The sequence below is a fragment of the Janibacter melonis genome, assembly GCF_003721155.3.
GTDB lineage: Bacteria > Actinomycetota > Actinomycetes > Actinomycetales > Dermatophilaceae > Marihabitans > Marihabitans melonis.
Window position 1 is genome coordinate 2,756,772 of sequence record NZ_CP044548.2, and the last position, 54,975, is coordinate 2,811,746.

Below are 54,975 nucleotides of genomic sequence, written 5' to 3' on the forward strand. Positions count from 1 at the left end.
GCCGGGTGCTCGAGCGCAGCGCCGGCGAGGTGACGCATCAGCGCGCCGTCGCCGCGGACCTCGGCGACCGGCTCGCCGCGCAGGACGAGCGCGAGCGGATCGCCCGCGAGGTCCACGACGTCATCGGCCACCGGCTCTCCGTCGTGTCCCTGCACGCGGCCGCCCTCGAGGCCCACGCGCCCGACGGCGAGCTCGGGCGCTCGGCGAGCCTCGTGCGCGAGGCTGCCGGCCGCACCGCGGAGGACCTGCGCTCGCTCGTGTCCGTGCTGCGCGACGGCACATCCGACATCACCTCGCAGGTGCCGGGCATCGCCGACGTGGAGGGACTCGTCGACGACGCCGTCGCGCACGGCATGACCGTCGTCGCGACGATCAGCCTGCACGACGGCGACCACCTCGACGTGCAGACCAGCCAGACCTCCTACCGCGTCGTGCAGGAGATGCTCACCAACGCCCGGCGGCACGCCCCGACCCACGGGGTGCGTCTCGTCGTGCGGGCCCGCAGCGCCGACGGCGTGCTGCTCGAGGCGGCCAACCACGTCCCGCAGGGGCGCGAGGTGCACCCCGGCGCCGGGCTCACCGGCATGCGCGAGCGGGTCGAGCTGCTGGGCGGCGAGCTGCGGCTGCTCGTCGAGGAGGACGTCCTGCGCGTCGTCGTGCACCTGCCGTGGCGGTGGCAGTCATGACGGTGCCGGTCAGCCCGGTCCGGGTGCTCCTGTGCGACGACGACCCCCTCGTGCGCTCCGGCCTGCGCCTCATCCTCGCCGCAGCCCCCGACATCGACGTCGTCGCCGAGGCGGGGTCGGGCGAGGAGGCCGTCGAGCTGTCCCTGGCGCACTACCCCGACGTCGTCCTCATGGACCTGCGGATGCCGGGCATCGGCGGCATCGAGGCGACCCGGCGCCTGCGCGCCCTCGCCCGGCCCCCTCGGGTGCTCGTCCTGACCACCTTCGACGTCGACGAGGTGCCGGTGCGCGCGCTCGTCGCCGGGGCCGACGGCTTCCTGCTCAAGACCGCGTCCGAGCAGATCGCCGGCGCCATCCGCGCCGTCGCATCGGGCGCCGGCGCCTTCTCGCCCGAGACCTCGCGGCGGCTCACAGCCCACATCCGGGCCGGCGGCGCACCGCGCCAGGCCGAGGCCCGCCGGCTCGTCGCCGAGCTGAGCCCGCGAGAGCGCGAGGTCGTCCGTCTCGTCGGCGACGGCCGCTCCAACCCCGAGATCGCGCGAGCGCTCTTCATCGGCGAGGCGACGGTCAAGACCCACCTCGCCGCCGCGCAGGTCAAGCTCGGCGTCACCGGGCGGACCCAGGTCGCCGTGCTCGCGGAGCGGGCGGGTCTGCTCCCGCCCTGATGCCCGAATCCGCCGACCGCTCTGCCGACGTGGTGGCTGGCGGAGGGCTGGCTTGCAGCACGACTGCAAAGATCTGTTTGCAGAGATATCTGTGTAGTTGTACGGTCGTCGTGTGCCCAGCTCGACGACGCCCGATCCGACCCAGCTCAAGGCCCTGACCCACCCCCTTCGCCTACGGCTCCTCGCCCTGCTGCGGTCGGACGGCCCGGCGACCGCGACCAGCCTCGCGACCCGGCTGGGCATCAACACCGGCGCGACGAGCTATCACCTGCGCCAGCTCGCCGAGCACGGCTTCATCGCCGAGGACGAGCAGCGGGGGAACGGGCGCGACCGCTGGTGGCGGGCCGCGGCGGCGTGGACGAGCGTGCAGGAGAGCCCCGAGGCCGACGAGGCCGAGCGCGACACCCACGACGCCTTCTGGCAGGCCGCGCTCACCCAGCAGGTCCGGGTCCTCCAGGACGCGATCGCCGCGCGGTCGGCGCTGTCGCCGCAGTGGCGGCAGCTGACGACGAGCAGCGACGTCGCCGTCTGGGCGACGCCGGAGCAGGCGCAGGAGGTCTCGCGGCGCGTGCACGAGCTCTTCGAGCACCTCGCGACCCTCCCGCTCGTCGGCGACGAGCGCCCCCCGGGCACCCGTCCGCTCGGCGTCCAGGTGCACAGCTACGTCGTGCCCGACCACGACCACCCCGCGCCGGAGGACGTCGAGCCCGACGGGGAGCAGGACCTGCGATGAGCCCCACCCGCGTCTACTACGTGCTGACCTTCACCCGGTGGTTCCCCACCGGCTTCGTCGTCGGGCTCTTCGTCCTCTGGGCGCTCGACCTCGGTCTCGGCACGGCGCAGGCGATGAGCGCGCTGGCGGCCATCGGGCTCGTCGTCGCCCTCCTCGAGCTGCCGACGAGCGGCTTCACCGACGTCTTCGGGCGTCGCCCCGTCTATGTCGCCGCCGCGGTCGTGCAGATCGCCGCCGCCGCGGCCTACCTCACGGCGAGCTCGTGGGGCACCTACCTCCTTGCCGGCGCCCTCATGGGCGTCTTCCGCGCGCTGGAGTCGGGCCCGCTCGAGGCGTGGTTCGTCGACGCCGTCCACGAGCGCACGCCCGGTGCCGACGTCGACCAGCCGCTCGCCCGTGCGGGCTCGATCATCGGCGCGAGCATGGCGGCGAGCTCGCTGCTGTCCGGCGGCCTCGTCGCGTGGCACCCGATGGAGGGCCGGTCCGCGCTCGAGCTGCCGATGGCGCTCTTCGCGGTCCTCACCGTCGGGCACCTCGTCGCCGTCCTCGCCCTCATGCGCGAGGTCCCGCACCTGCACACCGACGCCGCCACCCCGGATCTGGCCGAGGCCGTCGAGCAGACCTCCGCCGGGCCGCTCGGTCGGGCCCTGGCCTCGGCGAAGGCCGCTCCGGCCGTCGTCGTCAGCGGTCTGCGCCTCGTCGCGACGAGCGCGGTGCTGCGCGGTCTCGTCCTCGCGAGCGGTCTCACCTCGGTCGTCATGGTGGTGCAGGAGACCTTCATGCCGATCCGGCTCGCGGAGCTCGTCGGCGGCCTCGACACGGCAGGCGCGCTCATGGGCCCGGTCGCGGCCGTCGGGTGGGGTGCCTTCTCGCTGGGTGCCGTCGCTGCGGGGCGGGTCTCGCGCCGCATCGGCGTCGCCCGCACGGCGCTGCTCGGCCGGGCTGCCCACTGCGTCGGCGCTCTCGTCATGGGCGTCGTCCTCGGACCGGTCGCCCTCGTCGCCGCCTACCTGCTCACCTACGGCGTCTTCGGCAGCGGCGTCATGCACCGTGCCCTGCTGCACCGCGAGGCGAGCGCCAGCAACCGGGCGACCGTCCTGTCGATCGACTCGATGGTCTCCTTCTTCGCCTTCGCCGTCGTCTCCCCGTCGCTGGGGCTGCTCGCCGAGCGCACCTCGACCCAGGCCGCGGTCGTCACCGCTGCCCTCGTCGGGCTCGTCGCCCTCGTCGGCTACCTGCCCGCCCTCCGGGCGGAGCGCGTCCGGGGCGATTCGTCACCGGCCGCCGCGGCCGCATAGACTGGTTGCAACGGCCCGCCCAGTTCTGCTGCGGACCACCGCACCTGATCGCTCATCTGACGCCGATCGGTGCCGGCACCACGACGGTGCCCCGGAGAGACCTCCTGGACCTGCCTCGCAGGGCCGACGTCTGTTCGCCGATGCGCCGCGGCACCCTGCCGCGCCGGGCAGGACGACCACCACCACAGATGTGGAGCACCACCCGTATGACTCAGCCTGCACAGGCCCAGGGCTTCGCCGACCTCGGCGTGCCCACCCCCTTCGTCACCGTCCTCGCCGACCGCGGGATCACGGTGCCGACCCCCATCCAGGCCGCGACGCTGCCCGACTCGCTCGCGGGTCGCGACGTCCTCGGCCGTGGCCGGACCGGCTCCGGCAAGACCTTCGCCTTCCTCCTGCCGCTCGTCACCCGGCTCACCGAGGAGCCGCGCCGCCCGGCCTCGCGCCGCCCCCGCGCGCTGATCCTCGCCCCCACCCGTGAGCTCGTCTCGCAGATCGAGGAGTCCTTCCTCGACCTGACGAAGGGGACGAAGCTCACCAGCCGCACCGTCTTCGGCGGCGTCGGCCAGGGCCCGCAGGTCGAGGCCATGCGTCGCGGCGTCGACGTCGTCATCGCCTGCCCCGGCCGTCTCGAGGACCTCATGGGCCAGGGCCACGTCATCCTCGACGACATCGAGGTGACGATCCTCGACGAGGCCGACCACATGGCCGACCTCGGCTTCCTGCCCGGCGTGAAGCGGATCCTCGACAAGACCCCCCGCGACGGCCAGCGCATGCTCTTCAGCGCCACCCTCGACGCGGGCGTCGACGTCCTCGTCAAGCGCTACCTCCAGCAGCCGGTGACCCACGAGGCCGACTCGGCGCAGTCGCCGGTCCTCACGATGGAGCACCACGTGCTCGCCGTGAGCCCCGACACCCACCTGCCCGTGCTCGTCGACCTCGTCGCCGCGCCCGGCCGCACGGTCGTCTTCACCCGCACCAAGCACCGTGCGAAGAAGATCGCCCGTCAGCTCAACGCCGAGGGCGTGCCCGCGGTCGAGCTCCACGGCAACCTCAGCCAGGGCGCCCGCACGCGGACGATGACGGCCTTCCACTCCGGCACGGCGAGCACCCTCGTCGCGACCGACATCGCCGCCCGCGGCATCCACGTCGACGACGTCTCGCTCGTCGTGCACGCCGACCCGCCGGTCGAGCACAAGGCGTACCTGCACCGCTCGGGCCGCACCGCCCGCGCCGGCAGCAAGGGCACCGTCATCACACTCATGACCCCCGACCAGCGCCGTGACGTCCGCGACCTCATGCGCAAGGCCGGCATCACCGCGACGACCCACCAGGTCTCCGCCGGGCACCCCGTCCTGTCCGAGCTCGCCCCCGGCGAGCGCAGCTACCCCGGCGGCTTCGTCGCCGAGGTGCCCGCCTCGGGCGGCGCGAAGGGGGGCCGCTCCGGTGGTCGCTCCACGGGCTCGGCCTCGGGCGGTGGCCGCTCCGGCGGTCGTCCCGCGGGCGGTCGCTCCGGTGGTGGCCGCGGTGGCCAGACCTCGGGTCGCTCCGGTGGCCAGGGCTCCGGCCGCTCCGGCGGTCAGGGCGGCGGTCGCCCCGGCGGCAGCCGTGGCCCGCGCTCGGCGTCCTCCGCCGGTGGCAGCGTCACCCGTTTCTCGACGAGCACCCGCGCCGGCAGCCGCTGACGCACCCGCTCCTGACGAAGGCCCCCGCACCGATCCGGTGCGGGGGCCTTCGTCGTGCGGTGCGGCGCCCAAGGATCCGAGGGCCCGAGCCTGAGCGCGAATCGCCGCTACGCCGATGACGTAGCGGCGATCCGCGCTCACCGACGTGGAGCTCTTCGGCGCTGAGGCGGGGTTAGCTGTCGCCTTACCTTCACCTAGACGTGTGATCACGTGCATACGACTCCTGGCTTCACTAGCGTGACGACCAGGCCGGCAGATCGGCACGCGTGAACGATCAGGGTGGAGGAACTGTGGCGACGAACGGCATCTACTGCCTCGAAGGTGAGTGGGACGCTGACCTGCGCAAGAGACAGAGTGTCCAGCCTGTGCTCCAGATGCTCGAGAGCCTGGGGATGATCAAGTTCATCCACCGTGACGTCGCGACGAGAGAGGAGCTCGAGCACTACCTCGCGCGATGGGAGCGCAGCACCTACGACGACTACCAGGTGCTGTACCTCGCGACTCACGGAGACCGGTCGACCATCTCGTGGTCGTCGCACAACTCGATGACGTTGGACGGGCTCGCTGACGCCCTCGGCGACACAGCCCAGGGGTGCTACGTCTACCTCGGTGGTTGCAGCGTGCTGGCGTCCGAGGAGGACGCCTCGCGGTTCGTCCGCAAGACCGGTGCGGCCGCACTCTGCGGGTACCGCAAGGACGTGGACTGGATCGAGGGCGCGGCATTCGAGCTCATCATGCTCGACGCGCTGGCCAACCACACGGGTCGTCCCAAGACGCTCTTCATATCACTGATGAAGCGCCATTCCCAGCTCGCTGCCCTGTACGAATTTGTGCTCGTCACGAAGGCAGAGGTCTTCTCCAGTAAGAAGTGAGCGCGAATCGCCGCTACGCCGACGACGTAGCGGCGATCCGCGCTCACCGACTGATCGGGAGCGGGGCGAAGGGGGTCAGGGCGCCCAGGGCCGCAGCAGCTGCGCCATCGGGTCGCCGAGCGCCATCTGGAGCAGCGGGCCGAAGGTGATGCGCTGCACGCCTGCCGCCTTGAGCTCCTCGAAGGAGCCCGACATCGACCCGTCGACGGGGTGGGCCGTGACGTTCAGCGGGGTGCTCACGGCGTCGAGCATCGCGCGCAGGGCAGCGGCGTCGGGCAGGCGCACGGGGTAGAGGCTGCGCGCCCCGGCCTGCTCGCAGGCCTGCATGCGGGTGATCGCCTCGGCGAGCGGGTCGGCGAACTTCTCGGTGCCGTGCACGAGAGCGTCGGTGCGCGCGTTGATGACGAGCTCGACCCCGGCGGCGTCGGCAGCCTGGCGCAGCGCGCCGATGTAGTCCGCGTGCTCCGCGACCTCGCGGACCCGTCCCCCTTCGCCGTGCACCGTGTCCTCGACGTTGATGCCGACGGCGCCCGCCTCGAGGACCCGTTCGACGAGCTCTGCCGCGGGGGTGCCGTACCCGGACTCGACGTCGGCGGTCACGGGCAGGTCGACGCTCGCGCAGATCCGCGAGATGCCGTCGAGCGCGTCGTCGAGGGTCATGCCCTCCCCGTCCTGCTGCCCACGGCTGTCGGCGAGCGGGTGGCTGCCGATGCTCAGCCCGAGGAAGCCGGCGTCAGCGGCCGCACGGGCGCTCCACGCGTCCCACACGGTCGGCAGGACGAGGGTCTCGCCCGTGTGGTGGAGTCGGAGCAGCTCGCTGGCCTTGGTCTGGATGTCGCTCATGCCACGACGATGGCAGACCGGACGGGCGAAGGGGGCGGGCCGCCGCCCCCTTCGTCCAGGGTCGCCCACCCGTCGGCCGGTCCTAGAAGATCGGCTTGCCGCCGGTGACGCCGAGGACCGTGCCTGAGACGTAGGACGCCTCGTCGGAGGCGAGGAAGACGTAGGCCGCGGCGACCTCGACGGGATGACCGGCACGGCCCAGCGGGGTGTCGGCGCCGAAGCCCTCGACCTTGTCCGCAGCCATCGTCGCAGGGATGAGCGGGGTCCAGATGGGCCCGGGCGCGACGGCGTTGACGCGGGTGCCGGCGGGGCCCAGCTCGGCGGCGAGGTTGACGACGAGGTTGTTGAGGGCAGCCTTCGTCGCCGCGTAGTCGAGCAGGTGGCTCGAGGGCTCCATCGCCTGGATCGACGTCGTGACGATGACCGACCCGCCGGCGAGCTCTTCGGCGAGCTCGCGCACGAGCCAGAAGGGTCCGAAGACGTTGGTCTCGAAGGTGCGCACCACCTGGTCCGCGGGGAAGTCCGCCAGCTCGTCGTGGGTCATCTGGTACGCGGCGTTGCACACGAGCACGTCGACGCCCCCGAGCTGCTCGACGGCGTCGCGGGCGACCTGCACGTTGGCCTCGTGCGTGCGCAGGTCGGCGGGCAGGAGCACGCAGCGGCGCCCCTCGGCCTCGACGAGCGCCTTCGTCTGCTCGGCGTCGGCCTGCTCCTGGGGCAGGTGCGCGACGGCGACGTCGGCGCCCTCCTTGGCGAAGGTCACGGCGACCGCCCGGCCGATCCCGGAGTCGCCCCCGGTGATCAGGGCGCGGCGCCCGGTGAGGCGCTCGCGGCCGGTCCACGTGCTCTCGCCGTGGTCGGCCGGCGGGTCGAGCTCGGCCGTGGTGCCCGGCCAGTCCTGGGTCTGCGGGGGGATGGCGGACAGGTCTGCTCGATCGGGGCTCATCGACCCTGTCTACCGGCGCGGCCCGGGGCGGGTCGTCACCCGAGGGGGTGCGATCTCCCGCTGGGCCCTCCCCGCGCGGCTAGCGTCGGGAGGACCCGTGACGAAGGAGGAACCCCATGGCCAAGGACTCGAGCGCGAAGGGCGACCCCGGCCCGTCCGTGAAGGACCCGGAGGTCTACGAGGCCCTGCGCGACGACGGCGCGAGCAAGGAGAAGGCAGCCCGGATCGCCAACGCCGCGGCCAACAGCTCCCGCTCGCAGGTCGGGCGCAAGGGCGGTCACGGCGAGGACTACGACGAGCGCACGAAGGACGAGCTCATGGAGCGCGCCCGTGAGCTCGACATCGAGGGTCGCTCGTCGATGACGAAGGACGAGCTCATCGACGCGCTGCGCAACCGCTGAGCGCCGGGGTGGCCCGAGCGCCTCAGCCGAAGACGGTCACCGTCTGCCGGCTGATGGCAACGAGTGTGCCGTCGGGCCGCCACACGTGCGCATGGGTGTGCCCGTAGCCGTGCCCGGCGTGGTCGGTGCGCACCTCGTAGGCCCAGAACTCGTCGGGCTCGGCGGTGACGTCCTCGACGAGCTCGAGGGTCCACGTGAGGCTGCTCGCCGGGCGCGGCTGCGCGAGCATCTGGATGACGGCCGGCGGCCACGCGTCGACGAGCGAGACGAAGTGCTCCTCGCCGAAGGTCGGGGTCGGCTCACGGAAGCGCATCCAGCCGAGCATGTGCGAGGTTGACGCCGTCGTGTACGGCATGCCGCCGTCGGCCAGGCGCAGGTCGACATGGGCGAAGAAGTCCGGGGTCACCCCCGGGACGTGGGGCAGCGCGGTCGTCTCGTCCGGCGATGGCAGGACCGGGTAGGCGGCAGAGGGGGCGACGGAGACCGTCGAGGCCCGCTCCGCGCCGAGGCTCGCGAGCAGGACGGCGACGACCGCGCCGTCCTGGCGCATCGTCACCTGCCCCTGGGTCACGCTCGAGCCGGCGCGCAGCACGCTGACGTCGAGGTCGGCGGGGCCGGCCGTCGCGGGGGCGACGAAGGAGACGGTCATCGACCGAAGGGGGAGCCCCCGCGAGGCCCCCTCGAGACGGCCGCGCAGGGCTGCGAGCATCACCCCGGCGACGACCCCGCCGTAGGTCGCCCGACCCTGCCCCCAGCCCGCCGCGAGGCGGCCGGAACCGGCCCTCGCGGCGTCGAGCATCGACTGCAGATCACCCTCGTGCGTCATGCGGCAGATCCTGCCATCAGGCGCAGGTCTGCCACTCGACGAGGGGGTGGACAGGCAGATCCGCGAAGATCCAGGAGCAAAACCGTCCAAGATCCCCTGACCTGCACCGACGTGACAAACCTTTGTCCAGGGTTGGGCTTGCCAGCCTTCCTACACTGGTCGTGTGACTCAAGGAATTCGCATCGGAGAGCTGGCCCGCAGGACGGGTCTGTCCCCTGATGTCCTGCGCGTGTGGGAGCGCCGCTTCAAGCTCTTCACCCCCGATCGGACCCCCGGCGGGTACCGCCTGTACACGCCCACCGACGAACGCCTCGCCCGCGACGTCATCGCGCTCAAGGAGCAGGGCATCGGGCTCGCGGCCGCCGTCAAGCAGGCCCGGTCGGCCTTCGAGCCCGGGGCCCCCGTCCCGACGAACGAAGAGCTGGCCAAGGACATCGACGACGCGGTCTGCGCCCTCGACCAGGTCGCCGTCGTCGCCGCCGTGCGCCGCGCGACCCACCTGCTCGGGGTCGAGGCCGCCATCGTCGACGTCTTCCTGCCCTACCTCGTCGTCCTCGGGCACCAGTGGGAGACGGGTCAGGTCTCCGTGGCGCACGAGCACTTCGCGAGCCACACGATCCGCAAGCACGTCGGAGCCCTCGGTCTCGACCTCGCCTCGGCCGGTCGGCGCGTCGGCATCGTCGCCTGCCCGCCCGGCGAGCGCCACGACATCGCGGCGCTCATGACCGCCGTCGTGCTCTCCCGCCGGGGCTGGTCGGTGCGCTTCCTCGGCGCCGACACCCCGCTCGCCGCGATCGACACCGTCGCCACCCGGGTCCGGGCCGACGCGGTCGTGCTCGGCGGTACCCGGCGCGAGGTCTTCGAGCCCCTCACCCCGCTCGTGCGTCGGCTGTCCGGCTCGACCCAGGTCGCGATCGGCGGCTCGGGCGCGTCCGAGGAGCTCGCCGCGAGCATCGGCGCGACCCTCCTGCCCTCGGACCCCGTGCAGGCCGTCCTGCACCTCGACGCGCTCGTCGTCGAGCCCTCGCGCTCGGCCTGACGGCCCCTCGGCGCAGGCCCCTGGCACGCCCGACGGGGAGTCCTCCCCGCCCGGATCCTGGGCCGGCACGGCTCGTCGCCTGGCCCCTCGGGCATGCCGGATGGTTGGCTGACGGCCATGACGACCCCTCCGCCCCCCGGCACCCCTCCGCACGACCCCTCTGGCAGCACCGGCCCCGGCTACGGCCCGCCGAGCGGGCCCCCGTCGGGCCCCGGCTACGGCGGCCCCGCAGGCCCGGGCTACGGCAGCCCCAGCCCCTACCCCGGTGGGCCCGGTGGCGGGGGCTACGGCCCCCCGAGCGGCCCGGGCGGGTACATGTCCGCCCCGCCGCCCACCGGCGGCTACCGCACGAGCCAGCTCGAGCCGGTCGAGGCGATCAAGTACGGCTGGGCCGCCTTCACGCGCAACCCCGTGCCCTACCTGCTCGTCACGCTGCTGACCCTCGTGCTCACGGGCCTCTTCAACGTCCTGGGCACCTACCTCGACGGCGGCTTCGACCTCGACGCGAGCGGGAACGGCGCGAATGCCGCGTGGAGCCTGCAGCCCTTCGGCATCCTCTTCAGCATGGTCGGCAGCATCATCGCCTCGATCATCTCGCTGGGCATGCTGCGGATGTCCTTCGACGTCCTCGACGGGCGCAAGGCCGAGCTCGGGCGGATGTTCAGCGGCTACAACGTCGGGATCGGCATCCTCACCGGCATCGTCGTCAGCCTGCTGACCTCGGTGGGCTTCCTCTTCTGCATCCTGCCGGGCTTCGTCGTCGGCTTCTTCCTGCTCTTCGCCAGCTCGCGGGTCGTCGACAGCGGCGCCGGGGTGGGCGACGCGCTCTCCGGCAGCTTCCGGCTCGTCAAGGACAACGCCGGCCCGATCTTCCTCTGGGTCCTGCTGCTCGTCCTGCTCGTCATCGCCTCGGTGTGCACCTGCGGCATCGCGCTCTTCGTCACCGTGCCGATCTTCAGCATCAGCACGGCGTACGTCTACCGCGTCATCACCGGCGGGCAGGTCGCCCAGCCGGTCTGACCCGCTACTGCGCCAGCCCTGCGGCCCCGGCGACCCAGTCCCACATCCGGGCTCGGTCGGCCGGGGTCGTGGCATGTCGGCCGAGGTAGGCCGTCGCCCGCGGGCGCCGGTCGTGCCACAGGCCGCCGCCGACCCGCCGGGGTCGGGTCGCGACGAGCCACACGCTCGTGTCGGCCCCCTCCTGCGCCGAGCGCAGCACCGGGCGCGTCACCCGCTCGAAGCGGGGCAGCGAGGCGGTGATGCCCGGCGTCGACGCCCAGCCCGGGTGGGTCGCGTAGACCGCGACGCCGTGGGCGCCCCACCGCTCCTGCAGCGCGCCGAGGATCTCGACCTGGGTGCGCTTGGAGCGCGCGTAGGCCGTGGCCCCGGCGTACTCGCCCCGCAGGTACTCCGGGTCGTCGACGGGCAGGTCCTGGGTGTACATGCCGCCCGACGTCACGAGGACGACGCGCGCGTCGTCGGTGAGCGCCGGCAGCAGCAGGTCTGTGAGCAGAACGGGCCCGAGCACGTGCAGCGCCATCGTCTGCTCGTGCCCCTGCTCGCTCTCGGTGCGCTCGGGCGGCAGGGCCCCCGCGTTGTGCACGAGCCCGCGCAGCGCGACCCCCGCCTCGAGCAGCCGCCCGGCGAGGTCGCGGACGTCGTCGAGGTCGGAGAGGTCGCACCGCCAGGTCGTCAGCCGGGCGAGCCCGGCGTCGACGCCGCGGGCGACGTCCTCCCCCTTCGCCTCGTCGCGGACGACGAGATGCACGTGCGCGCCGAGGTCGTGGAGCATCTGCACGCACGCCTCGCCCAGGCCCGACGAGGCTCCGGTGACGACGACGTGCGTCCCGACGAGCGCGCCGGCGGGGCTGTCCTGCGGCCAGCCCGGCAGCCGCCGACGGGCCGCGAGGCCCAGGCGGGTGTACCCGCCCACGACCGAGAGGTCGAGGGCCGAGTCGATCGCTGCCGAGACGGGGTGCGTCATGCGCTGGCCTCCTGGAGGTCGTCGGTCGAGATGCGCTGGTCGACGCGCTCGATGCTCAGCTGGTGCACGTCGAGATAGCTCGCCTCGAAGCCCGCGCGGCTGTAGCACAGGTAGAAGTGCCACATCCGACGGAAGGTCTCGTCAAGGCCGAGGTCGAGCGACGGCCATGCCCGCTCGAAGCGGTCGTCCCACATCCGCAGGGTCTGCGCGTATGACGGGCCCATCGCGAGGTCCTGGGCGACCCGCAGGCCCGACGGGGCCATCGCGCGGTCCATCGCCTCGAGCGAGGGGATGAGCCCGCCCGGGAAGATGTACTTGTGCACCCACGTGTACGTGTCTCGCGTCGCGAGCATGCGGTGGTCGGGCATGGTGATCGCCTGGATCGCGGCGCGACCGCCGGGGCGCAGCACGCGCTCGATCGTCGCGAAGTACTCGCCGAGGTAGTCCAGGCCGACCGCCTCGATCATCTCCACCGAGACGACGGCGTCGTAGGTGCCCTCGACGAGGCGGTAGTCGCGCACGAGGATCTCGACCTGGTCGGACAGCCCGGCCTCGGCGACCCGCCGGGTGGCGAGGTCGGCCTGCTCGGTCGACAGGGTCACCGTCGTCACGTGCGCCCCGCGGCGGGCCGCCCGCAGGGCCAGCTCGCCCCAGCCGGTGCCGATCTCGAGCAGCTGGGTGCCCGGGCCGACGCAGGCCTCGTCGAGCAGCCGGTCGAACTTCGCGGCCTGGGCGTCGGCGAGGTCGGCCTCGCTCGGGTCCGGGGTCGTGAAGAGGGCCGACGAGTACGCCATCGACGGGTCGAGGAAGGAGGCGAAGAGGTCGTTGGACAGGTCGTAGTGGCGCGAGATGTTCGACCGCGTGTTCTCGACGCTGTTGACCTCGGTGCTCGGGTGGCGGGCGACGTAGGCGGCCCGCAGCCGCTGCCAGCTCGCCGGGACGATATCCTCGACGCGCTCGGCGAAGGCGGTGAGCACGGCAGTGAGGTCGTCGGCCTCCCAGTCGCCGGCCATGTAGGCCTCCCCGAAGCCGATGAGCCCGTGCGTCCCCACCCGGCGGGCGAGGTCGTCGAGACGGCGCACCTGCAGCAGCGGCAGGTCGGTGCGCCCGGCCTTGCCGCCGAGCACGGTGCCGTCGGGCAGCGCGACCCGCACGTCGAGCGAGCGGGCGACCGAGCGGATCAGGCCGGTGGTGACGCGGGCCGCGACCGCCGCGCGGGGGCCGGTCGGCACCGTGGCGACGTCGGGCCAGCGCACGGGGTCGACCCCGCCGCGTCCGAGGACGCCGGGCTGCGCCGGGTGCTCCGGGCGCTGCTGGACCGGCAGGCGGCGGGCCCACAGCGCGATGCCCTGCTGGCGGATCCGGGCCGCCACGGCGAGCGGCTCGGCCGGCTGGCGCCGGGCGATGCGGCGCACGGTGGCCAGCGTCGCGGGCGTGCCGCGGCCGCGCATCGTGGCGACGAAGGGGGCCTCGTCGTCGCGGTCGAGGCGCACGGCGACGTGCACCTCGTCGCCGGGCTCGGGGACGTGGAGCCGGTAGGTGCCCGAGACGTCGTTGAAGGGAGACACGTAGAGCTCCTTGTCGACCGTGGCGTCACCGCGCTCGTCGGGGTGGACGACGTAGGCGTGGCGGTCGCCGTAGGTGTTGTGCACCTCGACGACGACGAACGCCAGCTCGCGGTCCGGGCGGTAGCACCAGTAGACGGTGATGGGGTTGAAGACGTAGCCGAGGACCCGGGCGCTCGTGAGCATGAGCACCTGCCCGCCCTCGAGGTCGATGCCGTGCTCGGCGAGGAGGTGGTCGACGTTGTCGCGGATCGAGCGCTCGGGGTCACCGATGTGGTCACGGGCCTCGAAGCGGGCGAGCGCCCCGTGGTCGGGCAGGTGGTCGAGGTCGACGAGCCACGAGTAGGAGCGGGTCGAGAAGCGATGGCGAAGGGGGGAGCGCCGCGAGTGCTCGACCTTCGTGCGGTAGATCAGCGGGAGCACCGGGTGCGCCGGCGCGGGCTCCGTCCGCGGCGTCTCGTCCCACGTGGCGCCGAGACGCTCGGCGGCCCGCAGGCCGGACAGCGCACCGTCCTCGTGGAAGCCCCACCCGTGGTACGCGCCGGCGAAGACCACCCGGTCGGTGCCGATGGTGCCCAGCCGCTGCTGCGCGTCGACCGATGCGGCGGTGTAGAGCGGGTGCTCGTAGTCCATCGTCGCGATGACCTTGTCGGGGTCGACGAGGTCGGCGCCGCCGAGGGTGCACAGCAGCCGCGTGTCGCCGGTGCGCAGGCGCTGCAGCCGGGTGAGGTCGTAGGTGACGACGACCTCGCCGGGGCGCTCGGAGTCCGGGACGAGGTAGTTCCAGGACGCCCGCGCCCGCGGGGTGCGGGGCAGCACCGACTCGTCGGTGTGCAGCTGGGCGAGGTTGCGCGAGTAGGGGATCGCGCCGAGGACCTCGCGCTGGGCGTCGGTCGGCTCGGCGAGGAGCGACAGCGCGGCCGGCGCGTGGGTCGCCACGACGACGGCGTCGACGTGGTCGGTGCGGCCGTCGGCGAGGGTGATCGTCACCCCGTCCTCGCTCTCGCGCACGGAGGCGACCGGGCTGGAGAGGTGGACCTCGTCGAGCCGCGCCGCGACGCGCTCGACGTAGGTGCGCGATCCGCCGGAGACGGTGCGCCAGGCGGGGCTGCCGAGGACGCCGAGCATCCCGTGGTGGGAGAGGAAGGTGAAGAGGGAGCGCGCCGGGTAGGCCTCGGCGTCGGCCGGGTCGCAGGACCACACGGCGGCGACGAGAGGGGTGAGGAACCAGCGCCGCAGGTCGGCCGAGAAGCCCTGCGCCGCGACGAACTCGCCCAGGCTCGGGCCGGTGCCGCCGTCCTCCGGTGCGTCGAGGAGCTCGCGGGCGGCCGCGTGGAAGCGGGGGATCTCGGCGAGCATCCGCAGGTAGCGCGGTCGGGCGAGCATCCGCGCGGAGGGGATGATGCCGCTCGCACCCTGGCCGCCGGCGTACTCGACGCCGTCGGAGTCGGCCCGCACCGACATGCTCATGTCGGACTGCTGCGCCTCGACGCCGAGCTCGTCGAAGAGACGCAGGAGCGTCGGGTAGGTGCGGTCGTTGTGGACGATGAAGCCGGTGTCGACCGGCACGACGCGGCCGTCGACCTCGACGTCCTGGGTGTGGGCGTGACCGCCGAGACGGTCGTCGGCCTCGTAGAGGACGACGGAGTCCGTGCGCGACAGGACGTGGGCGGCCACGAGGCCGGAGACCCCGCTGCCGACGACCGCGACGCGGCGGCGTGCGCTCACAGGGAGCCCACCGCGTCGGAGAGGGTGCGCTCGGTCTGGTCGGCGAGACGGCCGAAGAGGGCGGACATCACCGGGGTCGCGATCTTCAGCGGGCCCGACAAGGTGAGCTCGGCGTCGTAGACGACCGTGCTGCCCGCGCCGTGCTCGCGCACGTCGATGCGGTCGTGCAGGGTCGTCGAGCCGTTGCGCCCGGTGAGCTCGACGTGCGGGAAGTCGGCCCGCTCGAGGGTGTACATCACCTCGACCTCGCGGCCGCCGAAGCGGGAGACGTTGCGGTAGACCGAGCCGGGGCTCCCGTCCCCCTCGACGAGCTCGCACGACACGGTGCCGTGGTCCCACTCGGTGGCGTTGGTGAAGTCGGCCAGGTACGCGTGCACCCGGTGGGGCGGGGTGTCGGTGTGGATCTCGCGATGTGCACGAGGCATGGGGGTGCTCCCTTCGATCGACGGACAGAGGACCAACTGACGGTCGGTCGTGTCCATGCCGTGTCCAACCTGTCGACCCGGGTGCGATGACGCTCCGTCGAGCAGGAACGTACCCCCACCCGACGGATCCCGCCGGGAGATGCCCGTGTCGACCTGCATACCCCCGGTTCGGAGCCCTGGGCGGTCCGGTTTGGTCGGTCCTGCGCGAGCGCGAAGGGGGGGCAGCGCGCCGCACGCCCCCGTCGGGCGACGGGGGCGTGCGGGACGTGCAGGTGGGTGGCGCTAGCCGAAGAGGACGACGGCCGCGATCGTCGAGACGACGAGGCCGGCCATCACGGGCAGGAAGCACATCCGGGCCAGCTCGAGGACGTTGACCCGGGCGAAGCCGGCGACCGCGATGAGCGAGGACCACGCGACGAGCGTGCCGCCGCCGGACCAGATGTTGCCCATCTGGCCGACCGCCGCGAGGGTCTCGGGCGAGACCCCGACGACGGGACCGAGGCTGCCGGCGAAGGCGCCGGTGAGGGGCAGCCCGGAGAAGCCCGAGCCGTCGAGGCCGGCGATGAGACCGATGAGCAGGATGCCGAAGGCGGTGACGAAGCCGTTCTCGGGGATGTGCTGCTGGAGGTTGAGCACGACGTCGAAGAGCAGGTTCGGCCCGGTGACGCTCCCGTCGGCGGCCGGAGCCACCCCGAGGATGGTCCCGGAGAAGTCGCCGTTGCCGATGAAGAAGAAGCCGGCGATCGGCAGGACGACACCCATCGCCTTGAAGGCGAAGACGAGGCCGTCGGTGACGTGCTCGGCCGAGCGCTCGAGGAAGGTCGAGCGCCCCTCGGCGAAGGTCGCGAAGAAGATCGTCATCGCCGCGATGCCGCCGACGAGGGCAGCCGCGTCGCCACCCTTGAGGCTGTCCTCGCTGCCGCCCTGCGACAGGCTGTAGACGAGGTAGGCGATGAGCGCGGCGTAGGCCACCGGCACGAAGATGGCGAAGAAGACCGAGGTGCGGCGCTTGACGCCGGGCACCCCCGCGACCTCCTCGTCGGGCTCGACGGGCGCGTCGAGCACCCCGACCGAGCCGACCCCTTCGGGTCCTCCGCCGAGCTCGGTCTCGCGCAGCGCGACGCCGTGACCGGTCGTCGGCGCGTCGACGACCTCGGTGTTCTTCGCGATCGCCTCGCTGTCGGTGAGCTCCCACTCGGTGAGCAGCTCCTGGCTGGCCGGGCGCATCTTGCGGATCTCGAGCAGGTAGCCCATGACGAGAGCGATCCCGCCGGTGATGAGCGAGAGCACGAGCGCGCGGTTGGCGATGACGTCGGCGTTCGCGTTGGCCGCCGTCGCCGACAGGCCCGGCGCGACGCGGATGACGTAGTCGCTCGACAGGGCCATGCCCTGACCGGCGACCGCGATGGCGAAGCCGGCGGCGAGGGGCCGCAGGCCCGCACGGATGGCGACCGGCACGAGGACGGCGCCGATGAGCGGGACCGCCGGCGTCGGCCAGAAGAAGAGCGAGATGAGGTAGGTCGCGACCGCGATCGTCCAGAAGGACAGGTGCGCGTTGCGCATGACCGGGCGGAAGGGCGTGACCATGAGCTTGTCGGACCCGAGCGACTGCAGCGCCCCGAGCATCGCGGTGACGAGCGCGATGATGAGGAAGATGTTGAAGAGCTCCTTCGCGGCCACGAGGCTGGCGTTGAAGATCGCGGCGAGCGCGTCGGGCAGCGAGCCGGTGAAGGCGAGCGCCGTGAGCATCGTGAAGAAGACGGCGGGGACGATGATGTTCTTGCGGGCCAGCATCGTCGCGAGGATGGCGACGATGCCGACGACGTACACCCAGTGGGCGAGGGTTATGTCGATCATGCGGGGAGTGCTCCTGACCAGGGAGGGGCGGTGCTGCTAATAGCCGGCAAGCCTGCCGAGACGTCGTCTTGGTGGTCTACGTCAGGGATGCACAGGCAAGCGCGTGAATTACTGTGCAGGTGTCCTCTTACGGGGATGTTTCGGCGAGAGGATCGTGAGCGTGAACTCCGCTGACGCGGGTCCGCAGGGGAGCGAAGGGAGCACCGTGCCGCGCAGCGACGTGCCGGGCCGCCGGTCGGCCCTCCTCGCCGTCGGCGCCCTCCTCCTCGTGACGATCATCGGCACGATGTCGAACAACATCGTCAACGTCCCCCTCCGTCAGGTCGCGGCGGACTTCGACGAGCCCGTCGCCTACGCGGTGCTGTGCGTCAGCGCCTTCAGCCTCATGCTGGCGATCACCCTGCCCCTCACCGGCTGGCTCGGTGACCGCTTCGGGCGCAAGCGGGTGCTCGTCGCCTTCCTCGCGCTCATGTGCGCCTCGCAGCTGGCCGCCGCGCTCGCCCCCAACCTGCCCTTCCTCATCGGCACGCGCGCGCTGCAGGGGCTGGGCTGCTCGGCGATCCCGCCGCTCGTCATGGGCATCCTCATCGTCGTCTACCCGCAGCAGCGCGGCCGCCTCATGGGGGCCTGGGCCGCCGCGAACGGCGTCGGCCAGGCGCTCGGGCCACCGGTCGGGGGGATCGTCGCGGACGCCTTCGGGTGGCGGGCGATCTTCGTGCTCGTCGCGGTGCTCACCGGCATCGCCCTGACGGTCATCTCCGCCGCCGTGCCCCGGGTCGAGCCGCGCGAGGCGCCCTTCCACGTCCCCGGGGCTGTGCTGCTCACCGGCGGTGCCGGCCTCGTCCTGCTCGGGGCGACGCTGCTCAGCCAGCCGGTCGTCGACCGCCGCGTCGACGTCGCGCTCGTCGTCCTCGGCCTGCTCCTCCTCGCCGGCTTCGTCAAGGTCTCCTACGGCAACCCGCGGGCGCTCATCCCCCTTCGCCTCATCGGCGAGGTGCGCTTCTTCCGCAGCTGCTTCGCCGCCTTCGCCCAGATGTTCATGCTCGGCACGAGCCTCGTCGCCGCGCCGCTGGTGCTCACCGGCCCGATGGGGCTGAGCCTGAGCCAGGCGGGGGTGATCTTCTTCGCGCTGCCCGTGATGATGGCCGTCTCCGCGCCGCTCGTCGGGCGCGTCGCCGAGCGCTGGTCGCCGCGGGGGGTGCTGCGCCTGGGTCTGCTCGGGGTCGTCGTCGTCGCGGTCGCCAGCGCCGTCGTCGTGAGCGCCGAGGTGCCGCCGCTCGGCCCGCTCGTGGTCTGCCTTCTCCTCGCGGGCGTCGCGATGGCGATGGTCCAGACGCCGGCGGCCACCGGGGCGACGCGCTCGCCCGCGGGGGCGATCGGATCCGGGCTGGGCCTGTTCAACCTCACCCGCTTCGCGGGCTCGACGGCCGGCGCGGCCTGGGTGGCGATGATCGCGCCGTCGGGGCGGATGGGCGTGATCTTCGTCGGGGCCGCGGTCGTCGGGCTCGTCGCGCTGGGCGTGACCTTCGCCGGGCGCACCCCGGCGCAGGAGCCCGACGTCGTCGCCGTCGCGGCCTGAGTCAGCCCGACTCGACGGAGTCGCCGACGGCGTCGGCGGTGCGCGCGAGCAGGTCCAGCTTGAGCGCGAGCCACACGGCGAACTGCGTCTCGGGGTCGCGCAGGTCCTGGGCGACGGCCTTCGAGGCCCGCTCGAGCTTGTAGAGCATCGTGTTGCGGTGGACCTGGAGGTCGCGGGCGGCCTGGGTGAGGTTGCCGCCGGCCTCGATGTAGGTCTCGACGGCCTCGTCGAGGTCTCCGCTCGCCTCACGAAGGGGGGAGACGAGCTCGTGCGCGTAGGCCCGGCCGCGCGGGTCGAGGGCGAGGTCGAGCAGGGTGGCGTAGACCCGCATGTCGGTGAAGCCGGCCGGCTCGCCGACCCCGAGCTGGGCGGCGAGGGCGAGGGCGATGCGCGCCTCGCGATAGCTCTCGTTGATGCGCATCGCCCCGTCGACGGGGCGGCCGTAGGTGACGAGGATGGCCCGGTCGGTCTCGGGCTGGAGACGCCGGTGCAGGGCGGTGGCGTAGCCCGCGAGCTCGCTCGTGCCGCTGTCGTGTCCGGAGCGCCGGGCGGGGGCCACCTCGCGCACGACGGCGATGACGTCGCCGACGACGGCGGACAGGGCGGCCCGCTCCTCGGCGCCGCGCAGGCGCAGGGCCTCACGGGCCATGTTGGCCAGGCGCTGGGGCGAGTCGTTGTCGGCGATGAGGCCGCGGGCCTGGAGCACGACGACGCCGTAGCGGCGGTCGACGGGGAAGCGGCGGTGCGCCGCTCGGGCGGAGAGGTCGGCGGAGTTCGAGAAGCGGCCGTGGAGCAGGGCGTGGACGAAGTTGCCGCGGGCGCGCTCCTCGGCGCGCTCGACGCTGCGGGTGCGCAGCATCTCGGTGGCGACGATGCCGACGGCCTGCTGGAGAGCGATGGTGCGCGTCGCGACGTCGTGCCCGGCGGGCTGCGGGTCGTCGTCGACGAGGACCAGCCAGCCCTCCGAGCGCTCGGCGACGCTCACCTCGGCGCTGAGGACGTGCACGGGGATCCCCTTCGCCTCGGCCTGCTGCTCGTGGACGAGGTGGTGGTCGCTGCTCAGGGGGGCGGGTCGCCCGGGGTGCGCCGTGACCTGGCGGGCGATCGAGCCCGCTGTCGTCGAGTCGAGCCAGGGCTCCTGGTCACGGGCCACGGCGTGCAGCGAGCTCGTCGCGTCGAGGAAGGCGACGGCGCAGCCCGTGAGGCGCTCGAGCTGCTGGCAGATCGCCTCGACGCCGCTGCCGCGGTGCAGGTGCACGGCGAGGGTCTCGTGGACGCGGGTGGCGTAGCGCAGGACGTGGCTCTCGTGGGCGAGCGCGAGCTGGGCGACGAGCCGCACGACGGCGTCGACCGACGCGCCGGCGCGGAAGCCGACGACCGGCAGCGGCGAGCCCGGGCCGGCGGCGCGCCAGCGCTCCTCGTCGGGCTCGCGCACGAGGACGGCGACCGCGCCGCGACGGGCCAGCGGGTCGAGGTGCGCGGGTGAGAGGTCGCGGTCGTCGCCGACGACGACGGTGCGGTGCAGGTCGCTCTCGTTGGCGAGCACCTCGAGCGCGGGCCGGGCCCAGTCGACGACCGCGTCGTCCGGCCCGTCGAGGATCGGGCAGGCCGAGCGCAGCAGCGGCTCGGCGAGGACGGAGCGCAGCGTGACCTGCTCGGCGGCGCCGTCGACGGGGGTCTCCCTCATCTGTGCAGTGTAGCCAGGCAGACCCGGCGAAGGTCATGCATTGTGACCATTGAGGACGGCTCGCGAGTAGGCCAGGCTCGAGGGGTCAGACCCCCCCATCGCAGCGAAGGACTCTCATGCACCGCATCTACCGGATCACCCTCGACGACGCGCTCCCCGTGCTCGAGGCGGCCCGCGCCAAGGCGGAGGAGATCGGGGTCAAGCAGACGCTGTGCGTCGTCGACGAGAGCGCGAACGTCATCGCCCTGCACCGCATCCCCGGCGCCCGGCTCACCGGCGTCGACATCTCCATCGCCAAGGCCTTTACCGCCGCCGGCCACGAGCGCCCGACGCACAAGTTCAACGAGGGTCCCGACGGCCCCGCCCTGCCCGGCAACGAGGCCTTCGGCATCAGCCACATGCTCCCGGGCAAGTTCGCCATCTTCGTCGGCGGCTTCCCGCTCGAGTTCGACGGCCAGATCGTCGGCGCCATCGGCGTCTCCGGCGGCAACGGCGAGCAGGACAAGGCCGTCGGCGCCGCGGCGATCGAGGCCTTCGCGCGTCACATGGAGCAGAACCCGCCGGTCTGACCTCCGGGCCTGATCCCACCGGCCAAGGCCGGAGAGCCGAGAGCCGCCCCCGTACACCGGACGAGCACCCCCTGGTCGCCCGGCGTGCGGGGGCTTCTGCGTGCCGGCGGGCGCTCGCCGGCGCCGCCTCGTCAGCCCGGGTCGGGCGTCTGCCCGCGGACGGTCAGGGGGCGCCCGCCCGGAGCAGCGCGGTGAGCTCGACCTCGACCGGGGCGTCGCCGGGCAGGCTCGCGACACCGACGGCGGAGCGGGCGCACAGGCCCCGCTCGCCGAGGTGCTCGACGAGCGCGTCCGTCGCGGCGTCGGCGACGGCACTGTGCTCGGTGTACCCGGGCACGGCGTTGACGTAGACCGTCATCCGCAGCAGGCCGGCGACCGCGTCGAGGTCGCCGGCCTGCGACAGCACGGCGACGAGCGCGTTGCGCGCGGCGATCGCGGCGCCCTCTCGGGCGCGGTCGAGGTCGACGGCGCCGCCCACCTGCCCGGTGACGACGAGCGTCCCGTCGACCCGCGGCGTCATGCCGGCGGTCGTCACGAGGTCGCCGGCCCGGCTCGCGGGGACGTAGCGGCCCTGCGGGCGGGGAGGTGCGGGCAGCGGGGTCACCATGCGATCGCCATGCCTTCCATGCGGGGGTCGGCGCCGGCGGAGAGCACGCCGGTCGTCGGGTCCTTCGAGATGGCCATGGCCGAGCCGCCGGGGCCGAAGACCTGCACCGGAATCTCGACGACGTCGTGGCCGTCGGCGCGCAGCCGCGCGATGGTCTGGGGGTCCAGCCCCGCCTCGACCCGGATCTGGGCGGGCGAGCCGAGGACGTCGGCGTCCGAGCCCGGGAAGACGCTGAGCCGGGGGAGCGACACGGCCTGCTGGGGGTCGAGCCCGTGGTCGACGAGGTGGCTGAGCACCTGCATGTTCCACTGCACCTGGCCGTCCCCTCCGGGGCAGCTGCCGACGTGGCGCAGCCCGTCGGCGTCGTCGGCGACCCACGCGTTGAGGGTGTGCAGCGGCTTGCGCCGGGGACGCACCTCGTTGGGGTGGCCCTCGACGAGGTAGGCGCCACGGCCGAGCCGGTTGCCGAGGACGACACCGGTGCCGGGCACGGTGATCCGGGCGCCGAAGGTGAAGGCGAGGGAGTGGATGAAGCTCACGGACCTCCCTTCGGCGTCGACGCAGACCATGCTCGTCGTGTCGCCGTCGGGGGAGGCGGGGACGGGGCCGGCCGTCGTCAGGCCGGCGCGCTGACGGGCGACCCGCTCGGGGTCGAGCAGCTCGCGCCAGGCGTCGGTGTCGCTGCCGACGAGCGCGTACCGGTCGTCGAAGGCGGCCCGGGCTGCACCGGCGAGCGCGGCCACCGAGGCGGCGTCGAGCAGGTCGCCGTCGGCGAGCAGCCCGTCGAGCAGGGCGGCCTGGTGGAGCATCATCCAGCCCGCCGAGGGCAGCGGCGTCTGGTGCACGGTGAGTCCGCGGTACGTCCCGGTGATCGCCGGAGCGGGCTCGACCTGGGCGCCGAGCGCCCACTCCTGCCCGCTGAAGGGGGCTCCGCCGGCGCGCAGGAAGTCCAGCGCCCGCTCGGCGAGCTCGCCCGTGTACATCGCGAAGGGGTCGTCGGCCAGGACGTCGAGGGTGTCGGCGAGGTCGCGCTGGTGGAGCAGCCGTCCGACCTCCGGCACCCGGCCGTCGGGCAGGAAGCAGGCCGCGGTCGACGGGTCTGCGGCCAGGGGCTCGCGCCGCTCGGTGATGTCGTAGCGGTTCTTCGCCGTGCACGCGAAGCCGTGCCGGGCGAGGTCGATGCCGCGGGCCCACAGCTGTGACAAGGGGCGGGTGGCCTCGCGGGCGAGGACGCCGAGCGCGGCGGGGGCGCCCGGCACCGTGACCGACAGGGGGCCGGTGAGCGGGATCGAGGTGTGCCCGCGGCCGCGGAAGAAGGCGAGGTCGGCCCCGTCGGGGCCGTACCCGCTCCCGCCGACCGTCCACACGCGGCCGTCCGGCTCGCGCACGACGGCGAAGGCGTCGCCCCCGATGCCGCACTGGCCGGGCAGCGCCACCCAGCTCACCGCGGCCATCGCGAGCGTCGCGTCGACCGCTGTCCCGCCCTCGGCGAGGACGCGCGCGCCCTCCGCCGTGACGAGCGGGTGGCTCGCGCTCACCGCGGCCTGCCGCCCGAGGACGACCTGCTTGTCCTGGGCGACGGCGACGGGAGCGGTCATCAGTCGCGCGGCTTGCGACGGCGCGGGCCGCCGTGCTCGATGTCGGCCTGGCTGACACCCACGTAGATCTCGCCCTCGTCCTCGCGCACGGGGTAGACGGCGATCGGCTCGGTGGCCGGCGGGTAGATCGGCTGCCCGCCCTCGAGCTCGAAGACGCTGCCGTGGCACGAGCAGCGGATGCCGTCGTCCTGGAGCTTGCCGCTGCTCAGCAGGCAGTCGAGGTGGGTGCAGTAGTTGCTCGTCGCGTACGCCTTGCCGCCGAGGCGGGCGACGGCGCACTCGAGCTCGTCGACGTAGAAGCGGCGCACGTAGCCCTCGGGGACCTGCCCGCTGCGGCACACCTTGTGGAAGACGACCTCCGTGCTGGCGGCGTCGGTGGTCTGCTCGATGTTCTCGGTCATGGTGTCCTCGCGATCAGGGGGTGAAGTAGACGGTCTTGTCGGTCGTGTAGAAGGTCATCATCGAGGCGCCGGCCTGCTCCTTGAAGGTCTGCGTCGACGAGTTCTTCATGCCGCCGAAGGGGGCGTTCATGGCCATGCCGTTCGTCGCCTGGTTGACCTTGACCAGCCCGGTCTCGACGTCGTCGGCGAAGCGGATGGCCTGCCCGATGTCGGAGGTCACGAGACCGGCGGACAGGCCGTACTCGGTGTTGTTGACCACCCGCACCGCCTCGTCGTACGAGCCGACGGTGATGAAGGCGAGGACGGGGGAGAAGATCTCCTCCTGCGCCAGCGCCGACAGCGGGTCGACGTCGCGGAAGATCGTCGGCCGCACGAAGTACCCGCCGCCGGCGGGCTCGGCCCGCTCGTCGCCGGGGGTGACGAGCCGGGCGCCCTCGGCGGCCGCGCCGTCGACGTAGTGCTGGAACTTGTCGACCTGGGCGGCGTTCGCGAGGGGGCCGAAGGTCACCCCGTCGTCGAGGCCGTTGCCGACCCGGGCGGCCTCGGCAACCTCGGCGAGACGGCGGACGAGCTCGTCGGCGACGGCCTCGTGGACGACGACGCGGGAGGTGCCGGTGCAGGCCTGCCCCGAGAGCCCGAAGGCCCCCTTCGCGATGATGCCGACCGCGCGGTCGAGGTCGGAGGTGTCGAGGACGACGAGGGCGTTCTTGCCACCCATCTCGAGCTGGGTGCGCACCTCGGGCCCGCTCACCTCGTGGATCGCGGTGCCGACGGCGGTGGACCCGGTGAAGGTCACGGCGTGGACGTCGTCGTTGGCGACCATGGCCCGGCCGACCTCGGCGTGACCGTGGACGAGGGCGAGCGCGCCGCCGGGGACGCCGGCCTGGACGAGCGCCTCGACGAGGCGCTGACCCATGAGGGGGGTGACCTCGCTGGGCTTGAAGACGACCGCGTTGCCGGCGGCGAGCGCCGGGCCGAGCTTGCGCGAGGGGATGTTGAGGGGGAAGTTCCACGGCGTGATCGCGGCGACGACGCCGACCGGGCCGCGGCGGGTGAAGACGAGCGAGCCGTCGCCGGTGGGGAAGGTCTCTCCCGTCATCCGCAGCGCCTCGCCGGCGAAGAAGCGCAGGTTCTGCGGGGTGCGCGTGGCCTCCATCCGCGCCTCGGCGAGGGTCTTGCCCTCCTCGCGGACGAGCTCGACGGCGAGCTCCTCGGCCTGGGCGGCGAGGATGTCGGCCGCGGCGACGAGGACGTCGGCCCGCTTCTCCGGCGCCGTGGCCGCCCACTCGTGCCGGTGCTGGGCGAGATGGGTGATCGCCTCGTCGACGTCGGCCGCGCTGGAGCACGGGGCCACGGAGACGAGCTCGTCGGGTCGGGCGGGGTTGGTGCGCTCGAAGGATGCCCCTGAGCCCGGCCACACCCACTCCCCACCGATGAAGTTGCCCTTGAGTCGGGTCACGTCGCCGCTCCTTCCAGTGCGTCGAAGAGGTCGCGCTCGGGGTCGGCGAGGAGCTCGCGGGGGACCTCGAGACGCATGGTGACGAGCTCGCGGGCCAGGCCCACGGTGTCCTCGTCGTTGAGGGCGAAGACCGCCGCGACCGCGCCGTCCCGCAGGAAGAACGCCGTGAAGCGCTCGTCCTCGAGGTCGCCGCGCACGACCATCTCGTCGTCGGGCCGGGGGTGCCCGACGCCCTGGAGGTTGGCGCCGAACTGGTCCGACCAGTACCAGTGGGCGTCGCTGTTGGTCGTCTGGACGCCGAGCATCGACTGGGCGGCGACGGAGGCCTGCTTGCTCGCGTTGTCGAAGTGCTCGACGCGCACGCGGCCCTCGGCCTGGGGGTGCTCCTGGCAGGCGACGTCGCCCGCGGCCCACACCCCGGCCATGCTCGTGCGGCAGCTCGCGTCGACGAGGACGCCGTCGCCGCAGGCGATGCCGGAGCGCTCGGCGACCTCGGTGCTCGGGACGATGCCGATGGCGACGACCGCGAGGTCGGCGCGCACCTCGCCCGCGCTCGTCGTGACGACGACGCCGTCGGGCTCCTCGCGCAGCGACTCCACGCCCGTGCTCAGGCGCAGGTCGACGCCGTGCTCGCGCTGCAGCCGTGAGCACACGGCGCCGAGCCGGTCGCCGAGGGCGCGCTGCATGGGCTGCCCGGCCGCCTCGACGACGGTGACCTCGAGGCCTGCGTCGCGGGCGGTCGAGGCGATCTCGGCGCCGATGAAGCCGCCGCCGACGACGACGAGCGAGCGGGCCGAGGCCATCGCGGTGCGCAGGCGGTCGGCGTCGTCGCGGGTGCGCAGGTAGTGGACCCGCTCGCCGGCCGGGGCGCCGGGCAGCTCGCGGGGGGTGCCGCCGGTGGCGAGGAGGACCGCGCCGGCGGGGATGCGCTCCCCGTCCGCGGTGACGACGACGAGAGACCCGGCGGGTCCCCCTTCGCCCTCCTCGACGCGCTCGACGGTCACGCCGGTGCGCACGGTGACGTCGTTGCCGTCGGTCCAGTCCTGCGGCAGGAGGTCGACGCTCGCGGCGGGGTCGGCGAGGTAGTCCTTCGACAGCGGCGGGCGCTGGTAGGGGCGGTGCGGCTCGCCGGCGAGGACGAGGGCCGGGCCCTCGTACTTCTTGCGGCGCAGGGTGCGCACGGCGACGGCCGCGCACTGCCCGCCGCCGACGACGACGACGCTGCTCGGGTGGGCGCTCATGCCGGCACCAGCCCCGAGAGCTCGGTCTTGTCTGCGGGGTCGAGGCTCACCGCGATGGCGCCGTCGTCCGAGACGCGCACCGCGTAGGTCGGCTGGCAGCCGTCCTGGTCGTCGGGCTCGCCGGTCTCGGGGTCGAACTTCCACTGGTGCCCGGGGCAGATGACCTTGCCGAAGAGGAGGGTGCCCTTGCTGAGGCGGCGCTCCTCGTGGACGCAGATGTCGTTGAGCGCGTAGACCTTGCCGCCGACCCAGAAGAGGGCGACGGGGGTGCCGTCGACCTCGACGGCCTTCTTCTTGCGCAGGCTGAGGTCCTTGACGCTCGCGACGTCGTGCCACTGGCCCATGGGGTGCTCCTCGGTGATCTCGGGGCCGGGTACCGGCCGAAGGGTGCGACGAGGGCGGGCGCCGTGACCCGGCGCCCGCCCTGTCGGCTCGGTCAGGCGGCGACCCGACCGAGGTCCTCGGCGACATAGCTGTCGTAGAGGGCCTTGGTGTAGCTGAAGCGCATCTCGGCGCCGATCCGCACGTACTCGAGGCAGCGCTGCTGCAGCTCGGGGGTGTCGGCCCCCTCGAGGACGATCTGGTAGCCGCGCTCGCCGTGCACCTCGTCGGAGGTGATGTGGAGGTCGAAGAACTCGATCTCGTCCTCGTCGAAGCCGTACGTCTCACGCAGGGGGACGATCTGCTTCTTGTAGATCTGCGGGACCTGCGACTCGAGGCCGACGATGAGCGCCGCAGTCGCGACGACGTAGTGCTCGCGGGAGGCGACCATGTAGCACCACGCCTGCAGGCCACGGGTCACGGCGTTCATGTTGCTCGGGTCCTCGACCCGCTCCTTCGTCGTGCCGCAGACCTCCGCGAAGCGGATGAGCAGGTCGGTGTGACGGATGTCGGCCAGCTCCTCCTCGTACATGTTCTGCAGGAGGAAGTCCTTGGCGTCCTGGTGGGTCTCGGGGGTGTTGGCGTAGACCAGCCCGAGGTAGTCGGCGAAGGGGCCGACGTAGTGGTAGTGGTTCTCCGCCCAGCGGGCGAAGTGCTTGCGCTCGAGCTTGCCGTCAGCCCAGGCCTGGCTGAACGACGCGGTCGAGGCCTCGCGGCCCTTGATCGCGTCCTCGAGCGCGGCGCGGAAGTCTTCCTTCGACAGCAGATCTGCCATGACGATCACCTTTTCCTCAACGTCTTCACGGGGGCCGGTGCTCTCGCTGCGGCCCTGGTGCGATACGACGACGCTAGGGGCGGCCGGGGGGTCGTCACCACGGTCAAGATGCACACGAATACGGCCTGATCGTCGTGCACATCCACCCGACCCCGGCGCGCCCGGGTTTGGGAGCATGCTCGGGTGAGCACACCCGAGAGCACCCGTCCCGCCGACCCGCTTCCGGCGCCGCCCGTGAGCGAGGACGCCGAGCGTCGCGCCGCCGGCGAGCGGCTGCGCGCCGGCCTCGTCGTCGTCCTCGCGATCGCCAGCGGCGCGACCGACGCGCTGGGCTTCCTCGCGCTGGGCAACGCCTTCACGAGCGTCATGACGGGCAACATGGTCCTCTTCGGCGTCGCCGCCGCGCATGGTGACGGGTCAGAGATGCTCCTCACCGCGGTCGCCATCGGCGCCTTCGTCGCGGGCGCCGCGCTCGGCGCCCGGATCGCCGGCACGGCCGCACCGGGCGACCCGGTGTGGCCCCGCGCCGTCACCGTGGCCCTCGTCGTCGAGCTCGTCCTCTTCGCCGGCGTGAGCATCGCGTGGTGGGGCTTCGGGGCCGAGCCGCCCCGGGCCGCCTTCCTGCCGATGCTCGCCGCCGCGGCGGCCGCGCTCGGCCTGCAGTCGAGCGCGATCCAGCGCTTCGGCGTCTCGGGCCTTTCGACGACCTATCTCACCGGCACGCTGACGACCGTCGTCATCCGTCTCGTCTCCGGGCACGGCGTGCGCGCGGTCCGGCACTCGGCGCTCATCCTCCTCGGGCTCGTCGTCGGCGCTGCGGCGATGGCCGGCCTGCTCGCGAGCGTGCCGATGCTCGCGCCGGTGCTGCTCGTCGGCACCGTCGGCTCGGTGCTCGTCGTCGTGCTCCTGCGCCGGGCGCTGGTGCACCGATGAGCCGCCACGTCGCACTCGGCGAGCTGCACCGCTTCGCCGCAGATGCCCTGCGGGCCGTCGGCATGTCCGTCGAGCACGCGGGCTGGACCGCGGACGGCCTCGTCTGGGCGGACGCGCACGACCTGCCGGCGCACGGGGTGTCGAGCAAGCTCGTCCAGTGCGTCGCCCGGGTGCGCGCCGGGGGCACCGACGCCACCGCACCGGTCGTCCCGGTCCTCGAGCGCCCGGCCTACGCGGTGCTCGACGCGTGCGACGGGTGGGGCCAGGTCGCCGGCACGGACGCGATGCGTCGCGCGGTCGCCAAGGCCGGGGCGCTCGGCGTCGGCGCCGTCTCCGTGCGGCGGACCTCCTCGGCCGCGGCGATGGGCTACTACGCCGACCTCGCGGCCTCGGCCGGCATGCTCGGCATCGCCGTGACGAACGGCCCGCCGCTCGTCGCCGCACCCGGCGGCACCCGCCGCGTCGTGAGCAACATGGGGCACGCCGTCGCGGCCCCCGCCGGCGAGCACGGCCGGGTCCTCTACGACACCGCGACGACGACGATGTCGACGGGGCAGATGGACCTGCACCGCGAGCGCGGCGAGGAGCTGCCCGAGGGCGTGCTGCGCGACGCGCAGGGCGAGCCCACGCGCGACCCGTCGCTGTGGTCGACCGGGCTGCTCGAGCCGATCGGCGGGCACCGCGGCTTCGGCCTGAGCATCGCCCTCGAGCTGCTCACGGGGGTGCTCGCCGGGGGCGAGCGCTTCGGCGACGAGGTCGGCCTGCCGACCCGGCACGACGAGACCCAGGGCGTGAGCCTGATGATGATCGCCGTCGCGCCGGCCGAGGGCGTCGACCTCGCCGCCCGGGCCCAGGAGCTCGTCGACCGCGTCGTCGCGAGCGGGCCGGACGCGCGGACGCCGGGGCTGCGGGCGGTCACCGCCGCCGCCCGGGCCGAGTGGGAGGGCGTGCCCTACGGCGACGAGCAGCTCGAGCGGCTCGCGTCCCTCGCCGACGAGCTCGACGTCGCCCCGCCGGGGGTCACGAGCCCGGCAGCGCGCTGACCCCGGTGCTCAGATGGCGTCGTCGAGCCGGGTGAGCGTCGTCTCGTAGGAGAAGTCGACCTCCGCGGGCGTCGTCGTCCCGCTGATGGGCGCAGCGCTGCTCGGGCGCGGCGTGCACGAGAGCGGGATGTGCCCCTCGGCGGCGAGCAGCCCCGAGGTCGGGTCGAGCCCGACCCAGCCCGCACCGGGGACGTAGGCCTCGGCCCACGCGTGCAGCTCGGCGCTGTCGCGCGACGGGCCGTCCTCACCGGGGGTCTGGAGCTGCAGGAGGTAGCCCGAGGCGAAGCGCGCGGCCAGGCCGGCATGACGGAGCACCGCGACGAGCAGCCACGACGAGTCGCGGCAGGAGCCCACGGCGCGCTCCAGCGTCTCGTGCGGTGCCTGCGTCCCCGGCTCCATCCGGGTCGAGTAGGCGACGTGCACGCGCACCGCGCGGTTGAGGCGGACGAGCAGCTCGACGACAGGCAGCTCACCCCCTTCGTCCCCGATCGCCCCGGCGATCGTCGACTCGACCCATGCGGTCGACTCCTGCGACAGGCCCGACCCTCGCGGCCCGTCGTCGACGGGCTGCAGGTAGGCCCCGAGGTCGTCGCGGAGGTCGGCCGGGTAGGCGAAGGGGGCGGTGCTCGCGTAGTCCTCGACGAAGAAGTCGAAGGGGTTGACCGGCGTGAGGTCGGCGACGAGGTCGACCGTGACCTCGAGCTCGTCGGCGGGGGCGGTGAAGACGACTTGGCCGACCCACCCGCCGAAGGGGTCCTGGTGCCACCGCAGGACGTGCTCGGCCGGCTCGACCCGCAGCTCGTAGCCCGAGACCGGGGTGCGTGCGTGCGGCGCGGGGCGCAGGCGGATCGCGTGGGGGAAGAGGTGGACCGGCTCGGCGAAGCGGTACGTCGTGCGGTGGTGCAGGGCGGCGCGGGTCGTCACGGCCTCCACCCTAGGGTCGGGCCGACCCATCCCCTGGTCTGATGGCCACGCCCAGGTCGGCAGGGGAGGATCAGGGGCATGACGCAGCAGGCCTACCCGCAGATGCAGCCCGCACCGCAGTGGACCCCGCCCGCCCCGGCGCCCCCGGTGCTCGCCGACGGCGCCGAGTACCACCTCGCGCTCACCGGCCCGGGGCAGTCGTGGTGGCGGCCGGTCGTCGCGCTGCTCACCGTGCTCGCCGGCTTCCTCGCGATCACCATCGGCTTCGGGATCGTCCTCGTCATCGGGCTGGTCGTCATCTCCGGGGGCGACCTCGACGCCGTCCTGGCCGACGAGAGCGCGATGCTGCGGATGGACGACCCCTTCGTCTTCGCGACGCAGAACCTCATGCTCGCCGCGCTCATCCCGCTCGCCGGCCTGACGACGTGGCTCGTGCACCGGGTACGACCGGGCTTCCTGTCCTCGGTCGTCGGGCGCTTCCGGTGGGGCTGGGCGGGCTGGTGCGCCCTGCTCCTCGTGCCGCTGTGGGGCGGGTACGTCGTCCTCGTCAGCGCCGTGCTGCCGACGAGCGCGGCCGGCGGCGGGCTCGGCGACGCCGCGCAGCGGCCCGAGCACTGGGTTCTCCTGCTCGTCCTCATGCTCCTCACGACGCCGCTGCAGAGCGCCGGCGAGGAGTACCTCTTCCGCGGCTGGATCATGCAGCAGATGGGCGCGGCCTTCCGTCACCGCTGGGCCGCGCTCGTCGCGTCGGTCCTCGTCTCCTCGGCGCTCTTCGCCCTCGCCCACGGCTCGCTCGACGTGTGGGTGCTCCTCGACCTCATGGGCATGGCGACGGGCATGGTCATCCTCACCTGGCGCACCGGTGGTCTCGAGGCCGCCGTCGTGCTCCACGCGGTGAACAACCTCTTCGCCATCGGCTACGCGATCCTCTTCGGCGACCTCGCCGCGAGCTTCATCGACACGAGCACGACGAGCACGTGGGCCGCGACGCTCGTGTCGTGGGTCGCCGTCGCCGTCGCGACGACCGCGCTGCTCCTGCTCGCCCGGCGCCTCGGCGTGCAGCGCACCGTCGTGCCGCGCCCGACCGCGCCGGCCCCGGTGGCTCCGCCCCAGCCGGCCTGGCGCTGAGGGCGCTGTCATGAGCCGTCGCCACGACCGGCCGACCTTCGCCGAGATGGTCCGCCAGCCCACGTGGAGCGAGCAGGAGGCCTCGACGACCGGGAGGCACGCCGTGCGCCCCGGCACGTACAACCGGGCCGGCGAGCTCTTCGACCCCGAGGGGGCGCCTCTGCGGAAGGTGCGCGACGACGTCACGGCCGACGACGCGCGCCGCCTCCTCGTGGAGGGTGCACGGCTCGTGCACGAGAGCTGCGGGTGCGGGGGCCACGGCGGGTGCCCGCCGCGCTGGTTCGAGGCGACGGAGGTCTCCGCCGTGCTCGCCGACGAGCGGGCCGCCTGGGTCCACGACGAGGACGAGGGCGGCTGGGCTGACGTGTGGGCCGGCGCCGCCGGCGAGGTCGTCTACGCGCACGGCGAGATCGCCTGGCTGCCCGAGCAGGGCTGAGCCTCGCGCCGTCGCGGCCGCGGCGAGACCGCCCGGCGCATCTGCACAACCGACACGCGCGCTGCGGCGTCTGAGGGGGCATGAGCCAGCAGCAGCGCGGCACCGGCGCCGCTCCCACCCGCCGGACGGTCCTGGCCGGGGCGCTCGCAGCGACCTCGACCCTCGCGACGACCGGGGCGGTCGCCGCCCCCTTCGTGCGTCGCACCACGCGCACCACCGCCGCCGACTGGCAGGCCCTCGACCGGGCGATCAGCGGTGACGTCCTCACCCCGGGCGACAGCGCGTACTCGAGCGCCCGCAGGCTCTTCAACCCCAGGTGGGACGGCGTGAGCCCGGCCGCGGTCGTGCGGGTGCGCAGCACCGCCGACGTCAGCGAGGCCGTCGACTTCGCCCGCAGCCGCGGCGTGCGCGCGGTCGTCCGGGGCGGCGGCCACTCCTACGTCGGCGCGTCGACCCGCACCGACGCCATGGTCCTCGACCTGCGCGCGCTCGACTCGGTCTCGCTGTCGGGCACGACGGCGAGCGTCGGGGGAGGGGCGACCCTCTACCCGGTGAAGTCCGCGCTCGCCGCCCGTGGTCGCTCGATCCCCACGGGCAGCTGCCCCACCGTCGGCGCCGGGGGGCTGACCCTCGGCGGCGGGCTGGGCGTGGACTCGCGCGCGCACGGCCTGACGAGCGACGCCGTCGTCGGTGCCACGGTGGTCACCCGCGACGGGTCGGTGCACCGGGTCGACGCGACGAACGGCAGCTCGCTCTTCTGGGCGCTGCGCGGCGGCGGGACCGGCCTGGGTGTCGTCACGGTGTGGCGCTACCGGACCCACGCGACCCGGCGCACCGGCTTCTTCTTCCTCACCTTCCCCACCTCGGCCGCGGTGCGCGTCCTCACCGGGTGGTCCCGGTGGCAGGCCGCGGCGCCCCGGTCGGTCTGGGGGAGCGCCCACGTCGAGGCGATGGGCTCGAAGGGGGTCCGCGTCCGGGTCGTCGGGGTGTGCGCCGCGGGTCAGGAGGCGGCCCAGGCCGAGGCGCTCGTGCGCGCCGTCGGGGTCTCGCCGACGTCGCGGTCGACGCGCAGCACCGACTACCTCGACGGGGTGCGGCTGCTCGGGGGCGGGACGACCTCGGCGCGCGAGAGCTTCTACGCCGGGTCGGACGTGCTGCGGGTGATGACGACGGGCACGGCCGAGGCCGTCGTCGGGGTGATGGCTCGGCGGGCACGTAGCGGCGGCACGGGAGCGGCGATCCTCGACCCGCTCGACGGCCGGGTGCAGGACCTCGAGCGCGACGACACCGCCTTCCCGTGGCGCGCCCACACGGCGACGGTGCAGTGGTACCTCGGGCTGTCGTCGAGCTCGGCGACGGCGTGGTCGGCGGCCGCTGACGTCGTCGACGCGGCCCACTCAGCCCTGGGGTCGCGCTCCTCGGGCGGGTACGTCAACTACCTCGAGCGATCCCGTCCGCTGCGCGACTACCTGGCCGGCAACGCCGACCGCGTGGCCTACCTCCGCACGAGGTATGGGGTCCGCTGAGCACACCTACGATGAGCGCGTGACCGACCCCATCGACCGCAGCGCCGTCGTCGGGGTCGACGTCGGCGGCACCCGCATCAAGTCCGTGCTCGTCGACGGCGAGGGCGAGGTGCTCGCCGCCAAGGTCGTCCCCACGCCGAGCCGTCCGGGTCCCGAGCTCGGCCGCGTCGCCGCCGGTCTGCGCCGCGACCTCGAGGACGAGGCCGGGGTGCCCGCGGGCGCGCTCGCGGTCGTCGTGCCGGGCCTGGTCGAGGAGGTCGTCGGCATCGCCCGGTGGTCGGCGAACCTCGGCTGGAGCGACCTGCCCCTCACCCAGCTGCTCGCCGAGCACCTCGACGTACCGGTGACGAGCGGCCACGACGTGCGCGCTGGCCTGCTCGCGGAGCACCGCCTGGGGGCCGCGCGCGGTGTGGACGACGTCGTCTTCCTCCCCCTGGGCACCGGCATCGCCGCGGCCCAGATGACGGGCGGTCAGGTCGTCGCCGGGTCGCCGTGGACCGGCGAGGTCGGTCACGTCGTCGTGCGCCCGGGCGGGCCCGTGTGCGGCTGCGGGGCGAAGGGCTGCCTCGAGGCCGTCGCGAGCGCGGCGGCGCTCGGTCGCGCGTGGAGCGCCGCGAGCGGTGAGGAGCGCGACGCCGAGCACCTCGCCGGTGCGGTCGCTCAGGGCGACCCGGCTGCGGTGCAGATCTGGCAGCAGGCGGTCGAGGACCTCGCCCTCGTGCTCGCACCGGTGATCTCCGCGGCGGGCACCCGTCTGCTGCTCGTCGGTGGCGGTCTCGTGCTCTCCGGTGACCTGCTGCTCGACCCCCTTCGCTCCGCGCTCGCCGCTCGCCTGCCCGGGCGGACCGACCTCGAGGTCGCCCCCGCCGCCCTGGGTGACCGCGCCGGGGCGCTCGGCGCCGCGTGCCTGGCCGCCGACCTCGTGAGGAGCGCCCGATGATCGTCACCGTCACGCCCAACCCCGCGCTCGACGTCACCGGCCACGTCGGCCGGGTCGTCGTCGGCGAGAGCCACCGCCTCACCCGTGTCACCGCCCGCGCAGGGGGCAAGGGGGTCAACGTCGCCGCGGTCGCCTCCGCGCTCGGCGTGCCCGCGACCGCCATCCTCGCGGTCGGTCCGGAGAGCGCCGCGACCTTCGAGACCGATCTCGCCCGTCGGGGGGTGCCCGCAGTGCTCGTCCCCAGCCCGGTGCCGACGCGGCGGTCGGTCGCCGCCGTCGACGCCGACGGCGAGGCGACGGTGCTCAACGAGGAGGGCGAGGCGCCGCCGTCGCAGACGTGGGACGCGCTCGTCGAGGCGCTCGCGCGAGCGTGCGACGGGTCCGACGCGCTCGTCGTCTCGGGGTCCGTCGCTCCCGGGTCGCCCGACGGGGTCGTCACCCGGCTGCTGCGGACCGGCGCCGCCGCGGGCTGCGCGCTCGTCGCCGACGCGCGGGGCGAGGACCTGCTGGTGGCGCTGGAGACCGTGCGGAGGGAGGGCTGGCGGCTGCTCGCCAAGCCCAACCTCTCCGAGGCGCGCGAGAGCCTCGGCGACGGCGCGCTCGACGCGGCGGCGTGCGCGGCCGCCCTGCTCGACCTCGGCGCGTGGTGCGCGGTCGTCTCCGACGGCGCACGGGGCCTCGTCCTCGCGGTCCGCGACGGGGACGGTGTCGCCGGCTGGTCCGCCCGCCTGCCCGAGCCGGTCCGGGGCAACCCCACGGGCGCGGGCGACGCGCTCACCGCCGCGCTCGCCGCCCACCTGGGCCCGCGGGAGCCGGACTGGGAGCTGGCCCTGCGCGCCGGCGTCGCCTGGTCCGCCGCCGCCGTGCTGCGCCCGGTCGCCGGCGAGGTCGACCCCGACGACGTCGCCCGTCTCGAGACACAGGTCGAGATCACGCGTCTCTGAGGGGCTCGCGCGCCGCCCCCTTCGCCCCTCGACCTGCCACCCTTCCCGCTGAGCACCGCTCCTGGTCCGTGAGGCCCGCTCTTCGCGGGCCGGCGAGGACCGGGGCTCGCGGACTGCGAGCGGGGTTCGGCGAAGGGGAGGCGTCTGCGGGTGGGGTGGTGGCGGCGGTCTCGAGGCTCAGGCCCGACGGCGTCCGTACCTCGACCACCGAGGGGGCTCGCCCCCTTCGCGCCTCGATCTGCCACCCTTCCCGCTGAGCACCGCTCCTGGTCCGTGAGGGCCGCTCTTCGCGGGCCGGCGAGGACCGGGGCTCGCGGACGTGGAGCGGGGTTCGGCGAAGGGGGAGGGTCAGGGGCGCAGGGCGAGGAGGCGCAGGAGGCGCTCGGCCTCGGCGGCCACCGCGTCTCGGCCGGCGCCGAGGTAGGCGCGGGTGTCGACGGTCGGGCGGTCGGCGAGACGGGCCGACATCGCCTGCGTGAAGACGGAGTTGAGGTGCGTCGCGATGTTGATCTTCGTCATCCCCGCCCGGACCGCGCCGACGAGACCGTCGTCGGGGACCCCGCTCGAGCCGTGCAGGACGAGCGGCACCGGCACCTGGGCGGCGATCGCGGCCACGAGGTCCTCGTCGAGACGGGCGGTGCGCTCGGTCATCGCGTGCGAGCTGCCGACCGCCACAGCGAGGGCGTCGACGCCGGTGTCCTCGACGAAGCGGGCGGCATCGGCGGGGTCTGTGCGCGCCCCCGGGGCGTGCACGCCGTCCTTGCCGCCGACCTCGCCGAGCTCGGCCTCGAGGCTGGCACCCGCTGCAGCGCACCAGCCGGCCACCTGGCGGGTGGTCTCCCGGTTGGCTTCGTCGGGCAGGGTCGAGCCGTCGTACATCACCGAGGTGATGCCGAGGTCGAGCGCCTCGCGGACGAGCTCGACGGAGACGGCGTGGTCGAGGTGGACGACGACGGGCTGGGCGCAGTCCTCGGCGATCGCGAGGGTCGCGAGCGCGAGCGGGCGTAGCGACCCGTGGTAGCGCACGCAGTTCTCGCTGATCTGCATGACGACCGGCAGGCCCGTGGCCTCGGCGGCCGTCGCGTACGCCTCGGCGTGCTCGAGCTGGATGACGTTGAAGGCCGCGACGCCGGTCCCGCCCTCACGGGCCGGGCGCAGGACGGAGACGAGGTCGACGGCGCCCATCGCGGCGGTCAGCTCTCGTCGAGGACGATCGAGCGGGTGAGGTGGCGCGGCTGGTCTGGGTCGACGCCCAGGGCCTCGGCGCGCGCCATGCACAGCCGGTGCACGCGCACGAGCTCGGCCATGGGGTCGAGGTCGCGGTGCTCGACGTGCGCACCGGTCGCCGCGACCTGCTCGGCCAGGCCCTGCGGCAGGTCGCCGATGCCCCAGACGGCGCGGCCGCCCGTCGCGATGCTGATCGGGCCGTGGCGGTACTCCATGGCCGGGTAGGACTCGGCCCAGAACTGCGCGGACTCGCGCAGCTTCAGGGCTGCCTCGTGGGCCAGGCCGACCGTCCAGCCCTGCCCGAGGAAGGTCACCTGCTCGGCGGTGAGCAGCGGGCCGAGGTCGGCGACGTCCTGGGCGAGCACCTCGCGGGCGTCGGAGACGGCGCGGGAGAGGTCGTCGCCCAGGCTCGCGCGCAGCAGGGCGAGGGTCGAGGTGGCGAAGCGGGTCTGCACGACGGACTGCTCGTCGACGTCCGCCATCGAGATCGTCGACTCCGAGCGTTCGAAGACGGGCGTGCCCGGCGTCGCGACGAGGCTGACGTGGGGGGTGCCGGCGGCGCGCAGCTGCTCGACGACCTCGGCCACCTCGGTCGTCGTGCCCGAGCGGCAGATGACGACGACCCGGTCGTAACCGCGGTCGAGACGGTGCTCGCTGGCCGCCCACGCGTCGGTGAGGCCTTGCCCGAGCTCCTCGCGCCGTGCGGCGTAGGCCTGGCCCATGAACCACGACGTGCCGCACCCGATCGTCGCGACGCGCTCGCCCGGGCGGGGGAGGAGGTCGGCCACCTCCGGCAGCCGAGCGGCGGTCCGCTCCCAGTCCTGCGGCTGCCCCTCGACCTCGCGGGCCAGGTGGGTACGGGGATCGGTCATGGTGCAGCTCCTGAGGCGTCGGTCGGCGCGATCCACCGTGCTGATCGCTGATGCTCAGTTATTAGCCTAATCGCGCACAAGCGCGCACGTCCACTGCCGCTACCATCTGACCATGGCAGACGACGCAGTGCCGCGCCACCGTCCGGGCCCCGGCGCCGGCACCGCCCTGCCCGACGCGCCCTCGGGCACGCCGCCGGCCACCCGATCGGGCCGCTGGTCGGCGATGCTCGACCTGCTCGCGACGACCGGCCGCCTCGGGGTGACCGAGACCGCCGAGCGGCTCGGGGTGAGCGAGGCGACGGTGCGCCGCGACTTCGCCGAGCTCGCCCGACGCCAGCTCGTCACCCGCCAGCACGGCGGCGTCGTCGCCGCCTCGATCGCCTACGAGCTGCCCTACCGCTACCGCTCCAGCCAGGGCGACGAGTCCCTCGCCCGGATCGGCGCGAAGGTCGCCGAGCTCGTGCGGCCCGGTCAGGTCGTCGGCCTCAACGGCGGCACGACGACGACCGCGGTCGCCCGCGCCCTCACGGCGCGTGAGGAGCTGCTCGCGGCCCCGGGTCTGAGCATCGTCACCAACGCCCTCAACATCGCCGCCGAGGCGGTGCTCCGCCAGCACGTGCGGTGCGTGAGCCTGGGCGGGGTCGCCCGACCGGAGTCCTTCGAGACGACCGGGCCGATCGCGATGCAGGCGCTCGAGCAGCTGTGGCTCGACACGGCCGTCGTCGGGGTCACGGGTCTCACCGTGCGCGAGGGGGCGACCTGCGACCTCGAGGACGAGGCCGCCCTCATCCGGGGCATGATCGCCCGGGCCGGCGAGGTCGTCGTCGTCACCACCGCCGTCAAGCTCGGCACGCGCGGCTTCGCGTCGATCTGCGGTGCAGCCCAGATCACCCACCTCGTGACGACCCGCCCGGAGGGCGAGGGTGCCGCGGTCGCGGAGAAGCAGCTGCAGGCGATGACGGCGGTCGGGGTGCAGGTCCACATCGTGTGATCGAGCGTGCGCGTTTCGTGACACGAGCACGCACGAACGTCCTTGCGCAGAGGGCATGCCAGGCCTAGGTTGTCCCCCATAGCGCGACCGGCGAGGCGAGCACCACGCCCGCTCTGCCGCCCGCAGCCTCTCACCTGAGGGCGGGTCCGGCACGTCGGCCGCCGTCGACAAGGGAGAGTCATGACGAAGAAGTCACTGGTCCTGGCGGCGCTGACCGCCGGCACGCTCGGACTGGCCGCCTGCGGCGGCGGCACCGGCGCGGGGAGCGCCGACGGCGGCGGCGGGGACGGCGAGAAGGCGACGTCGATCAAGCTCGTCGCGGCCGAGTACTCGAAGGACAACACGAAGGCGTTCTGGGACGACTTCGCCAAGAAGTACAAGGACGAGACCGGCTACGACCTCGAGGTCCAGATCATCAGCTGGGACAACATCGACCAGCAGTCCTCGACGATGATCCAGAACAACCAGGCGCCGGACATCCTCAACCTCAACGCCTACGCGAGCTACGCGAAGGACGACCTGCTCTACAGCGCCGACGAGGTGCTCAGCGACGAGGTCCAGGGCGACATCCTCGACACCTTCGTCAAGTACGGGACCTACGAGGACAAGTTCTACGGCTTCCCCGACCTCTCCAGCGCCCGCGCGCTCTTCTACAACAAGGACCTCTTCGACAAGGCCGGTATCGACGCCCCGCCGAAGACGTGGGACGAGCTCGCCGAGGACGCGAAGAAGGTCTCCGCTCTGGGCGACGGCACCGCGGGCTACGCCCTGCCGCTCGGCCCGGAGGAGAGCCAGGGCGAGTTCTCCATGTGGCTGTTCAACAACGGCGGCACGTGGAAGGACGACTCCGGCTGGACGATCAACTCTGACAAGAACGTCGAGACGCTGAGCTTCCTCAAGAAGATGACCGACGACAAGGTCACCCAGAACAACCCCGGCAAGACCAACCGTGCCGACGCCTTCGACCTCTTCGCCTCCGGCAAGGCCGGCATGGTCGTCGGCTTCAGCCCGCTCGCCGCCCAGCTCGACGAGGAGGACAAGGTCGACTACGAGGCCGCGCCCTTCCCGAGCAACGACGGCACGGACTCGAAGACCTTCGGCGTCACCGACTACCTCATGGCCTTCAAGAAGGACGGCAACGAGGACGCGGTGAAGAAGTTCTACGAGCTGTACTACCAGCCCGACCAGGTCAACACCTTCATCGAGAAGGAGGGCTTCCTGCCCGTGACCAAGTCCGGCGTCGAGGAGTTCGCCGACGACGAGGACCTCAAGGTCTACCTCGACACCCTGCCCAACGCGCAGCTCACCCCGACCGACGACCCGACGTGGGACAAGGTCAAGCTCGCGGTCCAGCAGAACCTCGGCGGCGCCGTGTCCGCCGACGGCGACCCGAAGGCCGTGCTCGACGAGCTCCAGAAGACCGCCGAGTCCCAGCAGTGACCACCCGAGGACGGCGCCGTCGCCGGCAGGTCGGTCAGGTCAGCTCGGCGCAGGCCTGGCTCTGGCTGGCGCCGGCGACGGCGCTGATCCTCGGCATCGTGCTCTTCCCGGCGATCATGCTCGTGAGCGCCAGCCGCGGCGAGTACTCGATCACCGGTCTGCGCACCGGTGACGCCGGGTGGAGCAACTACACGAAGGTCCTCGACCACCCGGCCCTCGGCGTGGTGCTCAAGAACACCCTCGTCTGGGTCGTCGTCGTCGTCGCGCTGACGATCGTCATCTCGCTGGCGCTCGCGCAGCTGCTCGTCAAGGACTTCCCCGGGCGCCGCTTCGTGCGGTGGGCCGTCATCGTGCCGTGGGCGGCCTCGCTCGTCATCACCAGCCAGCTCTTCGTCCTGCTCTACGACTACAACTACGGGATGATCAACCACCTGCTGCGCTCGGTGGGGATCATCGACACCTCGATCGACTTCCTCGGCGACGACCGGCTCACGCTCGCGTCGATGATCGTCGTCGGCGTCTTCGTCTCGCTCCCCTTCACGATCTTCGTCTTCATCGCGGGCCTCAACGCGATCCCGGACGACGTCATGGAGGCCGCGACCGTCGACGGCGCGAGCCCGTGGCAGCGCTACCGCCATGTCACCCTGCCGCTGCTCAAGCCGGCGCTGCTCGTCGCGAGCGTCCTCAACGTCATCTACGTCTTCAACAGCTTCCCGATCGTCTACACGCTCAACGACCGCAACCCCGGGTACGCGCACGACACGACGATCACCTTCATGTACAAGCTCGCCTTCAAGAGCCAGGAGAAGGACGTGGGCATGTCCGCGGCCGCGGGCATCTTCAACGTCATCCTCATCCTCGTCGTCATCGCGATCTACATGAAGGTCGTCAGCTGGAAGGAGGAGACCCGATGAGCGTCCAGGCCACCACGCCGCGCCGTCGTCTCCCGCTCACCCTCGCGGGCGCCGCGGTCGCGATCGTCTTCCTCCTGCCCTACGTCGTCATGGTGCTCGACTCCTTGCGCACGAGCCGCGACGTCAAGACGACCCCGCCGAGCTTCCTGCCGCGGGTGTGGCAGTGGGACACCTACGCCCAGGTCCTCGGCGACGAGCGCTTCCGGGCGTGGCTGCAGACCAGCCTGGTCGTCGCGATCGGCTCGACGGTCCTCGTCGTCCTCGTCGCGGTGCCCGCGGCGTACATGACGGCCCGCTACCGCTTCCGCGGGCGGATGATCTTCCTCGTCGTCGTGCTCGTCACCCAGATGTTCAGCCCGACCGCGCTCGTCGTCGGCCTCTACCGCCAGTTCTTCGAGCTCAACATGGTCAACACCTACGGCGCGCTCATCCTCACCAACGCCGGCTTCAACCTCGCCTTCGCCGTGTGGATCCTCCACGGCTTCTTCTCCTCGATCCCGACCGAGGTCGAGGAGGCGGCGCTGCTCGACGGCGCGACCCGCATGCAGGTGCTTTGGCGCGTCATGCTCCCGCTCACCCGCCCGGGTCTGGTGACGGCGACGATCTTCACCTTCATCGCCGCGTGGAACGAGTACGTCGTCGCCCTCACCCTGATGATCGACGACGACAAGAAACCGCTGACGGTCGGCATGCGCTCCTACATCACCGGCTACGAGCAGAACTGGGACCAGCTCTTCGCGGCCTCGGTCATCGCCGTCGTCCCGGTCGTCATCCTCTTCGCGATCATCGAGCGGCACCTCGTCGGCGGCCTCACCGCCGGCAGCGTGAAGTGAGCCCGCACGGCGACGTGCTCGACATCCATGTCCACGGCGCCGTCGGGGAGCCCTTCGGCGGCACCGTGGAGGGCACTCTCGCCGCCGCCGCGCACCACGACGGCGGGGTCGTCGCGAGCCTCGTCTCGGGCACGCCCGACGAGATGGCCCGCCAGGTGGGGGTCGTCGCCGCGGCGATGACGAAGGGGGATCTCCGCAGCTCGGCGATCCGCGGGATCCACTGCGAGGGGCCCTTCCTGTCGACCGTGCGCCGCGGGGCGCACGACCCGCACGTGCTCCGCGACGCCGACCCGGCGCTCGTCGAGCGGCTCGTCGGGGTCGCCGCCGCCGCCGGCGCCCCCGGCGCGATCAAGCACTGGACCTTCGCCCCCGAGCGCACGAGCGGGGGGCTCGCCCCCTTCGTCCGCACCCTCGTCGAGCACGGCGTCGTGCCGGCGGTCGGTCACACCGACGCCCCCGCCGCGCAGGTGCGCGCGGCGCTCGGGCTCGTCGCCGACACGCTCGGCGCTCCCGGCCTGGTCACCCACCTCTTCAACGGCATGCCGGCCTTCCACCACCGCTCCGGCGGACCGGTGGCCGCCGCGATGTCCGCGGCGGCCGGCGGCGAGTGCCTCGTCGAGGTCATCGCCGACGGCGTGCACGTCGCGCCCGAGGTCGTGCGGATGGTCTTCGAGACCCTCGGGCCGGACCGGGTCGTGCTCGTGAGCGACGCGATGTCGGCGACGGGTCTGGGCGACGGCGACCACCTCCTCGGCACGCTGCCGGTGCGGGTGCGCGACGGCGTCGCGCGTCTCGTCGTCGAGGAGGGGGAGGGGTCGATCGCGGGCAGCACCTCGACGCTCGAGCGCTGCGTGCGCTGGGCGGTCGACGTCGCCGGGGTCGACGAGCAGGACGCGCGCACGAGCGCGACCCGCACCCCTGCGGCCGCGCTGCGCCTCTGAGCCGCGGCCCGACCGGCCGCAGCGCGGGCTCAGCCCACCCGGTCGAGCATCCCCTGCGCGACGTCGTGGAGCAGCGCGCCCGGGTCGTCGACGTCACCGCGGTGCACGACGACGAGCAGGGTGTGGCCCGAGCGCACGAGGAGGCGCTGCTCGGGCCGTCCGCCGGTGGTCGTCGTCAGCCCGAGGGACTGGTCGCCGACCTCGTCGACGGGCAGACCGCTGACCGCCACGTCCGACGGTCGGTCGCCGAGGTCGACCGTGTGCGTGCTGCACGGGCCGACGACCTGACCGGCCTGCTCGAGCACCGTCTGCGGCACGACCTCGTCGAAGGTCAGCAACGAGACCTCGAGCCGCCGCTCGCCGCTGGTGAAGGCGGCCGCGCTCGCGACGCCCAGATGGTCGTCCCGCAGCCCTTGGGCCGCCTCGCCCCGCAGGTAGAGGTCGCGGCACTCCGGCGGCTCGGCGGTGAGCCGGCTTGTGTCGCGCACGTCGACCTCGCGCCAGCTGCCGGGCAGGTCCTGCACCTGCGGCAGCACGACGCGCACCTGCTGGGCGGTGAGCTCGCGCTGCTCGGGGGAGAGCTCGGTCGTCGCGCTGCTCGTGCTCGACGTCGGGGCGGGGGTCGTCGACGGCGCGACGACGGGCTCGTCCTGGCCGGAGCACCCGGCGAGCGCGACGAGCGCCAGCGCGACGACGGCCACGCGCGAGCGGTGGGTCACCGGGCCGCCTCGGGCACCGCGGAGATGACCTCCTGGGCCGTCGTGCGCAGCGGAGACAGGTCGGTGTCGGGGTCGGTGTGGGTGAGCGTGACGACGACGAGGGTGTTGCCGTCGCGCACCGCGAGCGTGTCGAGGTAGTACGTCTTCTGCTCGCCGCTGGCGGCGCTGGACTGCAGGCTCTTGCGGACCCCCAGGGACTGCTGGCCGACCGGCTCGACCTCCAGGGGCTCGGCCGAGATCCTCTCGTCGAGCTGGGCACCGGCCTGCTCGCCGTAGAAGGCGAAGGCCGAGCACTGCGGCAGCGCCTGCTCCGCCCGGTCGAGCAGCGCCGGGTCGAGCGGCTGCTCGTGGCTCTCGACGGTGATGCCGAGGACGCGCAGCGACTCGCCGGACCCCGTCGTCGCCCCCGCCTCGGCGCGCCCGCTCTGCATCGCCTTCGCGTCGCGGCGGGGCTGCCCGAGCAGGAGGACGTCGATGCACTCGGCCGGGTCGGTCTTGCGCCACCGCGTCGGGGTGTCGTCGACCTGGCTGCGGTCCCACCCGGGCAGCGGCTCGGGGATCGTCCGCGCCGCCTGCTCGTCGTCGAGGACGTAGGGCTCGACCTGCCGGGGCGGGGTCGTCGTCGGCGAGGGTGAGTCCTCGCCGCCACCGACGAAGGGGAGGGACCCGCACCCGGCGAGCAGGAGCGAGGCGACGGCGATCGCGGCGGTGCCGCGCACAGGACGGGTGGTCATGACGTCTCCTCGAGCGAGGTGAGGATCGAGCGGGCGCCCTGGCGCAGCGCCTCGGTGTCGGGCGTGCTCGGGTCGGTCGAGGACGCCGCGACGACGACGTAGGTATGACCGACGGAGAAGCGCAGGGTGTCGATGTAGGAGTCGGGCCGGCCGGAGACGCCGGTGATGTGGTGGCGCACGGCGAAGGACCGGTCGCCGAAGGTCTCCATCGTCAGCGGCGTCGTCTCGTAGTCGGCGCCGTCGTAGGTCCACGTCGCGCAGCGCCCCAGCGCGGCGCCGGCCTCGTCGAAGGGCCCCGAGGGGAAGGGCTGCTCGAAGCTGCGCAGCTCGACGAAGGCGAGCTGGTCCCCCTTCGTGTAGTTCTCGCTCGTCCGTCCGGCGACAGAGCCCTGCGCCTCCTGCCACGCGGGTCCGCGCAGGATCATCGCGGCGCACTCGGGAGGGTCGACGTTCTCGACGTCGTCGATCTCGCCGATCGTCGCGTCCCCGCGCGGCCCCCACCCCTGCCCGAGGTCCTCCGGGGCGGGCCGGGCGGCCTCGAGCTCACCGCGCGAGTACACCTGGTGCAGGCGGTCCTGCGGGGTGCTCGAGGACGCGGCGGAGGTGGTCGGCGCGCTCGTCGGGTCGTCGGAGGCGAAGGGGGAGCACCCCGCCGCCACGAGGGCGGCGGCGGCGACCACGAGCGCGCGACGAGACACGTCAGCCCTGCGTGAGGTTGCGGTCGACGATGCCGGCCAGGGTGCTCGTCAGCCCGTCGACCCGCTCCGAGGAGGGTGCGACGTAGTAGACGACGGTGACGAGGGTGTGGCCGCGCTTGAAGGCGAGGTAGTCCGCGACCCCGCCCTTGCTCGGCGCCTCGGTGCTGTCGGTGATGGAGAAGCGGGTCGAGTACGTGCGCTCGCCGACCTGGGGCACGCCGAGGCCCTCGATCGTCACGGTGTCGACGACCTCGTCCTCGTCGTCGCCCTCGAAGGTCGTGAAGCGCTTCATCGGCGAGCACCGCCCGACGGCGCTGCCGGCCGCGGTGAAGAGCGAGTCGGGCACCTCGGTGTCGTAGCTGCGGATCGTCACGCTCGCGGAGCCGAGCTTCGTCGCGTGCGTGTAGGAGCGCGTCACGTCGACGACCTCGCGCTCGTCGAGGGCCTTGCGCGCCGGGCCGGCGAAGTTGGCGTCGAGGCACCCGTCGGGCTCGGTGCGCTGCTCGGCGACCTCGGAGGCGGGTCGGCTGTCGATGGTGATCTCGGGCGGCAGGTCGCCGACGATCGGCAGGGCGATCTCGGCGGCGGCCTCGTCGAGCTGACGGCCGCCGGGGTCCTGCGTCGTGCTCGGCGCCTCGGGCTCGGGGGCGAAGGGGCCCACGCACCCGCTCGCCGCGAGGACGAGCGCGGCGGTGCCCAGTGCCAGAGAGGCGCGACAGCTCATCAGAAGCCCGGCGAGACGCTCGAGGACTCCTGCGAGCCGCTCGCCTCGCGGGGGCCGTCGCGCAGGTTGGACTCGGTGGCCTTCGCCGCGGTCTCGAGACCGCCGGTGCGCACCGAGTCGCCGCCCTCGTGCGTCTCGATGACCTGGACGATCGCGGAACCGACGCTGAAGAAGACGCGCTCGACGACCTTGTCGGTGCCCTTCTCGCGCATCCGTACGCGGAAGGTGCGGTCGCCGTAGGTGGGACCTGTGGAGGCCTCGGCGAGGTAGGTCGTCGAGCCGTTCTTCGTCACCTGCTGGTACTCGCCGCACTGCTCGAGCGCGTCGCCCATCGAGGTGAAGACCTCGTCGGGCACCGCGGTGCGATAGCTCGTGATCTTCACGCCGATCCCGCCGTCGTCCTCGCCGGGCAGGAAGATGCGCCGGGCAGCACCCGTGCGCTCGGTGCGCAGGTCCTCGCCGACCCGGCCGGACAGGAGCATGTCGCTGCAGACCTTCGGCAGCGTCGTCAGCTCGTCGGCGGCATCGGGGTCGCCGTCGGAGGCGACCCACTGGCCGGGCACCTGGCCCTCGCCGGGCAGGTAGCGCTGGACCTGCTCGTCGTCGAGCGAGGACAGGGTGGGCGTCGAGCTCGTCGGCTCCGGGGTGGGGGAGTCCTCGCCGCCGCAGGCGGTCGTGAGCAGGAGCAGGGCGGCGGTGGCCGCGACGACGGGTGTCCTCATGACGACATCCTCTTCAGGGTGGTCCGGGCGACGTCCCGCAGGAGCGGGCCGGGGTCGGATCGGTCGCCGACGTAGTTGACGACGACATAGCTGTGGCCGGAGAGCACGGTGACCCGGTTGAGCGTCGAGCCGCTGCCGCTCACGGTGGCCAGCCCCATGCTGCGGTCGCCGATGGCGGGCACCTGCAGCCCGCGGGTCTCCTGGCTCTGGGTCTGGCCGTCGCTGTAGACGAGGTCGTAGGTCGAGCAGCGGCCCATCGCGTCGCCGGCGACGGTGAGCAGCGAGACGGGCACCGGCTCGTCGAAGGAGTAGACGAAGACGGCGAGGTAGTCGGCGTCGGTCCCGTCGGTGACGTAGTCGTGCTTGGCCTCGGCGACGCGGTGCTCCTTCGCGAAGGCCTTGGCCTGCTCGCCCTGGAGGAAGAGGTCGCCGCAGCTCGTCGGGTCGTAGGAGATCGTGCTGGGCACGACGCGGTTGTCGACCCACCCGTCGCCGATCTCCTTCGCCGGCGGCAGGGCCTTGCGCACCTGGGCGGGGGTGAGCTCGCGCTGCTCGGGCTTGGTGATCTCGGGCTGGACATCGGCGGCGGAGGAGGTCGCGGGCGGCGGTGCCGCGCTCGTCGAGCTCGACGACGAGCTGCCCCCGGGCATGCAGGCGGACACGGACAGGACGGCTGCCGCGCTCACCCCTGCCCGCACGAGACCTCGTGCCGTTGCGCTCATCGCGGCCCACGATACGTGGCTCCTGGCGACGGGGGCCGGGCGCGTGCCTATCCTGCGGGGAGGACGAGGCGACGAAGGGGGGACGAGCCCGTATGCGCGAGCGCACCACGACGTGGGACCGACGCTCCCTCCTGCTCGCCGGCGCGCTCGCGCCGCTCGCCGCGTGCGCGGGCGAGCCGGAGCCGCTGCAGCGCTCCGGCAGCGCGTCCACCCCCACGCCGTCGGGCCCCGGGTCGGCGTCGTCGGGCAGTTCGACGCCGAGCCCCAGGTCGAGCTCCACGACGACCTCCACGGCCGCCTCGGGCCGGCTCGAGCGGGTGGACCTGCCGGCGCTGGACGACCTCGCCGGCCGGTGGGCCGCCTACGCCGCGGTCTGGGTCGGGGGCGAGTTCTCCTCCGACGGGGGCCCGTCGGCGGACGACGGCGACTGGCTCTACGAGGACATGTTCGGGCAGTGGGGCTTCCTCACCCGCTTCGCCGACGGACGGGCGGTGATGGTCGGCTCGGCCCAGCCGGAGCGGGTGCGGCCCGCGGCGGAGGAGCGCGAGGCCCGCGCCGCGATGCTCGCCGGCGCCCCGTCGTGGTGGGCCGTCGGGCTGCAGCCGATCGACCCCGCGACGGCGGTCCACTACGTCTGCGGGTTCGAGGCCGGCCGGTGGCGTCAGGTCGCGGGGGTCTCCGAGCGCGCGAGCGGCATCACCTCGCTCAACTTCGTCCTGCGCACCGAGCGCCAGGTCGTCGACGAGATGGTCCTCATGGCCAACACCGGCGTCGCCGACCGCCCGGCCACCGCGAAGTCCGCTGCCCGCGCGCTCGTGCGCTCCGGCAGCAAGGCCACCGCCGCCCAGGTCGCCGCCGTGGGGTCCGACATCCGCGACGCGCGGGCCGGCGCTGCCGCTGCCGCCCTCTTCGCCGCCCCCGGCCGCCACTAGCTCCCGCGCACCCGTCGGCTCACCCGGAGCGGGTCAGGACCTCTTCGTCAGCGCGCTGCCCTTGTGCGCCGCGGTGGCGCCGGTCTTCTCGGACTTCACGACGTAGGCCGGCTCGTCCGCGCTCGCGGTGAACTTCTGCCCGTCGTGCTGGAAGTCCTTCGTCTTCTTCTCCACGACGGTGCCGTGGGTGGTGCCCTGCGAGGTCTTCCAGCTGACCTCGTCGCCTGTCGAGTAGTCGCTCATGGGCTCATCGTGCCCATCGACGACGCCGAAGGGGGCGACCCGGGTACCCCCCGGTCCGCCCCCTTCGCGACGGCCTCACATCCGGTCGATGGTCACCCCGTAGTAGCTCGCCGCGTCGACGACGGGCTGGTAGAAGCTGTACGACCCGGCGCTGTAGCCGCGGTTGTAGCCGCAGTCCACCCCGACGGGACCGCCGGAGGTCATGCCCTGGGCGAGGTTGCCGACGCCGATGTAGGCGCCGCCGGAGTCGCCGCCCTCGGTGCACACGCTCGCCTCGGCGAGGCCGGAGGTCACGGTGCCGCCGTAGTTGACGGTGCGGTTGTAGGCCTTGATCGTCCCGCAGGTCCAGCCGGTGGTGTTGCCCGCCTTGCAGATCTCGGTGCCGACGGCGTTCTTGCTCATGCCCTTGACGGCGTAGTAGCCCGAGTGCCCGCGGCTGTCGACCTGCGGCACGCCGCGGTCCTCGGAGTCGACGTCCATGAGGCCCATGTCGACGCTGGAGGAGCCGGTGCGGAAGCGCGAGCTCGTGCCCTTGCCGATGTGGGTGCCGTTGGCGTCGTAGATGTCGGGCAGACCCTCGACGCAGTGACCGGCCGTGAGCAGCACGTTGTTGCCGCTCGCGGTCTTGCCCGGGTAGCCCAGCGAGCAGTTCGTGCCCGGCACGAGATCCATGATCCGGCCGGGGTAGACGTCCGCCTGGGTCGACAGGGTGTCGCCCTGGGTGACGGTCACGCCGGGCGTCGCGGCCAGCTGACGGCGCACCGCAGCGCTCGCGCCGGGGGCCAGGCGCACCGAGACCGTGCCCGTCGTGACGTCCGAGCCGATGCTCGAGATCTCGTCCTTGGCCGAGCCGAGACCGCGCAGGATCGTCGCGGCGCGGGCGTCGAGCTCGCTCTGGCCGGCGGCCCGCGAGGGGACGAGCCCCGCCGTGCGGGCGGCCGAGGCGTCCGCGTCGGAGCCCACGACGACGACGAGCCGCTCGCCCTTGAAGTACGCGCCGTCGACGTCGACGCCCCGCTTCTCCAGCGCCCGCATCGCGGCCTGACGCTCGTGCTTGGCGTCGAGGTAGGACTGCGCCTTCGCGCGGCTCACGCCGTCGCGCGCCATGACGAAGTCGACGAGGACGTCCTCCTCGGCGCCGGGGGAGGGGGCGGACGGCGCGGTGGGTGCCTCGACGGCCGTGGGGGCGGCCTGCGTCGTGGGCAGCGCGGTCAGACCCAGGGCCGCGGTGGCGGCGAGGGCGAGAGCGGCGCGGCCCAGCGGGCGGGGGGTGTGCGACAGGCGGATCGACATCGGTGGTTCTCCTGGTGTCGTGGCCGGGTCCCGGCCGGGAGCCGCGGACGAAGGGGGTGCCGCGGCGCCCCGAACTCTGGCGGCCCCCCGGGCCCGGCGGTAGTGCGCCTGACCCGATCCGTACCCGGCGGAACAGGTCTTGACCTGGGGCAGCACCTGCCGTGGTCTGACGGGGGTGTCCACGGGGTGGGCACCTGACCACCCCCTGACTTGCACCGCCCGAGACGAATCACCTAGTCTGGAACCGTTCCAAAGAAGGAACGGATCCGGACAGGGTCCACCCCCTCACCCCCCATCGTCAGGAGCACATTCGCATGTCGCTGATCAACACCCAGGTCAAGCCCTTCGAGGCCACCGGCTACGTCAACGGTGAGTTCAAGGACTTCTCCAGCCAGGACATCGCTGGCAAGTGGGCGATCTTCTTCTTCTACCCGGCCGACTTCACCTTCGTGTGCCCGACCGAGCTCGGCGACCTCGCGGACTACTACGACGAGCTGAAGGGCCTCGGGGTCGAGGTCTTCTCGGTCTCCACCGACACGCACTTCACGCACAAGGCGTGGCACGAGACCTCCGAGACCATCGGCAAGATCGGCTACCCGATGCTCGGCGACCCGACCGGCCGCATCTCCCGCGGCTTCGAGATCCTCCGCGAGGACGAGGGCCTGGCCAACCGTGGCACCTTCCTCGTCGACCCGGACGGCGTCATCCAGTTCGCCGAGGTCACCGCCGAGGGCATCGGCCGCAACGCCTCCGAGCTCGTCCGCAAGGTCAAGGCCGCCCAGTACGTGCGCAACAACCCGGGCCAGGTCTGCCCCGCCAAGTGGGAGGAGGGTGCTGACACCCTCACCCCGGGCCTGGACCTCGTCGGCAAGATCTGATCCGCCCCTCCTGACGCCGTGCCCCGGCCCGGGGACCACCCCTGAGGTCCCCGGGCCGTGGCCACGGCGCCGCTGCACCCCCCTTCGCACCACCCGCACCGCTACCGCTCGAGGAGTCCCCACCTATGGCGCTCGACGCCCCCCTGGCCACCCAGCTGAAGTCCCTGCTCGACAACCTCCGCGAGCCCGTCGAGCTCGTCGCCGCGTACGACGAGCGACCCAAGTCGGGCGAGCTGCGCGAGCTCCTCACGCAGATCGCGGGCATGCACGACCTGCTCACCCTGCGCGAGGCCGAGGGCGACGAGATCGGCGAGCGCCGCCCCGCCTTCCGGATCCAGCGCGTCTCCGCGCCCGAGGTCGCGGTGACCTTCGCGGGCCTGCCCCTCGGCCACGAGTTCTCCTCGCTCGTCCTCGCGCTGCTGCAGGTCGGCGGCCACCCGGTCAAGGAGGACGAGGCCACCCTCGCCGCCGCCCGTGCCGTGCAGGGCGAGCACCACTTCGTGACGTACATGTCGCTCACCTGCCAGAACTGCCCGACGGTCGTCCAGGCGCTCAACGCCCTGGCCGTCCTCAACCCGGGCGTCTCCCACACGGTCGTCGAGGGCTCCCTCTTCCAGGACGAGGTCGAGCGCGAAGGGGTCATGGCCGTCCCGTCGATGCGTCTGGACGGCGAGAGCTTCGGCTCCGGCCGCATGGAGCTCTCCGAGATCCTCGCCAAGCTCGACGACATCACCGGCGGCACCGGCTCGCTCGAGGCCGCCGCGGCGCTCTCTGAGCGCGAGCCCTACGACGTCCTCGTCCTCGGCGGTGGCCCCGCCGGCGCCTCGGCCGCGATCTACGCCGCCCGCAAGGGGATCCGCACCGGTCTCGTCGCCGACCGCTTCGGCGGGCAGGTCAACGACACGATGTCGATCGAGAACCTCGTGGGCACCCCGCGCACCGACGGCCCGACCCTCGCGGCCGACCTCGAGCGCCACGTCCACGAGTACGACGTCGACCTCGTCAAGGGCCAGACCGCGTCGGGCATCACCGAGGCCGGCGAGGACGGTCTCGTCACCGTCGACCTCGCCTCGGGCGCCGGCCTGCGCGCCCGCTCGGTGATCATCGCGACCGGTGCGCGCTGGCGCACCATGGACGTGCCGGGCGAGGACGAGTACCGCAACAAGGGCGTCACCTTCTGCCCGCACTGCGACGGCCCGCTCTTCAAGGGCAAGGACGTCGCGGTCATCGGCGGCGGCAACTCCGGCGTCGAGGCCGCGATCGACCTCGCCGGCGTCGTGCGCCACGTCACCGTCGTCGAGTACCTCGACGAGATGCGCGCCGACGAGGTGCTCCAGCGCAAGCTGCGCTCGCTGCCCAACGTCGACGTCGAGCTCGGCCGCCGGACCACCGAGGTCGCGGGCGACGGGGCGAAGGTCACCGGTCTCGTCCACGAGCCGCGGGACGGCGGCGACGCCGTGACGACCGCGGTCGACGGCGTCTTCGTCCAGATCGGTCTGCTCCCGAGCACCGAGTGGCTCATCGGCAGCGGCGTCGAGCTGAGCGAGCGCGGCGAGGTCGTCGTCGACGACCGCGGCGCGACGAGCCTGCCGGGCGTCTTCGCCGCCGGCGACGTCACGACGACCCCGTACAAGCAGATCGTCGTCGCCCTGGGCGACGGCTCGACGGCCGCGCTGTCGGCCTTCGACCACCTCATCCGCACGAGCGCCCCGGCGGGTGCGGACACGACGGCGGCGACGAAGGTCGCCGACGGCGACCCGGTGGACAGCGACCCGACCGACGTGCCCGACATCGCCCGCGTCTGAGCGACCCGGGCATCACCAGCACCCATCTCCACGACCGAGGAGGACCACCATGACCGTCTCGTCCGAGCCGACCGACCAGGGCCCCAAGCCCTTCGTCGTCAACATCGAGCGCGCCACGCTCGAGAACTCCAACTTCCGCACGACGCTGTGGACCGGCGCCAACCTCCAGCTCACGGTGATGTCGATCGCCCCCGGTGACGACATCGGGCTCGAGGTGCACGACGACCACGACCAGTTCCTGCGGGTCGAGTCCGGCGAGGGGCGCGTGCAGATGGGCCCCGCGCAGGACGACCTGTCCTTCGACCGTCAGGTGGGTGACGACGACGTCGTCCTCGTGCCCGCCGGGTCGTGGCACAACATCACCAACACCGGGGTCGAGCCGCTCCAGGTGTACTCGCTGTACGGCCCGCCCGACCACGTGCACGGCACGGTCCACGCGACGAAGGCCGACGAGGCCGCGGACCCGACCGAGCACTGAGCTCATCGAGCACTGAGGAGCACGAAGGGGGCGGACCCGCCACGGCGGGTCCGCCCCCTTCGTCATGCCCGGCGAGAGGTCACCAGACGGCGGCGACCGCCTCGATCACCGTCGGCAGGTTGCGCTCGTCGAGCGCGGCGACGCAGATGCGGCCGGAGTCGAGACCGTAGACGCCGTGCTCCTCGCGCAGCGCGCGCATCTGCTCGGCGCTCAGACCCGTGTAGGAGAACATGCCGTTCTGCACGACGAAGTGCTCGACGTCGGCGCCCGGGATCGCCGCGGCGAGCCCGTCGCGCAGACGGGTGCGCATCGCCCGGATCCGCTCGCGCATGGAGCCGAGCTCGTCCTCCCAGGTCTGGCGCAGCTCGGCGTCCCCGAGCACGGTGCTCACGACGAGCGCGCCGTGGCTGGGCGGGTTCGAGTACGTCGTGCGGATGATGACCTTGAGCTGGCTCTGCACCCGGGCGGCCTCGTCGGCGTCGGAGCACACGACGCTCAGCGCGCCGACCCGCTCGCCGTAGAGGCTGAAGGACTTCGAGAAGGACGTGGCGACGAGCATCGCGACGCCGGTGCGCGCGAAGAGGCGCACGGCCGCGCCGTCCTCCTCGATGCCGTGCGCGAAGCCCTGGTAGGCCATGTCGAGCAGCGGCACGAGCCCGCGCTCGACGACGACGTCGCGCACCTGCTCCCACTGCTGCGGGGTGAGGTCGTAGCCCGTGGGGTTGTGGCAGCAGGCGTGCAGCACGACGACGGTGCCGGCCTCGGCGGTGCGCAGCGCGTCGAGCATGCCGTCGACGTCGACCGAGCGGGTCTGCGCGTCGTAGTACGGGTAGCTGTCGACGGTGAGCCCGGCGCGGGTGAAGATCGCGCGGTGGTTCTCCCAGCTCGGGTCCGAGATGAGGACGCGGGCGTCCGGGGTGGTCTGGTGGACGAGGTCGGCGGCGATCTTCAGACCGCCGGTGCCGCCCACGCCCTGGACGACGGCGACGCGCTCGTGCGCCAGCTCGTCGCCGAAGACGAGCCCCGCGACGGCGGAGCGGTAGGCCGGCAGGCCGTCGATCGGCAGGTAGGACCACGGGCGGGTGCCGTCGACGACGCGCTCGTCGGCCTGCTCGACGCAGCGCAGCAGGGGCACGCGGCCGTTCTCGTCGGTGTAGACCCCGACGCCGAGGTTGACCTTCGTCTCGCGCGGGTCGGCGACGAAGGCCTCGGTGAGGCCGATGATCGGGTCACGGGGGGCCAGGGGGAGATCAGTCAGGAGGCTCACGGGACGATCCTGTCAGGGCGGCGCGGCCGGTGGGGATGTCGTCCGGATCACGGCACGTCGGGCTACCGGTCGGTAACGTCTCGGTCATGGCCACCATCGAGCACACCCGGCTGCGCGGCGACGGCGAGCCCGTCGTCCTCGTCCACGGCATCGGTCACCGGCGCGAGGCCTGGGGGCGGCTGCCCGCGCTGCTGCACGCGGCAGGCCACGACGTCGTCGTCGTCGACCTGCCCGGCTTCGGGCGGTCCGGCCCGCCGAGCGCTCCGGACGGCTGGTCGATGACGAGCACCGCCGAGCAGGTCGAGAGGCTCGCCGCCGAGCTCGGTCTCGAGCGGCCGCACGTCGTCGGCAACTCGCTCGGCGGGCTCGTGGCCCTCGAGCTGGCCGGCCGCGGGTCGGTCCGCACCGCCGTCGCGCTCGCCCCCGCGGGCTTCGCCTCGCGCCGCCATCTCGCCGTCGCCGCGTCGACCCTGCTCGCGCTGAAGGCCGGCTCCTACCTGCCGCAGCGGGTGCACCGGGCGGTGCACCGCTCGCCCCGGCTGCACGCGATCGCCTTCTGGCCGCTGTACACGCGCCCCGAGCTCGTCGACCCCGAGACCTCGCTCGGCGACACGCTCGCGCTGCGCACCGGGCGCGGCTTCTGGCCGCACCTGTTCGGGTCGCGTCGGCACCGCGTGCCCCGCGAGCTCGCGGTGCCGACGACGATCGCCTGGGGCGAGCGCGACCGCCTGCTCCTCCCCGCGCAGGCGCAGACCGCGCGCGAGCGGCTGCCGCACGCCGAGCACGTCCTGCTCCCCGGGTGCGGGCACTGCCCCCAG

Annotated in this window: 55 protein-coding genes (2 of these 55 running past the window's edge); 28 read left to right on the plus strand and 27 right to left on the minus strand. The window is 73.3% G+C overall.

Annotated features, from left to right (window positions below):
- The 6 genes from EEW87_RS13210 to EEW87_RS13235 form a co-directional block, all read left to right on the plus strand.
- Positions 1-686: the 3' portion of a sensor histidine kinase gene (locus tag EEW87_RS13210; RefSeq protein ID WP_123092617.1), read on the plus strand. 574 nt of this gene lie to the left of the window's left edge; only the last 686 of its 1,260 coding nucleotides appear in the window; its start codon lies off the left edge, out of view; it ends in the stop codon at positions 684-686.
- A complete protein-coding gene (locus EEW87_RS13215) occupies positions 683-1,351 on the plus strand; it encodes a response regulator (RefSeq protein WP_123092737.1) in 669 nt (222 codons plus the stop codon). Before EEW87_RS13210 ends, EEW87_RS13215 begins: the two co-directional genes overlap by 4 nt.
- Positions 1,352-1,463: 112 nt before the next feature.
- Positions 1,464-2,084, plus strand: a complete 621-nt coding sequence (locus EEW87_RS13220) for a winged helix-turn-helix domain-containing protein (protein WP_163562456.1) — start codon at positions 1,464-1,466, stop codon at positions 2,082-2,084.
- The gene (locus tag EEW87_RS13225) at positions 2,081-3,382 is read left to right on the plus strand and encodes an MFS transporter (protein ID WP_123092615.1); all 1,302 of its coding nucleotides are present in this window, start codon (positions 2,081-2,083) and stop codon (positions 3,380-3,382) included. The genes EEW87_RS13220 and EEW87_RS13225 overlap by 4 nt, the downstream gene beginning before the upstream one ends.
- 206 nt (positions 3,383-3,588) lie before the next feature.
- Complete coding sequence (locus EEW87_RS13230) at positions 3,589-5,067, plus strand: DEAD/DEAH box helicase (protein ID WP_123092614.1); 1,479 nt, start codon at positions 3,589-3,591, stop codon at positions 5,065-5,067.
- A gap of 290 nt (positions 5,068-5,357) precedes the next feature.
- On the plus strand, positions 5,358-5,939 hold the full coding sequence (locus EEW87_RS13235; protein ID WP_123092613.1) for a DUF6642 family protein: 582 nt from the start codon (positions 5,358-5,360) through the stop codon (positions 5,937-5,939).
- Between the two features lie 75 nt (positions 5,940-6,014).
- On the opposite strand, the gene EEW87_RS13240 is transcribed toward EEW87_RS13235, so the two are convergent.
- Together EEW87_RS13240 and EEW87_RS13245 are read right to left on the minus strand one after the other, a co-directional pair.
- Positions 6,015-6,782 (minus strand): isocitrate lyase/PEP mutase family protein, encoded by a 768-nt coding sequence (locus tag EEW87_RS13240; protein WP_123092612.1) that lies wholly within the window; start codon positions 6,780-6,782, stop codon positions 6,015-6,017.
- An 82-nt stretch (positions 6,783-6,864) separates the two neighbouring features.
- Positions 6,865-7,728, minus strand: coding sequence for an SDR family oxidoreductase (locus EEW87_RS13245; RefSeq protein WP_123092611.1), 864 nt, complete (start codon positions 7,726-7,728; stop codon positions 6,865-6,867).
- A gap of 116 nt (positions 7,729-7,844) precedes the next feature.
- Here EEW87_RS13245 and EEW87_RS13250 point away from each other — a divergent pair, with 116 nt between their 5' ends.
- Positions 7,845-8,129, plus strand: coding sequence for a DUF7218 family protein (locus tag EEW87_RS13250; RefSeq protein WP_123092610.1), 285 nt, complete (start codon positions 7,845-7,847; stop codon positions 8,127-8,129).
- A 22-nt stretch (positions 8,130-8,151) separates the two neighbouring features.
- Here EEW87_RS13250 and EEW87_RS13255 read toward each other — a convergent pair whose 3' ends face one another.
- Positions 8,152-8,955, minus strand: coding sequence for an acyl-CoA thioesterase (locus EEW87_RS13255; RefSeq protein ID WP_123092609.1), 804 nt, complete (start codon positions 8,953-8,955; stop codon positions 8,152-8,154).
- Positions 8,956-9,118: 163 nt separating this feature from the next.
- Here EEW87_RS13255 and EEW87_RS13260 point away from each other — a divergent pair, with 163 nt between their 5' ends.
- Both EEW87_RS13260 and EEW87_RS13265 read left to right on the plus strand, forming a co-directional pair.
- Positions 9,119-9,994 carry a MerR family transcriptional regulator gene (locus EEW87_RS13260; protein WP_123092608.1) on the plus strand — a complete coding sequence of 292 codons (876 nt, stop codon included), beginning with the start codon at positions 9,119-9,121 and terminating at the stop codon, positions 9,992-9,994.
- Positions 9,995-10,111: 117 nt separating this feature from the next.
- Entirely contained in the window at positions 10,112-11,014 is a 903-nt protein-coding gene (locus EEW87_RS13265; RefSeq protein WP_123092607.1) for a hypothetical protein, read from the plus strand.
- 4 nt (positions 11,015-11,018) lie between these two features.
- Here EEW87_RS13265 and EEW87_RS13270 read toward each other — a convergent pair whose 3' ends face one another.
- From EEW87_RS13270 to EEW87_RS13285, 4 genes are all read right to left on the minus strand, one after another.
- Positions 11,019-11,978: an SDR family NAD(P)-dependent oxidoreductase gene (locus EEW87_RS13270; RefSeq protein WP_123092606.1), complete on the minus strand. Its 960-nt coding sequence runs from the start codon at positions 11,976-11,978 to the stop codon at positions 11,019-11,021.
- The gene (locus EEW87_RS17235; protein WP_318825918.1) at positions 11,975-15,271 is read right to left on the minus strand and encodes a DUF1365 family protein; all 3,297 of its coding nucleotides are present in this window, start codon (positions 15,269-15,271) and stop codon (positions 11,975-11,977) included. The genes EEW87_RS13270 and EEW87_RS17235 overlap by 4 nt, the downstream gene beginning before the upstream one ends.
- The gene (locus tag EEW87_RS13280; protein ID WP_068271563.1) at positions 15,268-15,696 is read right to left on the minus strand and encodes an SRPBCC family protein; all 429 of its coding nucleotides are present in this window, start codon (positions 15,694-15,696) and stop codon (positions 15,268-15,270) included. Before EEW87_RS13280 ends, EEW87_RS17235 begins: the two co-directional genes overlap by 4 nt.
- A 282-nt stretch (positions 15,697-15,978) precedes the next feature.
- Positions 15,979-17,553, minus strand: a complete 1,575-nt coding sequence (locus EEW87_RS13285) for a hypothetical protein (protein ID WP_123092604.1) — start codon at positions 17,551-17,553, stop codon at positions 15,979-15,981.
- Positions 17,554-17,713: 160 nt separating this feature from the next.
- On the opposite strand from EEW87_RS13285, the gene EEW87_RS13290 reads away from it, so the two are divergent.
- Positions 17,714-19,132 carry an MFS transporter gene (locus EEW87_RS13290; RefSeq protein ID WP_123092603.1) on the plus strand — a complete coding sequence of 473 codons (1,419 nt, stop codon included), beginning with the start codon at positions 17,714-17,716 and terminating at the stop codon, positions 19,130-19,132.
- 1 nt (position 19,133) lies between these two features.
- Here the strand turns inward: EEW87_RS13290 and EEW87_RS13295 are convergent, their stop codons facing one another.
- Positions 19,134-20,819, minus strand: a complete 1,686-nt coding sequence (locus EEW87_RS13295) for a PucR family transcriptional regulator (protein WP_163562457.1) — start codon at positions 20,817-20,819, stop codon at positions 19,134-19,136.
- A 116-nt stretch (positions 20,820-20,935) separates the two neighbouring features.
- Here EEW87_RS13295 and EEW87_RS13300 point away from each other — a divergent pair, with 116 nt between their 5' ends.
- Entirely contained in the window at positions 20,936-21,388 is a 453-nt protein-coding gene (locus EEW87_RS13300; RefSeq protein ID WP_123092576.1) for a GlcG/HbpS family heme-binding protein, read from the plus strand.
- 163 nt (positions 21,389-21,551) lie between these two features.
- On the opposite strand, the gene EEW87_RS13305 is transcribed toward EEW87_RS13300, so the two are convergent.
- The 7 genes from EEW87_RS13305 to EEW87_RS13335 form a co-directional block, all read right to left on the minus strand.
- Positions 21,552-21,995 (minus strand): RidA family protein, encoded by a 444-nt coding sequence (locus tag EEW87_RS13305; RefSeq protein WP_123092575.1) that lies wholly within the window; start codon positions 21,993-21,995, stop codon positions 21,552-21,554.
- On the minus strand, positions 21,989-23,593 hold the full coding sequence (locus EEW87_RS13310; RefSeq protein ID WP_123092574.1) for a gamma-glutamyltransferase family protein: 1,605 nt from the start codon (positions 23,591-23,593) through the stop codon (positions 21,989-21,991). The genes EEW87_RS13305 and EEW87_RS13310 overlap by 7 nt, the downstream gene beginning before the upstream one ends.
- Positions 23,593-23,994 carry a Rieske (2Fe-2S) protein gene (locus EEW87_RS13315; RefSeq protein WP_123092573.1) on the minus strand — a complete coding sequence of 134 codons (402 nt, stop codon included), beginning with the start codon at positions 23,992-23,994 and terminating at the stop codon, positions 23,593-23,595. The genes EEW87_RS13310 and EEW87_RS13315 overlap by 1 nt, the downstream gene beginning before the upstream one ends.
- 13 nt (positions 23,995-24,007) lie before the next feature.
- Entirely contained in the window at positions 24,008-25,453 is a 1,446-nt protein-coding gene (locus tag EEW87_RS13320) for an aldehyde dehydrogenase family protein (RefSeq protein WP_123092572.1), read from the minus strand.
- Positions 25,450-26,694, minus strand: coding sequence for an NAD(P)/FAD-dependent oxidoreductase (locus tag EEW87_RS13325; protein ID WP_123092571.1), 1,245 nt, complete (start codon positions 26,692-26,694; stop codon positions 25,450-25,452). Before EEW87_RS13325 ends, EEW87_RS13320 begins: the two co-directional genes overlap by 4 nt.
- Positions 26,691-27,038: a Rieske (2Fe-2S) protein gene (locus tag EEW87_RS13330; protein ID WP_123092570.1), complete on the minus strand. Its 348-nt coding sequence runs from the start codon at positions 27,036-27,038 to the stop codon at positions 26,691-26,693. Before EEW87_RS13330 ends, EEW87_RS13325 begins: the two co-directional genes overlap by 4 nt.
- Before the next feature lie 92 nt (positions 27,039-27,130).
- Positions 27,131-27,850, minus strand: coding sequence for an iron-containing redox enzyme family protein (locus EEW87_RS13335; protein ID WP_123092602.1), 720 nt, complete (start codon positions 27,848-27,850; stop codon positions 27,131-27,133).
- A gap of 183 nt (positions 27,851-28,033) precedes the next feature.
- On the opposite strand from EEW87_RS13335, the gene EEW87_RS13340 reads away from it, so the two are divergent.
- Together EEW87_RS13340 and EEW87_RS13345 are read left to right on the plus strand one after the other, a co-directional pair.
- Positions 28,034-28,783: a YoaK family protein gene (locus EEW87_RS13340; protein ID WP_123092569.1), complete on the plus strand. Its 750-nt coding sequence runs from the start codon at positions 28,034-28,036 to the stop codon at positions 28,781-28,783.
- Entirely contained in the window at positions 28,780-29,826 is a 1,047-nt protein-coding gene (locus tag EEW87_RS13345) for an Ldh family oxidoreductase (protein ID WP_123092568.1), read from the plus strand. The genes EEW87_RS13340 and EEW87_RS13345 overlap by 4 nt, the downstream gene beginning before the upstream one ends.
- A 9-nt stretch (positions 29,827-29,835) precedes the next feature.
- Here the strand turns inward: EEW87_RS13345 and EEW87_RS13350 are convergent, their stop codons facing one another.
- Positions 29,836-30,750 carry a transglutaminase family protein gene (locus EEW87_RS13350; RefSeq protein WP_123092601.1) on the minus strand — a complete coding sequence of 305 codons (915 nt, stop codon included), beginning with the start codon at positions 30,748-30,750 and terminating at the stop codon, positions 29,836-29,838.
- Between the two features lie 78 nt (positions 30,751-30,828).
- Between EEW87_RS13350 and EEW87_RS13355 the strand changes: the two genes are divergently transcribed.
- From EEW87_RS13355 to EEW87_RS13375, 5 genes are all read left to right on the plus strand, one after another.
- A complete protein-coding gene (locus tag EEW87_RS13355) occupies positions 30,829-31,878 on the plus strand; it encodes a CPBP family intramembrane glutamic endopeptidase (RefSeq protein WP_123092567.1) in 1,050 nt (349 codons plus the stop codon).
- A gap of 10 nt (positions 31,879-31,888) precedes the next feature.
- Positions 31,889-32,314, plus strand: a complete 426-nt coding sequence (locus tag EEW87_RS13360) for a hypothetical protein (RefSeq protein ID WP_163562458.1) — start codon at positions 31,889-31,891, stop codon at positions 32,312-32,314.
- A gap of 80 nt (positions 32,315-32,394) precedes the next feature.
- Complete coding sequence (locus EEW87_RS13365) at positions 32,395-33,840, plus strand: FAD-binding oxidoreductase (RefSeq protein WP_123092566.1); 1,446 nt, start codon at positions 32,395-32,397, stop codon at positions 33,838-33,840.
- 19 nt (positions 33,841-33,859) lie between these two features.
- A complete protein-coding gene (locus EEW87_RS13370; protein ID WP_240341602.1) occupies positions 33,860-34,780 on the plus strand; it encodes an ROK family protein in 921 nt (306 codons plus the stop codon).
- Positions 34,777-35,724, plus strand: a complete 948-nt coding sequence (locus EEW87_RS13375; protein ID WP_123092564.1) for a 1-phosphofructokinase family hexose kinase — start codon at positions 34,777-34,779, stop codon at positions 35,722-35,724. The genes EEW87_RS13370 and EEW87_RS13375 overlap by 4 nt, the downstream gene beginning before the upstream one ends.
- A 348-nt stretch (positions 35,725-36,072) precedes the next feature.
- On the opposite strand, the gene EEW87_RS13380 is transcribed toward EEW87_RS13375, so the two are convergent.
- Positions 36,073-36,909 carry a class II fructose-bisphosphate aldolase gene (locus tag EEW87_RS13380; RefSeq protein WP_123092563.1) on the minus strand — a complete coding sequence of 279 codons (837 nt, stop codon included), beginning with the start codon at positions 36,907-36,909 and terminating at the stop codon, positions 36,073-36,075.
- 8 nt (positions 36,910-36,917) lie between these two features.
- Entirely contained in the window at positions 36,918-37,823 is a 906-nt protein-coding gene (locus EEW87_RS13385) for an SIS domain-containing protein (RefSeq protein WP_123092562.1), read from the minus strand.
- Between the two features lie 112 nt (positions 37,824-37,935).
- On the opposite strand from EEW87_RS13385, the gene EEW87_RS13390 reads away from it, so the two are divergent.
- The 5 genes from EEW87_RS13390 (at position 37,936) to EEW87_RS13410 (ending at position 42,942) form a co-directional block, all read left to right on the plus strand.
- Positions 37,936-38,814, plus strand: a complete 879-nt coding sequence (locus EEW87_RS13390; protein WP_123092561.1) for a DeoR/GlpR family DNA-binding transcription regulator — start codon at positions 37,936-37,938, stop codon at positions 38,812-38,814.
- Between the two features lie 180 nt (positions 38,815-38,994).
- The gene (locus EEW87_RS13395) at positions 38,995-40,254 is read left to right on the plus strand and encodes an extracellular solute-binding protein (RefSeq protein WP_224766997.1); all 1,260 of its coding nucleotides are present in this window, start codon (positions 38,995-38,997) and stop codon (positions 40,252-40,254) included.
- The gene (locus EEW87_RS13400) at positions 40,251-41,168 is read left to right on the plus strand and encodes a carbohydrate ABC transporter permease (protein WP_123092560.1); all 918 of its coding nucleotides are present in this window, start codon (positions 40,251-40,253) and stop codon (positions 41,166-41,168) included. The genes EEW87_RS13395 and EEW87_RS13400 overlap by 4 nt, the downstream gene beginning before the upstream one ends.
- Complete coding sequence (locus EEW87_RS13405; protein ID WP_123092559.1) at positions 41,165-42,001, plus strand: carbohydrate ABC transporter permease; 837 nt, start codon at positions 41,165-41,167, stop codon at positions 41,999-42,001. The genes EEW87_RS13400 and EEW87_RS13405 overlap by 4 nt, the downstream gene beginning before the upstream one ends.
- On the plus strand, positions 41,998-42,942 hold the full coding sequence (locus EEW87_RS13410) for an N-acetylglucosamine-6-phosphate deacetylase (RefSeq protein ID WP_123092558.1): 945 nt from the start codon (positions 41,998-42,000) through the stop codon (positions 42,940-42,942). The genes EEW87_RS13405 and EEW87_RS13410 overlap by 4 nt, the downstream gene beginning before the upstream one ends.
- Positions 42,943-42,971: 29 nt before the next feature.
- On the opposite strand, the gene EEW87_RS13415 is transcribed toward EEW87_RS13410, so the two are convergent.
- The 6 genes from EEW87_RS13415 to EEW87_RS13440 are packed head-to-tail and all read right to left on the minus strand — an operon-like array spanning position 42,972 to position 47,261.
- Positions 42,972-43,661 carry a hypothetical protein gene (locus tag EEW87_RS13415; protein ID WP_123092557.1) on the minus strand — a complete coding sequence of 230 codons (690 nt, stop codon included), beginning with the start codon at positions 43,659-43,661 and terminating at the stop codon, positions 42,972-42,974.
- Complete coding sequence (locus tag EEW87_RS13420) at positions 43,658-44,395, minus strand: DUF5642 family protein (RefSeq protein WP_123092556.1); 738 nt, start codon at positions 44,393-44,395, stop codon at positions 43,658-43,660. Before EEW87_RS13420 ends, EEW87_RS13415 begins: the two co-directional genes overlap by 4 nt.
- A complete protein-coding gene (locus EEW87_RS13425; RefSeq protein WP_123092555.1) occupies positions 44,392-45,093 on the minus strand; it encodes a hypothetical protein in 702 nt (233 codons plus the stop codon). The genes EEW87_RS13420 and EEW87_RS13425 overlap by 4 nt, the downstream gene beginning before the upstream one ends.
- 1 nt (position 45,094) lies before the next feature.
- Complete coding sequence (locus EEW87_RS13430) at positions 45,095-45,817, minus strand: hypothetical protein (RefSeq protein ID WP_123092554.1); 723 nt, start codon at positions 45,815-45,817, stop codon at positions 45,095-45,097.
- The gene (locus EEW87_RS13435) at positions 45,817-46,539 is read right to left on the minus strand and encodes a hypothetical protein (RefSeq protein WP_123092553.1); all 723 of its coding nucleotides are present in this window, start codon (positions 46,537-46,539) and stop codon (positions 45,817-45,819) included. Before EEW87_RS13435 ends, EEW87_RS13430 begins: the two co-directional genes overlap by 1 nt.
- The gene (locus EEW87_RS13440; protein WP_148041595.1) at positions 46,536-47,261 is read right to left on the minus strand and encodes a hypothetical protein; all 726 of its coding nucleotides are present in this window, start codon (positions 47,259-47,261) and stop codon (positions 46,536-46,538) included. Before EEW87_RS13440 ends, EEW87_RS13435 begins: the two co-directional genes overlap by 4 nt.
- Before the next feature lie 92 nt (positions 47,262-47,353).
- Between EEW87_RS13440 and EEW87_RS13445 the strand changes: the two genes are divergently transcribed.
- A complete protein-coding gene (locus EEW87_RS13445; protein WP_123092551.1) occupies positions 47,354-48,193 on the plus strand; it encodes a hypothetical protein in 840 nt (279 codons plus the stop codon).
- 33 nt (positions 48,194-48,226) lie between these two features.
- Here EEW87_RS13445 and EEW87_RS13450 read toward each other — a convergent pair whose 3' ends face one another.
- Together EEW87_RS13450 and EEW87_RS13455 are read right to left on the minus strand one after the other, a co-directional pair.
- Entirely contained in the window at positions 48,227-48,436 is a 210-nt protein-coding gene (locus EEW87_RS13450; RefSeq protein WP_123092550.1) for a hypervirulence associated TUDOR domain-containing protein, read from the minus strand.
- 75 nt (positions 48,437-48,511) lie between these two features.
- Positions 48,512-49,729: a trypsin-like serine protease gene (locus EEW87_RS13455; RefSeq protein ID WP_123092549.1), complete on the minus strand. Its 1,218-nt coding sequence runs from the start codon at positions 49,727-49,729 to the stop codon at positions 48,512-48,514.
- A 314-nt stretch (positions 49,730-50,043) separates the two neighbouring features.
- On the opposite strand from EEW87_RS13455, the gene ahpC reads away from it, so the two are divergent.
- The 3 genes from ahpC (at position 50,044) to EEW87_RS13470 (ending at position 52,890) form a co-directional block, all read left to right on the plus strand.
- Positions 50,044-50,607, plus strand: a complete 564-nt coding sequence (ahpC, locus tag EEW87_RS13460; protein WP_068271642.1) for an alkyl hydroperoxide reductase subunit C — start codon at positions 50,044-50,046, stop codon at positions 50,605-50,607.
- A 125-nt stretch (positions 50,608-50,732) separates the two neighbouring features.
- A complete protein-coding gene (ahpF, locus tag EEW87_RS13465; RefSeq protein ID WP_123092548.1) occupies positions 50,733-52,412 on the plus strand; it encodes an alkyl hydroperoxide reductase subunit F in 1,680 nt (559 codons plus the stop codon).
- A 49-nt stretch (positions 52,413-52,461) separates the two neighbouring features.
- The gene (locus tag EEW87_RS13470) at positions 52,462-52,890 is read left to right on the plus strand and encodes a cupin domain-containing protein (protein ID WP_068271649.1); all 429 of its coding nucleotides are present in this window, start codon (positions 52,462-52,464) and stop codon (positions 52,888-52,890) included.
- Between the two features lie 79 nt (positions 52,891-52,969).
- Here EEW87_RS13470 and EEW87_RS13475 read toward each other — a convergent pair whose 3' ends face one another.
- Positions 52,970-54,157 (minus strand): amino acid aminotransferase, encoded by a 1,188-nt coding sequence (locus EEW87_RS13475; protein ID WP_123092547.1) that lies wholly within the window; start codon positions 54,155-54,157, stop codon positions 52,970-52,972.
- An 86-nt stretch (positions 54,158-54,243) separates the two neighbouring features.
- On the opposite strand from EEW87_RS13475, the gene EEW87_RS13480 reads away from it, so the two are divergent.
- A protein-coding gene (locus EEW87_RS13480; protein ID WP_163562459.1) for an alpha/beta fold hydrolase crosses the window boundary here: on the plus strand, positions 54,244-54,975 show its 5' portion. Its footprint extends 81 nt past the window's final position; the window shows 732 of its 813 coding nt (coding positions 1-732); the start codon lies at positions 54,244-54,246; the stop codon falls past the right edge of the window.

Bases quoted from the DNA above. Each gene is read 5' to 3' on its own strand.
- EEW87_RS13215 (WP_123092737.1), top strand. From the start codon at position 683: ATGACGGTGCCGGTCAGCCCGGTCCGGGTGCTCCTGTGCGACGACGAC.
- EEW87_RS13225 (WP_123092615.1), top strand. From the start codon at position 2,081: ATGAGCCCCACCCGCGTCTACTACGTGCTGACCTTCACCCGGTGGTTC.
- EEW87_RS13230 (WP_123092614.1), top strand. From the start codon at position 3,589: ATGACTCAGCCTGCACAGGCCCAGGGCTTCGCCGACCTCGGCGTGCCC.
- EEW87_RS13240 (WP_123092612.1), bottom strand. From the start codon at position 6,782: ATGAGCGACATCCAGACCAAGGCCAGCGAGCTGCTCCGACTCCACCAC.
- EEW87_RS13245 (WP_123092611.1), bottom strand. From the start codon at position 7,728: ATGAGCCCCGATCGAGCAGACCTGTCCGCCATCCCCCCGCAGACCCAG.
- EEW87_RS13250 (WP_123092610.1), top strand. From the start codon at position 7,845: ATGGCCAAGGACTCGAGCGCGAAGGGCGACCCCGGCCCGTCCGTGAAG.
- EEW87_RS13255 (WP_123092609.1), bottom strand. From the start codon at position 8,955: ATGACGCACGAGGGTGATCTGCAGTCGATGCTCGACGCCGCGAGGGCC.
- EEW87_RS13265 (WP_123092607.1), top strand. From the start codon at position 10,112: ATGACGACCCCTCCGCCCCCCGGCACCCCTCCGCACGACCCCTCTGGC.
- EEW87_RS13270 (WP_123092606.1), bottom strand. From the start codon at position 11,978: ATGACGCACCCCGTCTCGGCAGCGATCGACTCGGCCCTCGACCTCTCG.
- EEW87_RS13280 (WP_068271563.1), bottom strand. From the start codon at position 15,696: ATGCCTCGTGCACATCGCGAGATCCACACCGACACCCCGCCCCACCGG.
- EEW87_RS13285 (WP_123092604.1), bottom strand. From the start codon at position 17,553: ATGATCGACATAACCCTCGCCCACTGGGTGTACGTCGTCGGCATCGTC.
- EEW87_RS13295 (WP_163562457.1), bottom strand. From the start codon at position 20,819: ATGAGGGAGACCCCCGTCGACGGCGCCGCCGAGCAGGTCACGCTGCGC.
- EEW87_RS13300 (WP_123092576.1), top strand. From the start codon at position 20,936: ATGCACCGCATCTACCGGATCACCCTCGACGACGCGCTCCCCGTGCTC.
- EEW87_RS13305 (WP_123092575.1), bottom strand. From the start codon at position 21,995: ATGGTGACCCCGCTGCCCGCACCTCCCCGCCCGCAGGGCCGCTACGTC.
- EEW87_RS13310 (WP_123092574.1), bottom strand. From the start codon at position 23,593: ATGACCGCTCCCGTCGCCGTCGCCCAGGACAAGCAGGTCGTCCTCGGG.
- EEW87_RS13315 (WP_123092573.1), bottom strand. From the start codon at position 23,994: ATGACCGAGAACATCGAGCAGACCACCGACGCCGCCAGCACGGAGGTC.
- EEW87_RS13325 (WP_123092571.1), bottom strand. From the start codon at position 26,694: ATGAGCGCCCACCCGAGCAGCGTCGTCGTCGTCGGCGGCGGGCAGTGC.
- EEW87_RS13330 (WP_123092570.1), bottom strand. From the start codon at position 27,038: ATGGGCCAGTGGCACGACGTCGCGAGCGTCAAGGACCTCAGCCTGCGC.
- EEW87_RS13335 (WP_123092602.1), bottom strand. From the start codon at position 27,850: ATGGCAGATCTGCTGTCGAAGGAAGACTTCCGCGCCGCGCTCGAGGAC.
- EEW87_RS13345 (WP_123092568.1), top strand. From the start codon at position 28,780: ATGAGCCGCCACGTCGCACTCGGCGAGCTGCACCGCTTCGCCGCAGAT.
- EEW87_RS13355 (WP_123092567.1), top strand. From the start codon at position 30,829: ATGACGCAGCAGGCCTACCCGCAGATGCAGCCCGCACCGCAGTGGACC.
- EEW87_RS13360 (WP_163562458.1), top strand. From the start codon at position 31,889: ATGAGCCGTCGCCACGACCGGCCGACCTTCGCCGAGATGGTCCGCCAG.
- EEW87_RS13365 (WP_123092566.1), top strand. From the start codon at position 32,395: ATGAGCCAGCAGCAGCGCGGCACCGGCGCCGCTCCCACCCGCCGGACG.
- EEW87_RS13375 (WP_123092564.1), top strand. From the start codon at position 34,777: ATGATCGTCACCGTCACGCCCAACCCCGCGCTCGACGTCACCGGCCAC.
- EEW87_RS13380 (WP_123092563.1), bottom strand. From the start codon at position 36,909: ATGGGCGCCGTCGACCTCGTCTCCGTCCTGCGCCCGGCCCGTGAGGGC.
- EEW87_RS13385 (WP_123092562.1), bottom strand. From the start codon at position 37,823: ATGACCGATCCCCGTACCCACCTGGCCCGCGAGGTCGAGGGGCAGCCG.
- EEW87_RS13390 (WP_123092561.1), top strand. From the start codon at position 37,936: ATGGCAGACGACGCAGTGCCGCGCCACCGTCCGGGCCCCGGCGCCGGC.
- EEW87_RS13395 (WP_224766997.1), top strand. From the start codon at position 38,995: ATGACGAAGAAGTCACTGGTCCTGGCGGCGCTGACCGCCGGCACGCTC.
- EEW87_RS13405 (WP_123092559.1), top strand. From the start codon at position 41,165: ATGAGCGTCCAGGCCACCACGCCGCGCCGTCGTCTCCCGCTCACCCTC.
- EEW87_RS13420 (WP_123092556.1), bottom strand. From the start codon at position 44,395: ATGACCACCCGTCCTGTGCGCGGCACCGCCGCGATCGCCGTCGCCTCG.
- EEW87_RS13430 (WP_123092554.1), bottom strand. From the start codon at position 45,817: ATGAGCTGTCGCGCCTCTCTGGCACTGGGCACCGCCGCGCTCGTCCTC.
- EEW87_RS13435 (WP_123092553.1), bottom strand. From the start codon at position 46,539: ATGAGGACACCCGTCGTCGCGGCCACCGCCGCCCTGCTCCTGCTCACG.
- EEW87_RS13440 (WP_148041595.1), bottom strand. From the start codon at position 47,261: ATGAGCGCAACGGCACGAGGTCTCGTGCGGGCAGGGGTGAGCGCGGCA.
- EEW87_RS13445 (WP_123092551.1), top strand. From the start codon at position 47,354: ATGCGCGAGCGCACCACGACGTGGGACCGACGCTCCCTCCTGCTCGCC.
- EEW87_RS13450 (WP_123092550.1), bottom strand. From the start codon at position 48,436: ATGAGCGACTACTCGACAGGCGACGAGGTCAGCTGGAAGACCTCGCAG.
- EEW87_RS13455 (WP_123092549.1), bottom strand. From the start codon at position 49,729: ATGTCGATCCGCCTGTCGCACACCCCCCGCCCGCTGGGCCGCGCCGCT.
- ahpC (WP_068271642.1), top strand. From the start codon at position 50,044: ATGTCGCTGATCAACACCCAGGTCAAGCCCTTCGAGGCCACCGGCTAC.
- ahpF (WP_123092548.1), top strand. From the start codon at position 50,733: ATGGCGCTCGACGCCCCCCTGGCCACCCAGCTGAAGTCCCTGCTCGAC.
- EEW87_RS13470 (WP_068271649.1), top strand. From the start codon at position 52,462: ATGACCGTCTCGTCCGAGCCGACCGACCAGGGCCCCAAGCCCTTCGTC.